We start from the raw sequence: 56,559 nt of genomic DNA, 5'->3' as shown, positions 1-56,559 counted from the left end.
CACGGATTCGCTGCGGTCGATCTGACAATCGCTGTTACGATCGAGCAGCTTGAAGGCGAGGTTCTGCTTGCCCGTCATCTCTTCGAGCGTCACGCGGCCGTCGCCGTTGGCGTCGTAATAGGCGAGGTTCGCGATCTCGAAGAGCCGGTCGTTCCGGACGAGCTTTTTCCATTCCTCGGCGTCGAGTGCGCCATCACCATTGGAATCCGCTTGGCGGAACTCGGTGGTTATGTACTGCGTCCACTCATCACAGGTCACCACGCTATCCTTGTTCAGGTCCCAGGTCTGGGCCGCGGCGATGAACGTGCGGTCGAAGTCCGTGTTGTTGCTGAAGGGGTTGCTCGAGGACGCGCATCCGCCCGCGACGGCGCCCGGCAATACTGCCAGGCACGCCCACGTGCGAAGCGTGCGCCATTCAACCATGAATAATTCTCCCCTCGAGGCCCCCCGGCCTCCGGTCCCTTGGGCTCAGACCGGTGCGGCGGAATTATGGTTCAATGCCTTAGGCGGTTGCAACTTAACCTCTGTCTCTGCCCACACCCTTGAGCCAGGGCGTTGACAGGACCACCCTGATCGGAGATGGTGCGGCCCAAATCCAGACGGCCCTGACCTTCAGAGCCGCCGCCCTGAACATGGCCTGCGGACGATGCGTCCGTTTCAGCCGGGAGGCAGGGGGGTCAACATCCGACAGCGCGTTGCGCCCTCGGGTGCCAACTTCGTTTGCACAAGGGCTTAAATGTTTCAATCGCTCTCAGATCGGCTGGGACAGGTTTTCGAGAAGCTCACCAAGCGTGGTGCGCTGACCGAAGCCGATGTCAACGAGGCCATGCGCGAGGTGCGCCGCTCGCTGATCGAAGCGGACGTGGCGCTCGACGTCGTGCGCGATTTCATCGAGCGGGTAAAGACGCAAGCGGTCGGCCAAGAAGTGCTGCGGTCGGTCACGCCCGGGCAGATGGTCGTCAAGATCGTTAACGATGAGCTCGTCCGCACGCTGGGCTCGGATGCCGAGCCGATCGATCTTCATGCCGCTCCTCCAGTCGCGATCCTGATGGCGGGCTTGCAGGGCTCGGGCAAGACGACGACGACGGCCAAGATCGCCTGGCGTCTCAAAAACCGCGACAAGAAAAAGGTGCTGATGGCGTCGCTCGATACGCGACGCCCCGCAGCGCAGGAGCAGCTTCGCGTGCTCGGCGAGCAGACCGAGGTTTCGACGCTGCCCATCGTTGCCGGGCACACGCCGATCCAGATCGCCAAGCGTGCGATGGAAGCGGCGAAGCTTGGCGGCTACGACGTGGTGCTGCTCGATACTGCGGGTCGCACGACGCTCGACGAAGAGCTGATGGTCGAGGTCGCCGAGGTCAAGGCGGCCACCAATCCGCATGAGATCCTGCTCGTGCTCGACAGCCTCACGGGTCAGGACGCCGTCAACACGGCGAAGGCATTCGACAGCCGGCTCGCGATCACGGGCACGGTGCTGACGCGGGCCGACGGTGACGGACGCGGCGGCGCGGCGCTTTCCATGCGCGCGGTTACGGGCAAGCCGATCAAGCTGCTCGGCACCGGTGAGAAGTGGGACGCGCTCGAGGACTTCGATCCGACTCGCATCGCGGGCCGCATCCTCGGCATGGGCGATATCGTCGGCCTCGTCGAGAAGGCGGCGCAGACGATCGACGTCGGGAAGGCGCGCTCGATCGCCGAGAAGATGAAGAAGGGGTCGTTCGACCTCGAGGATCTCGGCGAGCAGCTGAAGCAGATGGAGAAGATCGGCGGCATGGGTGGCGTGCTCGGCATGCTACCCGGCGTCGGCAAGATCAAAAATCAGATCGCGGCTGCGAACCTCGACGATCGTATCGTCAAGCGGCAGCGGGCGATCATCTCCTCGATGACGCCGAAGGAGCGGCGTCAGCCGAAGATCCTCGACGCCAAGCGCAAGCGGCGCATCGCAGCGGGTTCCGGCACGAAGGTCGAGGACGTCAACAAGCTCATCAAGATGCATCGCCAGATGGCCGACATGATGCGGGCCATGGGCAAGAACCGCGGAATGATGTCGCGCATGTTCGGCATGGGCGGTGGCGCCGGCGGCCCTTCGGAAGCGGAGCTTGCCGAGATGCAGGGCGAGCTCGCGAAGCTCGACCCCAAGGCGCTCGATCAGCTGCCGGCCGATCTCAAGGATGCATTGCCCAAGGGCCTTGGGCCGAAAGGATTACCGGGACTGGGAGGGGGCGGTGTGCCGCGACTTCCCGGGCTCGGTGGAGGTGGCTTGCCGGGGCTCGGCGGGGCGCTTCCTAAGTTCCCGGGTCTCCCCGGAAAGAAGAAATAGAGACGAAGAGAACCGGCGGTGCGCCGCCATCAGCATTGAGAGAAGAAAGGACTTTCACCCATGTCAGCCAGGATCCGTCTTTCGCGCGGCGGCGCCAAGAAGCGTCCCTACTATTACGTCGTGGTTGCGCACAGCGCCTCGCCGCGCGATGGGCGCTACATCGAGCAGATCGGCACCTTCGACCCGATGCTGCCGAAGGATAATCCCGAGCGCGTGAAGCTCATCGAGGAGCGCTGCAAGCATTGGCTGTCGGTCGGCGCGCAGCCGACTGATCGCGTGGCGCGTCTGTTCGATGCGGCCGGCTATCTGAAGCGGACCGCTCGCAACAATCCCGAGAAGTCCAAGCCGAAGAAGAAGGCGCAGGAGCGTGCTGCCGCGAAGGCCAAGGCCGCCGAGGAAGCTGCTCAGGCTGCCGCGGGCGGCGAGGCTTAAGCCACACAACCTCCGCAGGGTTGTTTGCGATTGCGGGGCACCGGTCTGATCGGCCGGTGCCTTTTTTGTTCAGCCCAAGTTCGCTCCGAGGGCAGGTTGTGCTCGATGCTGCAAATCCGCATCAGTATCGAGGAAGTTGTGGCGGTCCGGATTCTCCCGGTGTCGAACAGGCGCGCGAATTGTCTTACGCTCAGGTGTGCTGCCGCTGGATTTTGGGGGTCTGGCAGCGCGTTAGGAATGCGGCGTGGGTTGATGGGGGCGGGCTTGTCCGACTTGCGGTCGGTGCGGCCTGCGAAACTTCGGGGGCTTTCTTCCATGCCATTGAGAACCAATCTCACCCCGGCCGAGGCCGCTTGGTGGGACCGGCGGAGCGAGGTGCTCGTGCAGGGCACAGAGCTCATGAACGAGAAGCCGGATGTCGAGACCTGGACGGACCGCGAGCGGCGCCTTTGGCTTTACGCCATCGCGATCGGCAACAGGATCGAGCGCCTGCAGTAAATTGTGCAGCTTAAGGTTGCTGTGAAGTAGAGTATCCCGAATATTGCAATCTGTAGTAGCTTCGCCAGAAGCCGACGAAGCGCTTTGGATTGCGGGCTGTAATGCTTAACGACGGGGTTTACGGCCTACGTTTCCACTACCGGCCCGATGCCGAGGGCGGGGAGGCGGCGCTCAGCACCGAGGGATTGGCGGTGCTGCGCGATGGACGCGTTCTTGGCTCCGACCGCAACGGGGGTGTCTTCAAAGGCCGGTGCCGGTATGATGCGGCGCGCGGCGAGGCGGTTGTCGAGGTTCGGCTTGCGGTGCCGCCGCACGGTGTGCTTCTCACAGGGCTCGAAGCGGGGCCGGAGGGCGCCATCCTCGACGTCTCTGGATGTTTCTCACCGTCTCAGTCCTCCTCGTCGACGGTGATCGAGATCGGAGACGGGGCGCTGGCTGTCGAGCTCCGCTTTTTTGGTCCTCTCGCTTGAACGGCAACGGCACTCCTCCATGACACAAAACGGCGCGGGCGAAAACGGGAGCGAGCGGCGCGTGCTGCTCGGTCATATCGCAGGCGCGCATGGCATCAAGGGCGCCGTGCTCGTGCGCAGCTATACCGCCGAGCCGGAGGCGATCGCCGACTACGGTCCGCTGGAAGCCGAGGACGGCGCGGCGCATTTCGATCTAACGGTCGAAGGGGCGACGGCAAAGGGGCTCATCTGCCGTGTGGCGGGTGTTGCAGATCGCAACGCGGCCGAGCGGCTCAAGGGCACGGCCCTTTACGTTGCGCGCGCCAAGCTGCCCGAGCCGGACGAGGGCGAGTATTACCACACGGACTTGATCGGGCTTTCGGCGGTCACGGAAGATGGTGCGCGGCTCGGTCTTGTCACAAGCGTGCTCAATTACGGCGCGGGCGACATTCTCGAAGTGCGACCCGAGGGTGCCACGCGTACTGTGCTCTATCCGATGACGGAGGCCGTCGTGCGCCGTGTCGATCTCGCTCGCAGCGTGATCGTGCTCGCGCCACCTGATGAGGTGGATGCGGGCGATCAGGCGGCCGCTGCGGCGGAGGATGGCGAATAACCGGCGTTACTTACTGCTCTAAAGCCGCTCGGAGCGGAACAAGCGCGGCAGATCGCCGGTCATGCCGGCGGCCTCGGTGACGAGACGGCGCTTGAGGCCGGGTAGGCGATCGACAACGCCGAGGCCGAAGTCTCGCGCGGCGCGAATCAGAAGCCAATCGTTCGAGAACAGCTTGTTCAGCCCGTCGAAAGCGGCGGCGGACATAAAGCTGTCGAAGCGGCGCCAGCGCTCGTAACGGTCGAGTGTTTGCAGGCTGCCGGCATCAAGGCCGAGGCGCAGCGCATCGACGATCACCTCGCCGAGCGCGGCCACGTCGCGGAAGGCGAGGTTGACGCCCTGTCCGGCAATCGGATGCACGCCGTGGGCGGCGTCGCCCAGCAATGCATAGCGGGGCGCGACGTAGGCGCGCGCGAGGTGCATCTCGAGTGGCCAGGATTGGCGCGGGCCGACGACTTCGATGGCGCCGAGGCGGCCGGCGACCCGTGTCTCGACTTCCGCAAGAAAGCCCGCGTCGTCGAGCGCCAGAATGCGACGTGCTTCGTCCGCGTCCTCCGTCCAGGTAAGGCAGGCGCGGTTACCGGGCAGCGGCAGGATTGCGAACGGCCCTGCTGGCAGGAAATGCTGGATAGCGCGGCTGTTGTGCGGGCGCTCGTGTGCGATCGTCGTGACGATCGCTGTCTGGCCGTACTTCCAGCCGACGGTCTTGATGTGGGCCGCGTCACGCGATGGGGAGCGGCGGCCTTCGGCGCCGACGAGAAGCGCTGCGGCGATCTCGGTACCGTCGGCAAGCGTGATGGTGACTTTCGATCCGGTGTCGGCAAAGCGCGCGATCTCAGCCGGCGTGATCATGGTGAGCGCGGGATCGGAGGCGACGGACGCGAGCAGGGCGCGCTCGAGCGCGGCCGCTGGCACGATGTGGCTCGCGGGCTCGGCCGCTTCGCCTTCCGTGAGGCGGTTCTCGTATTTGAGCAGCACCGGACGGATGCCTGCCTCGAGGCTCGAATCCGTAATCTCGATCTCGGTGACGGGCTGTGCCTCGTCGGCGATGCCTTGCCAGACGCCGAGAGTCTCCAGCATGTGCCGCGCGCCTGCCGATAGCGCGAAGGCGCGTGCGTCGGGCCTGATCGGTGCCTGGCGCGTGGCGCGGTCGACGAGCGCGATGCGGACGTCGCTACCGAATGCAGAGAGCAGCGCACGCGCAAGTGCGAGGCCGGCGAAGCTTGCTCCCGAGATCACGATGTCGAAGCGTTGCGTCTCGCGCGTATCGGGCATGGATCCTTGGGCTCCTGCGGCAGGAGGCTCAAATGAGGTTTGGTAAGTTCTGTGGTCTCAAGGGGCCTGCTTGACCGAGTCGGCGGCGCAGCCCATCGTGCAGCCCCTTGATCAGGAACAGCCTTTCTCCGGGAGCCTCTCATGTCCGCAGGCGCAGAGCAACCTTGCCCCGCACTCGCCGGGCTTCTGGAGGTGCTCGACCTGGAGCAACTCGAGGTCGATCTGTTCCGGGGGATCAGCCCACAGAACGGTTGGCAGCGCGTCTATGGGGGCCAGGTGCTCGGCCAGGCGCTGACGGCGGCCGGGCGAACGGTCGATCCATCGCGGACTGCGCATTCGCTGCATGGCTATTTCCTGCTCGGGGGAGATCCGGCGCACCCCATCATCTACGAGGTGGAGCGTATCCGGGACGGCAGCAGCTTCACGACGCGGCGGGTCAAGGCCATCCAGCACGGGCGTGCCATATTCTCGATGAGCGCCTCCTTCCATAAGGAGGAAGAGGGGTTCGAGCACGCCGTGGCGATGCCGGACGTGCCGCAGCCCGAGGAACTGCCTTCAGCCGCGGAACGGGTTGCGGAGCTGATCGATGCTCTGCCGCCGGACATGCGCAGCTATTGGCAGCGCGAAAACCCCATTGAGCTCAAGCCAGTCGATGTTTCGCGCTATCTGAGCCGCGAGCCGCATCCGCCGACGCAGCATTTCTGGCTCAAAGCGAATGGGCGTTTGGCGGATGACCCGCTGCTGCACCAGGCGGTGCTGGCCTACGCCTCGGATTTCACGCTCCTCGACACGGCGCTCATTGCGCACGGCAAGCTTTTGTTCGATCGCGATATTCAGCTCGCGAGCCTAGATCATGCGATGTGGCTGCATTGTCCGTTCCGGGCCGATGACTGGCTTCTCTACTCGCAGGACAGCCCGGCGGCAGCGGGGGCGCGAGGCTTCTGCCGCGGCACGTTTTTCACACGGGCTGGGCGTCTGGTGGCCTCGACCGTGCAGGAAGGTTTGATCCGCAAGCGTAAGACCGCCTACGTGATTAAATGACTGGCAAACACTGTTTACTGCACAAATTTTGTGCACCATAGACGGGCAGTAGTGGCCAATTTGTGGCCATTCGTTTTCATATTCTAAACAAATTCAATTCCCTAAGCGCCGTTCACCGACTTGGCACGCCTCTTGACTCTCTCTCCGTCGATTGTTGCCGGCCGTTCGCTGGTGGCAAGTCGGAGGCCTGTCCCGCGCTCACAAAGAGGACGGGACCAAACTCAAGGGGTGCTCTCCAATGAAACTGATCACTGCAATCATTAAGCCTTTCAAGCTCGAGGAGGTTCGGTCCAGCCTGACCGATATCGGCCTTCAGGGCATGACCGTGACCGAGGTGAAGGGGTACGGGCGCCAGAAGGGCCATACCGAGGTCTACCGCGGCGCCGAGTACGCGGTGAGCTTCCTGCCGAAGATCAAGATCGAGGTCGTCGTTGCCAACGGTCTCGTCGACAAGGCGGTCGAAGCAATCGTCAAGGCTGCCAAGACCGGTCAAATCGGCGACGGCAAGATCTTCGTCTCCTCGATCGAGCACACCCTGCGTATCCGCACGGGTGAGTCCGACGACGCGGCGCTCTGAAACATGCGGCATGCACACAGCTTCGAAGACAGGGGAGTTTACGAAATGAAGCCAAGCCTTCTCTCGCGCGTAACGGCGGGCCTCTCCGCCGTTGCCGCGTTTACGCTCACCACGCTTCCTGCGCTCGCGCAGGAAGCGGCCGCCGAGGCCGCTCCGGCGGCCGAAGCGGCGAAGCTCGATACGGGCGACACCGCGTGGATGCTGGTTTCGAGCGTCATCGTGCTCATGATGGCTATCCCGGGCCTTGCCCTCTTCTACGGCGGCATGGTGCGGAAGAAGAACGTTCTCAACACGGTGGCGATGGTCTTTGTCGCCGTCGCTCTTCTGTCGGTCATCTGGATGCTGATCGGCTATTCGCTGGCGTTCTCCGACGGCGGCGCTCTCAACGCCTATGTCGGCGGCCTCGAAAAGGCTATGTTGGCAGGCGTGACCAAGGACGCACTGTCCGGAACGATCCCGGAAACGGTGTTCGTCTTCTTCCAGTTGACGTTCTTTGCCATTACCCCGGCGCTGATCGTCGGTTCTGTCGTTGACCGTATGAAGTTCTCGAGCCTGCTGGTCTTCGTGGCGCTTTGGAGCCTCATCGTCTATGCCCCGGTCTGTCACTGGGTTTGGGGCGGCGGCTTCCTCAGCGAAGACGGCGTTCTCGACTTCGCCGGCGGCACCGTCGTGCACATCAACGCCGGTATCGCTGGCCTCGTTGCGGCGATCATGCTCGGCAAGCGCAAGGGTTACGGCACCGAGAACCTGGCTCCGCACAACCTCGTACTGACGATGATTGGCGCTTCGTTGCTGTGGGTCGGCTGGTTCGGCTTCAATGCTGGCTCGGCCGCTGCCGCCAACGACTCGGCGGGCATGGCGGCTCTTGTCACCCAGATCTGCACTGCTGCCGCGGTTCTTTCCTGGCTCATCGTCGAGTGGATCGTCCATCGCAAACCGACGGTGCTCGGAGCGAGCTCTGGCGCTATCGCCGGTCTCGTCGCGATCACGCCGGCTGCCGGCTTCGTCGATCCGATGGGTGCTCTGATCATCGGCCTTGTTGCCGGTGTCGTGTGCTACATCTTCTCGACGGCAGTGAAGCGCGCGCTCGGTTATGACGACAGCCTCGACGTGTTCGGTGTGCACGGCGTGGGCGGCATCGTCGGCGCGGTTCTTACGGGCGTGTTCGCCCGCGAGGCCATTGGTGGCACAGCCGGTGCCATCGAGGGCAACGTCGCCCAAGTCTGGACGCAGATCTACGGCGTGCTTGCCACCATCATCTGGTGTGCCGTGGCGACTTTCGTCATCCTCCTGCTCATCAAGATCTTCATGGGTCTGCGTGTGCCGGAGTCCGAAGAGGTCGAAGGCCTCGACGTGAGCCTGCACGGCGAGGTCGTGCAGTAATATCTCTGGCCGGCGGCATGAGCTGCCGGCCAAACTCGTCTGACGCGTTAGAGCCCCGCTTCTTCGCATGCGGGGCTCTTTTTTGTCCGAAGCATGACGGTCGAGCCCAATAAATAGGCGTGTTGCGTCTGCTGCCTTTGTTTTCAGCAGAGTGAAGCGTTCTGCCCAGATCTGCGTCCGCATGCACGGCAAATATAGTCGTTTGTTTCAATAAGTTGCTGCCAAACCGTAGGTTGGCACGACTCTTGATATTCACCAATCTCGACAGCTTCCAGCCTCAGATCGTCAGGCCGCAGCGGAGATCGGCCGACGTCCAGCGAGGCCTTTGATTTCATCGGTCACCGGCGGCGCGCTCCAGACCGAGGTGCGCCCGGAGCCTGCCGGTTCTCCGGCCGGCAGGCTCCATTCAGGTTTCTTCTCCCGAGCACGCGTCTCCCCTAGACGTGCTCCAAACTTGACCCGGGCTGCATCAGCGGCTCGGGTCTTTTTTTGCTCACTCGTCATACGATGACGATGCGAGTTCGTCGGCCGATGCGCTTCAGCAGTTTCACGAGGTCGCGGCGTGCGAGAGCGACGCAGCCCTCGGTGGGTTTATGCCCGCGCTCGGCGACGTGCATAAAGATCGCGCTGCCGACCCCCTGGCGGCGCGGACGGCGGTTGTAATCGATGACGACGACGATGTCGTAGAGCCCGTCGCGGCGCCAGAGGCGCTCGGCGCTCGCCGGATAGGGATGTTTCACGCGCCGATTGTAGTTGCGGTCGTTTGTTGCGTCGCACCATCCGTCGTCGGGATGCGATGCCATCAACGGCAGCGCTGAGCCCGGCCGCATGAGTTTATCCCGACGAAAGAACGCGCTTTCGAGGCGAAACGTGCCACGCGGTGTGGCGCCGTCGCCTTCGCGTTTGCGTGAGCGTGTGCCGCTGCGGCCGAGTGCGCACGGCACCACCAGATTTCCGCAGACAAGCCGGCCCTTCGTGCTTCCCGGGCTTAGGCTTCTCACGACGATTTTATGGGCGATAATGGCTGGTTCCCTTTGCGGACGTGGGTCCGGTCCGATAACGGTCCGGTCTCCAGCACCCTACCTCAGCCCCTATCCAGATGCTAAGAGGGGCGCCGAACGCTGAACCTGAATTGGAGCCGTTACGATATGAGCGCCGCCCGCAAGATCCTTCTCGTTGACGACGATGAGGATCTCCGTGGATCCTTGCAGGACCAACTGGCTCTGCATGACGAGTTCGACGTGTCGGTTGCCGGCACGGCGGGCTCGGGTATTGAGGCGGCCAAAAGCGGACACCACGATCTCGTCGTGTTTGACGTCGGGCTTCCCGATATGGACGGGCGAGAAGCTGTGCGCTTGCTGCGCAAGGTCGGCTTCAAGAGCCCGATCATCATGCTGACCGCCAACGACAGCGACGCCGATCAAATCCTCGGGCTCGACGCGGGCGCCAACGACTACGTGACGAAGCCGTTCAAGTTCGCGGTGCTGCTGGCGCGCATTCGCGCACAACTGCGCCAGCACGAGCAGAGCGAAGATGCCGTGTTCGGCATCGGGCCCTATACGTTCAAGCCCGCTTCGAAGCTGCTGCTCGACGACAAGGGGAGTAAAATCCGCCTCACCGAGAAGGAGACGGCGATTCTCAAGTATCTTTATCGGACGGGGGACAAAGTCGTTTCGCGCGAGACGTTGCTGCACGAGGTGTGGGGCTACAATGCCGGCGTCACGACGCACACGCTCGAGACGCACATCTATCGTCTGCGCCAGAAGATCGAGAAAGACCCCTCGAACGCCGAGATTCTGGTCACCGAGACCGGTGGCTACAAACTGATGTCTTGAACAGCTTGTTCTTGTCCCATCAACACGCGCGGCTTTGAGCCTGGACCGAAGGGGCCGAATCGCCCGAGCCTCCTTTTGACGAGACCGATGAGTCACGCTGCCGGCCCAAGGACCCTAAGCGGCCATCGTCTCGCAATGAGTTTCGGTTGCGGGGTCCGATCATGGCTATCGATGCGCTTGTGCTTCCACTTCTCAATGTGCCCCTGTTTCAGGGCCTGAAGCCGCTGCAGCTCACCGAGATCGCGCGACGGGCGGATCGTATCGTCTACAAGCCCGGTGACGTGATCGTGGCTGCACATGCGGATCCGGACGCGGCGGTGCTGCTCGTCTCAGGCGAGGCCGTGCGCACGGAAGGGCCAGGGCTTGAGGCTGGCAGCAACGAGGCGCTGCCGGCAGGCGCGTTGATCTCCGAGATGACGATGCTGATCGAGACGGAGTGCACCTCAACCGTTGTCGCTCGCACCTCGGTTCGGGCGCTGCGCATCACACGCTCGGAATTGCTGGCGCAGATGACGGCCGATCCGACTCTCGCCGAGCATTTCATCGACAAGATCTCGGGGCGCCTCTCATCGTTCGTGGAAGGGTTGCGCCAGATCGATTGCTCTTTAGCGACAATGAGCGGATCAGCCGACAGCGAAGAAAGCAACGATAGGCATCAGGCGCCGCAAACCGGCGTGACGACGCTGCATTGAGCTGGCTAAACTTGTTTGCGATCTGCTGCCCGAGTATCTGCGCGGATCAGCGGACGCGGCGCGGGTTCATGTAAAGGTCGGCTTCCTGGCGGTCGAGCTCGGGTTTCACTTTGCCGGCCAGCATGCCCTTGTAGAGCCGCTTCATGTGATGACGGCAGTCGCGGTTGAAGACCATCATGGCACCGAACAGGTTCATCACCGTCATCAAGCGCTTGTCGGCGCCAGCGCGTATTTGGCCCTTCCACTTGCCGCCGATCGAAAACACCTTGCCGTCGAGATAGCCGACGGTTTCCCCGTGCTGATTGATCAACGAATAGTCGCCGCCAAGATTGATGAAGGCGCGCTTCAGGCGATAGAACTCGGGCTTGCCTGAGTTGTCGATGATGAAGAACGAGAAGTGCTCGGGCATGAACGGCCACTTGTTGGCCGAGCGCTCGAGATAGATGATGAACTGGTCGTCGTTGGTGTTGATCGAGTAGGTCATCACCGGCATGCCGCGGGCGCCGATGGTCTGCTGCAGCGAACGGCCGACCATCAGGTCCATCGTGGCGCGCCAGTTGAGGTTATCGGTGAACAGCTTGAAGACGAGGCGCTTGTCCATGCCCTCGGCCTTTTTCCAGGCGTCCTCGCGGTAGCCGAAGAGGCCTGTGCGCTTTCCGTCCTCGATGATCTCGCCGAAGATATCCATGTCGGTCGTGAACTGACGCGACTTGGCGCGGTTGCGCGTGCGCTTGTAGATGCCGAACTCCGTGAAGTTGAGATCGGTGATCCAGATGTCGACGACGAAGCGATTCCAGCCGTCGGAGGCGCGCTTGCGGGGCGCCTTGCCCTTTGTGCGGCGAGGCTGCGTCTTCGATTCTATGACTGCCTGCTCCATGGCTTCGGCGCGCGCGTCGCGCGCGGCATCGGCGGCTGCGGCGTCGGCTTGGATTTCGGCCACCTTGAGGGCAGTTGCTGTCATGCCGGTCTCCCTGGAGGGCGTGCGAATGCGAATCACGGAATTGGCAAAAGGCTAGCATTCGCTTCTGCAACACGGGCCCGGCAGGGTGCGTGCGGCGTGGAAAAGCTGTGGGTAGATGCTGCTTGTTGCAGGCAAGCCCGCCGTTTGCGCGGATCAGCGGGCGCCGAAAATGGCTGAGCCCACACGCACGTAGGTGGCGCCGAAGGCGACGGCGGTCTCGAAGTCGCCGCTCATGCCCATGCTGAGCTCGGCGAGTTTCAGTTCGTCGGCGAGCTTAGCCAGGAAGGCGAAGTGCACGGCCGGCTCTTCGTCCTGCGGCGGGATGCACATGAGGCCCGCGATCTCGAGGCTGAGGTCATCACGGCAATGGGCGAGGAAGCTCGCTGCCTCCTGCGGTGCAATGCCGGCTTTTTGCGGCTCCTCGCCGGTGTTGACCTGGATGAAGAGCTTGAGGCGTTTGCACTGGTGCTTCTGCTCGTCGGCGATGGCGCGGGCGATCTTGGGCCGGTCGACGGTGTGGATGGCGTCGAACAGCGCGACGGCCTCGCGCGTCTTGTTGGACTGGAGCGGGCCGATCAGGTGCAGGAGGAGGTCGGGGAAGCGGACACGCAGATCCGGCCATTTCGCCTTGGCCTCCTGCACGCGGTTCTCACCGAACAGGCGATGGCCGGCTTCGATAACGGGCAGGATGGCCTCGGGGCCGAAGGTCTTTGATACGGCGATCAGGTGCACGGTAGCTGGTTCGCGGCCAGCTTCGTGCGCGGCGGCGGCGATGCGGGCCTGGACGTCGGCGAGGGCGGTGGTGGGTGTGTGCGTGGTGGGATCGGTCATGGAGTTCGGTTTAGCCGACATGCGCACGGTGTGGCTATGAGGCGTGGAATATGTGTAAAAAATCGCGAAATTTGCGCATATGAGCGGTCATGTGGGTCGTGGTTACCTACGTCGGCGCCTATATGGGTAAAATAATGTGAAATTTACTCATATGTAGCCTCATGTGGGTAACGGCGACCTGTGTCTGGTATTTGCGGGTAGAAAATGCCAAAAATTACCCATGATGATACCCTTCGATCCAAACCGGCCTTTCAATGCGCTGCCCGGCCTCCCGCCCGGCGTGGACCTGGAGACCAAGTCGATCCTGAAAGCCTGCGTCGGCGCCCGCGCAAAGCTCGCGGCGCTCAAGGAGGCGGCGGCCCTCATTCCCAACCAGGACGTCCTAATCAACTCGATCCCGCTTCGGGAGGCGAAAGACAGCTCGGCCATCGAGAATATCGTCACCACCAACGACAAGCTTTTCCGCTTCGCCAACGCGGACACCCATCAGGCCGATATCGCGACCAAGGAGACGCTGCGCTACCGAACGGCGCTGCTGAGGGGCTTCGAGAGCCTGAAAAGCGGTCGGCCATTGACGACCAATACCGCCATCGAGGTTTGCCGCGCGATCAAGGACGTCGACCTCGATCTTCGCCGCACGTCGGGCACCAACCTCAGAAATCAAAACGGGCGCGTCATCTACACCCCGCCCGAAGGTGAGGACGTGCTGCGGGACAAGATGACGGACTGGGAGCGGTTCATCCACGACGAGTCGGATCTCGATCCCCTGATCAAGATGGCGATCGCCCACTATCAGTTCGAAGCGATCCACCCGTTTCCAGACGGCAACGGACGAACGGGGCGCGTGCTCAACATCCTTTTTCTGATCGAGAAAGGGTTGCTGGACCTGCCGATCCTCTATCTCAGCCGGTTCATCAACGATCGGCGCAGCGACTACTACAAGCTTTTGCTCGAAGTGACGACCGAGCAGGCCTGGGAGCCTTGGATCCTCTACATGCTGAATGCCGTGGAAGATATGGCGACTTGGACGCGCGGCAAGATCTGGGCGATCAAAGCGCTGATGCACGATACGGTTCGATACGTTCAAGTGGCCTTGCCGAAAGTCTACAAAAGAGAGCTGGTGGAGCTGCTCTTCGTTCAACCTTATGTGCGGATCGGCGATCTGGTGGAGGCTGGGCTCGGCACCCGCAAGACGGCGGCCGGGCATCTCAACCAGCTGATCGCCGCCGGCGTTCTGCGCGAGGAGAGGGACGGGCGGGACAAGCTCTTCATCAACATCCGGTTCTTCGAGCTTCTCATGAACGACAGCAACGAGTTTGCGCCGTTTCCGGCGGTGCCGGACGGGAAATGACAAGTGGCTCGGGACGTGGCCCTTCGGGGCGGCAGTCCGCGCCTTGACCGCACCCCTCCTTTGCGCTCAATACCCGGCTACTTTCGGACAGAGACAAAAACCCATGGCTACCGAACGGTACAACGCGCCCGCGCGTGAAAAGCATTGGCAGAAGGTGTGGGAGGAGGGCGAGATCTTCCGCGCTTCCGACGACCGCGACCGGCCGAAGAGCTATGTGCTCGAGATGTTCCCGTACCCGTCCGGCCGCATCCACATGGGCCACGTGCGCAACTATGCCATGGGCGACGTGGTGGCCCGCTTCAAGCGGGCGCAGGGCTTCAACGTGCTGCATCCGATGGGCTGGGACGCGTTCGGCATGCCGGCTGAAAACGCTGCCATCGAGCGCAAGACGCATCCCGCGACCTGGACCTACGCCAACATCGAGACGATGAAGGGCCAGTTGCGTTCGATGGGCTTGTCGCTCGACTGGAGCCGCGAGATCGCGACCTGCAGCCCGGACTACTACAGGCATCAGCAGAAGCTATTCCTCGATCTTCTGAAGAAGGGTCTCGCCTATCGCAAAAGCTCGAAGGTCAACTGGGACCCGGTCGATCATACTGTGCTCGCCAACGAGCAGGTGATCGACGGTCGCGGCTGGCGCTCGGGCGCGCTCGTCGAGCAACGCGAGCTCACGCAGTGGTTCTTCAAGATCACTGCATACTCCGATGAGCTGCTCGACGCGCTCGGCACGCTCGACAAGTGGCCGGAGAAGGTGCGCCTGATGCAGGCGAACTGGATCGGACGTTCGGAAGGCATGCTGGTGCGCTGGGCGCTCGATGCCAAGACGGCGCCGAGCGGCCATAGCGAGCTCGAAATCTACACGACGCGACCCGATACGCTGTTCGGCGCCTCCTTCATGGCGATCGCGCCCGACCATCCGTTGGCCAAGGCGGCGGCCGAGAGCAATCCGGAACTGGCGGCTTTCTCTGAAGAATGCCGGCGCATGGGAACGTCTGTGGCCGATCTCGAGTCGGCCGAGAAGCGCGGTTTCGACACCGGCATTCGCGCCGTGCATCCGTTCGACAAGGACTGGCAGGTGCCGGTCTACGTCGCGAACTTCATTCTGATGGACTACGGGACGGGCGCCATCTTCGGCTGTCCGGCCGGCGATCAGCGCGACCTCGATTTCGCGCGCGCTTACGATCTACCGGTCATTCCCGTCATCCTGCCGCCGAGCGCTGATGCCGAAGGTTTCACGCTCGGTGACACGGCCGTCGACGGCGACGGCACGATGATCAACTCACGCTTCCTCGACGGGCTTTCGACCGAGGATGCATTCGAAGAGGCGGCGAAGCAGCTCGAAGCGGCCAAGCTCGGTGGCAAGCCTGTCGGACAGCGCAAGGTCAACTATCGCCTGCGCGACTGGGGCATCTCGCGGCAGCGCTACTGGGGCTGTCCGATCCCCATCATCCATTGCGAGAGCTGCGGGATCGTGCCGGTGCCGGCCAAGGATCTGCCGGTCAAGCCGCCGGAGGACGCGACCTTCGATAAGCCGGGCAATCCGCTCGACCGACATCCGACGTGGAAGCATGTGGATTGTCCGACCTGCGGGAAGCCCGCCAGGCGCGAGACGGACACGATGGACACGTTCGTCGACAGCTCCTGGTACTACGTGCGCTTTACGGCGCCGCACGCCGACAAGCCGGTCGATACGGACGCGGCGAACTACTGGCTGCCTGTTGATCAATACATCGGCGGGATCGAGCACGCGATTCTGCACCTGCTCTATTCGCGCTTCTTCTTCCGCGCGATCTCGGACTCGGGGCACGGGACCAAAAACCTGCGCGAGCCGTTCGCGGCGCTCTTCACTCAGGGCATGGTCACGCACGAGACCTACAAGTCCGAGGGCGGCGCGTGGCTCTTGCCGTCGGAGATCCGGTTTGAGGGCGAGGGCAGCGCGCGGCGCGCGGTCGAGGTGACGACGGGCAAGCCTGCCGTCGTTGGCTCCATCGAGAAGATGTCGAAATCGAAGAAGAACCTCGTCGACCCGGACGACATCATCGAGGGTTGGGGCGCGGACTGCGCGCGCTGGTTCATGCTCTCCGACAGCCCGCCCGAGCGCGACGTGGTGTGGACCGAAGCCGGCATCCAGGGCGCCGGCCGCTTCATCCAGCGCGCCTGGCGCGTTGTCGACGATCTTGCGGAGAAGGCTGCACTGCGCGGGACGGTTCAGCCCGCCACGTTCTCCGACGAGGCGCTGGCACTCCGGCGCGCGGCCCACAAGGCCACCCACGCCGTGGCGCAAAGCATCGAGGCCCTGCGCTTCAACGTGGCCGTGGCCCAGATCTATGAATTTACCAATGTGCTCTCGGCCGCGCTTACCAAGTCGGGTGCTTCCAGCAAGACGAGCGAAGACTTCGCCTGGGTTCTGCGGGAAGCCGGCGAACTATTCGTGCAGATGATCGGTCCAATGATGCCGCACCTTGGCGAGGAATGCTGGGCGCGGCTCGGATACAACACTTTGTTGGCCAATCAGCCTTGGCCGGCAGTGGATGCTGGGTTGCTCGTTGACGATAAGATCACCATTGCCGTACAGGTGAATGGCAAGCGCCGCGACGAGCTTTTGATCGCGCGCGACGCTGCGGAAGACGAGGTCAAGGCGGCCGCCCTCAAGCTCGATCCCGTGGTACGGGCGCTCGATGGACGTCAGCCTAAGAAGATCATCGTCGTGCCGCAAAGGATTGTGAATGTCGTTGCCTAGGGCGTTCTCGCCCAGGTCATTGAAGGGGCCCGGGTTTTACGCTTCGGATTGATAAGGTCCGGCGGGGAAAACGGGGTCGGGGGCAGGCGGGCTCATGCGTTCGAGCGTCGGCACACTAAGCGCTTTGGACCGGAAGGCTGGCCGTCTGTATGGCGGCTTGCGGACCGCGTCGCGCCTCGTGCTGGCCGCAACCCTGGTCGCACCTCTCCTGGCCGGCTGCGGCAACGGCGGTTTCCGCCCGCTTTATGGTGGATCTGCAATCGGTGGTGCTCATGCTGACGAGCGCCTGGCACGGGTCTCGGTGGCGACCATTCCCGGTCGCGTCGGGCAGCAGATTCGTAACGAGCTCATCTTCCACGCCACCGGCGGTGGCGGCGAGGTCGTTCAGCCCGACCTGCGGCTCGAAGTGGCCATCCGCGAGAGCGTGACCTCCACGCTGGTCCGCGTCGACGGTGAATCGGGCAGCCAAGTCTACAGCGTCGAAGCTAAGTTCCGGCTCGTGCGTGTCTCCGACAACAGCGTGGTTCTGACCGGTACGAGCTACGGCCGCGCAGCCTTCGAGCGCAATACGTCGATCTTCTCCAACGTGCGGGCGCGCGAGGATGCCGAGAACCGCGCCTCCAAGGTCGTCGGTGAGGATCTCAAGGCCCGGCTTTCCGCCCATCTCGCGAGCGCGGCTTAGCGCGCCCTCCCTGCATTTCGATGCAATGCGCCTGCGCTTTGCTCTATCGTGCCGTCTCCAGACAGCACGTTTGATTTCTTAGGCATTCCGAGGCGCTCATCTCTCCATGGTTGCCGTCAAGGCGCATCAGGCCCAAGCGTTCGTCTCCTCTCCCGATCCCAAGATCCGCGCCGTGCTGTTCTTCGGGTCCGACGCGGGGCTTGTCGGCGAACGCGCGCAAGCGTTGGCCAAGGCTTCGGCGGCGCGCTTCGATCCGCCAGGCGAGCTGATCCGGCTCGATGATGCCGATCTCGATAGCGACCCTGACCGGCTCGTGGTCGAGCTTGGCACAGTGCCGATGTTCGGCGGGCCGAAGATCGTGCGCACGACGGCGAGCCGAAAGGTGACGGCCGCGGCGCTGAAGCCTCTGCTCGAGGGCGGTGGGCTCGAAGGCATGCTGATCGTCGAAGCGGGGAATCTGCGCCCCGATGAAGCCATGCGCACGCTGTTCGAGAAGTCGCCGCTGGCGGCGGCGGTCGCGTGCTATGCGGATGCGGCGCAGGACCTTGAGGGTCTGATCCGCGAAATGGTGCGAGAGGCCGGCGCGAAGATCAGTGCAGACGCGAGCCAAGCGCTGGTCGAGCGGCTTGGCGCCGACCGGGCGCTGTCGCGCGGTGAGATCGAGAAGCTTCTGCTCTATGTGGGCGGTGGCCGCGAGATCGGCATCGAGGATATCGAGGCCGTGGTTGGCGACGTCTCGGAGCTTGCCATCGAGCGCATCACCTTCGCGGCGGCGGCCGGGCAGATGCAGCGGGCCGTGGCGGAATGCGGCCGCGCCGTCTCCGCCGGGGAGAGCCCGCAGGCGATCATTGCCGCCACGCAGCGGCATTTCCAGCGGCTGCACCGGGCGCGGGCCACGGTGGACCGGGGCAGCTCGCTCGACGACGCGCTGCGCCAGATGCGCCCTCCATTGCACTTCAAGCAGAAGGACGCGTTCGCTGCCCAGTGCCGGATGTGGACCACGCCGCGGCTTACCGAGGCTTTGAAGCGCATTTCGACGGCGGCGCGGTCGGCACGCCTTGCGGGCGGCCTCGACGAGCCGTTGGCGGAGCGGCTTCTGATGGGGCTCGCCATGCTGGCCCGGGAAGGGCAGGCCGGGCGGACGAGGTAAAGTGCCTCGCCTCCGGCGGTGCGCGGCGCGGGCGCGTTGCGCAGGCGGGCTCTATGCCTATAGTGCGCGCCTTACCTCAGCGCGGTCACGGAGATACAACACAATGCCCGGCACGCAATTCGATGTGGTCGCGATCGGCAACGCGATCGTCGATATCCTTGGCCGCTGCGATGATGCCTTCCTCGATCGCCACAGTGCTCCCAAAGGGCATATGCGCCTCGTCGATTCCGCGACCGTCGACACCCTCTATCGGGAAATGGGGCCTGCCGTCGAAATCTCGGGTGGTTCCGCGGCCAACACGGTCGCCGGCGTCGCTTCGCTCGGCGGACGCTCGGCGTTCATCGGCAAGGTCAGCGAGGACGAGTTCGGCCGCATCTTCCGCCACGACATCAGTGCGGCGGGGGTGACGTTCAAAACGCCGGCGGTGGCAGGCTCCGATCGCGCGACGTCGCGCTCGCTGATCCTCGTCACGCCCGACGGGCAGCGGACGATGAACACCTTCCTCGGCATCAGCACCGATCTCGACCAGGGCGAGGTCGATCCGGAGATCATCAAGGCCTCGAACATCGTCTATCTCGAGGGCTATCTGTTCGATCGGGATGAGGCCAAGGCGGCGTTCCGGCAGGCAGTCGCGATCGCCAACGATGCCGGCCGGCGCGTGGCGCTCACCCTTTCGGACTCTTTCTGCGTCAACCGGCACCGGGCGGAGTTCCTGGCGCTCATTCGTTCCGGCATTGGTATCCTGTTCGCCAACGAAAGCGAGATCCTGGCCCTCTATGAGACTGCGAGCTTCGACGAGGCCATGAAACACGTGGCCCGCGACACCAGGCTCGCCGTGCTGACGCGCAGCGAGAAGGGCTCTGTGATCGTGTCCGACGGCACGCCGGTGCTCGTTTCGGCCGAGCCGGTTGCCAAAGTCGTCGATACCACTGGCGCCGGCGATCTTTACGCGGCGGGCTTCCTCTATGGGCTGGCGCGCGGTTTCGATTTCAAGGCGGCCGGGCAGCTCGGCAGCTTCGCCGCGGCCGAGATCATCGGGCAGATGGGTGCCAGACCGGAAGTGAAGCTCTCGCATCTCGCCCGCATGCGCGGTTTTATCGATTAATGGCGGGCACTTCGGCGGGTGCGTCTTTGCTCTGCGAAAAGACCCGCTTTGTTCTCGAGACATACAAGGCAAAGAATCTTTTTCGCAACATTTCTCAATACAACCCCGCTTCTCTTTGTCTGGCTTTGGTTTTTCTCCTTGGCATCCGGGAGCGAAATTCATCAAGATTCATTGCATTCGAATCGTGATGGATGGACCCGGATATGCCTTCTGACTATGCGCGCCGCGGCCGACCCAGGGGCAGCGGACTCGACGATCGCGTGCAACTGCGCAGGATCGCCGAGCTTATCGAGGCTGATCCGGGCCTGAGGCCGACGACGGCGATCAAGGCCCTCGGCGTGTCCGATCCCTCAACAATTCGCAGGCTAAGAGACAAGCTCAAGACCGAGATGAGAGGTGCTCCTCAGGGCGCACACAGCGGCGGATGCCGCATAGGTTCGGCAGAGATGCTCGAAGCCCGCCGTCAGGCGGTGCCTGCACAACGCGGTACCAACCTGGGCTCGGCTGCCTCCGGCGGCCTTGCCCAGGTGGTTCCCGCGACCATGTCCGAAGCGCAGCTCTCCTGGTTCACACGGTGGTGTGCGTTCGGTCTCTACGCGGTCTCGTCCACCGCAGAGGCTCAGAGGGCCATGATGGACGAGTTTTTCCGCGTACCGGAGGTAGCGTCGGCGTTGCGTGAGCAGATCCGGTTGAATGAAGTGGCGAAAGCGTTCTGTCCCAAGCGTTCGGAGATCCGAACCACTCTCCACTAAAACAAGACCTTCAGGCCGCCCCCCAAAGCGGCCTTTTTTCATGGGCGACGAAGAGGGCGATGCGGCGCTTACGTCTCGGCCCAGTCGGCGAGGCGTTCGAGGAACGCGAGGCAGCGGTCGATCTCCGAGATCGCGATCCATTCGTCCGCCGTGTGGGCCTGTGCGATGTCGCCCGGTCCGCAAACAACCGACGGCATGCCGCCCACCTGAAACAGCCCGGCTTCGGTGGCGTAGGACACTGCGCTCGTCGCGTTCTCTCCTGCGAGCTTCAGTGCCAGTGCCACGATGTCCGAACTCTGCTCGGCGGCGAATGGCGGCACGCGATTGGCCTGCCGAATTTCGATGGCCGCCTCCGGCGCGATGCGGCGCATGGCAGGAAGGCATTCGGTCTCGGCGAACTCGACGAGGCGGCGCTCGATGGCGTCGATGTCGAGGCCGGGCATGGCGCGGATATCGAACACGAAGCTGCAGGACGCCGGCACGATGTTGGCTGCGATGCCGCCTTCGATCTCGGTCACCTGTAGTGTCGGGTAGGGTGGCGTGAAGCGCGGATCCGGCGGCAGGTCTGCCAATTCGGCTTCGATCTCGCTCAGCTTGCCGATCAGGCGCGCGGCAGCGGCGATGGCGTTGACGCCGAGATGGGCCATGCTCGAGTGGGCAGCGTGGCCGGTAATGCTCACATTCCAGCGCACCGGGCCTTTGTGGGCATCGACGACAGCCATCGATGTCGGCTCGCCTACGATCACCGCGCGCGGCTTCGGCAGCCGGTTGCCGAGCTCTGCGATCATCGGGCGGACGCCGATGCAGCCGACCTCCTCGTCATAGGAGAAGAGGATGTGCATCGGCACTTTCAGGGAGCGGCGCTTCAGCTCCGGCACCAAGGCCAGCACGCAAGCGAGATAGCCCTTCATGTCGGCGGTGCCGCGCCCGTACAGGCGGCCGTTCGCCTCGCGCAAGGTGAAGGGATCGCTGGTCCAAGCGGCAGGATCGGCGGGGACGACGTCGGTGTGGCCGGACAGGCCGATGCCGGGAACGTCCTCGGGCCCGATGGTTGCGACCAGGGATGCCTTCTCGCCATCCTCGGTTGGAACCAGATGGGATTCGACGCCGTGTTCGGAGAGGTAGTCCGCGACGAACGCGATGAGCGCACGGTTCGATTTGTGGCTCGTGGTGTCAAAGGCGACGAGACGAGCCAGGATCTCGATGGCGGAGGAGGATGTCGTGGCGGGCATTGGCCTTAGTTCACGCTGCGCGTGGCGTAGGGGCTGTCGAGGGAGAACGCGGGAATGGCGACATCGAACAGGCGCCCGCTCTCGTCGACCATCTGGTAGCTACCAACCATGATACCCGAGGGCGTCGAAAGCGGACAGCCGGAGGAGTACGTGAAGGATTGGCCGGGCGGAATGACCGGCGTCTGGCCCACGACGCCCGGGCCGCGCACCTCCTCCGTTTTTCCGTTGGCGTCCGTGATGCGCCAGACGCGGCTTTTGAGTTGGACGGTGCGGTCGCTCTCGTTGGCGATCTCGATGGTGTAGACCCAAAAGAAATAAGCTTCGTCCGGCGTCGATTGCTCGTCCGAGTATTCCGGGGTGACGCGGATGCGAATGCCGTGCGTCACCTGCTCGTATGGGGTCTCGTCGTTCACGGGATGGTCCGTATCTGCCTTCGCGAGCATTACCACGGGCCGGCGCCGCGGCGTCAATGGTCTTGCTCGCGGAAGGTCAGGCCGAGCGGGCGGCGGCGACGGCTGCCTCCAGATCGGCTGCGAGGTCGTGCTCGTTCTCGAGGCCGACCGACAGGCGCAGCATGCCGTCGGTAATGCCAAGCTCGGCGCGGGCCTCGGGGCCGATGCGGAAGTGCGTCGTGGTTGCCGGATGGGTGATGATGCTCTTCGCATCGCCGAGGTTATTGGAGATCAAGATGATCTTGAGCGCGTTCTGGAGGCGGAAGGCCGCCTCCTTGCCGCCTTCGACCTCGAACGCGATCATCTGTCCGCCACCGGTCATCTGCTTCCTGGCCAGTGCGGCCTGCGGATGGTCGGAGCGGCCGCAATAGATCACGCGCGAGACGCCCTTCAGCTCGGCGAGGCGGTCGGCGAGGAAGGCAGCCGCGGCGCTCTGAGCCTTGACGCGGATCGGCAGCGTCTCGAGGCCCTTCAGCATGACCCAGGCGTTGAATGGAGAGAGCGACGGGCCGGTCTGGCGGATGAAATCCTGCAGGTGATCGGTCAGGAATTTCTCGCTGCAGAGCACGGCGCCGCCGAGGCAGCGGCCCTGGCCATCGATGTGCTTCGTCGCCGAGTAGACGACGACATCGGCGCCATGGGCGAGCGGACGCTGCAGCATCGGCGTTGCGAAGACATTGTCGACGACGGTTTTGATGCCATGCTCGCGTGCAAGCGCGCTGACCGCTGCGATATCGACGAGGTCGAGCGTCGGGTTGGCCGGCGTCTCGAAGAAGAAGCCCTTCGTGTTGGGCCGGATCGCAGCCTTCCAGGCGTTGATATCGCGGCCATCAATCAGCGTCATGGCGATGCCAAAGCGCGGACACAGCGTCTCGACGATGTAGCGACAGGAGCCGAACATGGCACGGGCGGCGACGATGTGATCGCCGGCGGAGAGGAACGACAGCAGGCCCGCGGTGACGGCGGCCATGCCGGTTGCGGCGGCGCGCGCGACCTCGGCTCCCTCGAGAAGGCGGAGCCGCTCCTCGAACATCGAGACGGTCGGATTTGCGAAGCGTGAGTATTGGAAGCCCGGGTCCTCGTTCTTGAAACGGGCCTCGGCCTGCTCGGCGGACGTGTAGACAAAGCCCTGTGTCAGGAACAGCGCTTCCGAGGTTTCGCCAAAGCCGGAGCGCAGCGTGCCGCCGTGGACGAGTTGTGTCTCGGGGCTCCAGCTTGCGGGATCGGCGGAAATCGGGGCTCTGTTGTCTTGTGCCATGGCGGCATACCTCGCGCGTCGGGGCTTTCGCCCGCATGTTCCGGCCGTGGAGTCAGTCGCGAGCACAGGCGCCCGCGCCGACAGCGGCCAATAAAAAACCCGGCTGTCCTCCCCGCCTCCAATGAGCCAGGGCGGACCGGTCGCCGGGTCACGCGCATGGGCCATTTTTAGCGAGTTATTTTACGTGGCTGCAAGCCGGCCGGCCAAATCACCACGATCCCGTTGTCATGGTCCAGAGGGTCCAGACGGGATAACAGCCGGATTAGACCCTTCCGCCTCTTGGCGTCAAGGGGCCGTTCGTCTAGAGCGGGCATGCTGCCCGCATTAGATCGTGAGTTGGGACAATGATTCATGCGCAGGATGGGTAGGATCCGGTGCGATCATGGTCTAGGGCGGTCGAGAGCAGGAGTTAACGCAATGCCCCAAGCGTCGAAAATCGCTGAGTCGGAGGCGATCTCGCCCGGTGGCGCCGCAGCCGCTGGCGGCATTCTCCCCGTGCAAGCGATCCGCGAGCTGATCGCGGCCGGGGCGCTCAAGAGCGAAGCCGTGTGGGATGCGGGACAGCTTCAGCCGGCGAGCGTGGATCTGCGTCTTGGGCCGCGCGCCTATCGCGTGCGTGCGAGCTTCCTTCCTGCTCCGGGTGGGCGCGTCAGCGAGCGCCTCGAGGACCTTAAGCTGCACGCCGTCGATATCGAGAACGGGGCGGTGCTCGAGACCGGGTGCGTTTACGTCGTGCCGTTGCTCGAGAGTCTTGCGTTGCCGCAGGCGATTGCTGCGTCGGCCAATCCCAAGAGTTCGACGGGGCGGCTCGACGTGTTCACGCGTGTCATCGCCGACGGTGTTCCGGCTTTCGATCTCGTGCCGGCCGGTTATGCCGGTCCGCTCTATGCCGAGATCTGCCCGCAGACCTTCCCCATCGTCGTGCGTAAGGGCTCGAAGCTGTCGCAGCTTCGCTTTCGCGAGGGCAATCCGCGCGAGACCGATGACGGGTTGAGGCAGCTGCAGGCGCGGGAGACGCTGGTCTCGGGCGGCAAAGCGGATATCCACGACGGCATCGCGCTGTCGGTCGATCTCGCCGGCGATGGTGCGGGCCTCGTCGGCTATCGTGCGAAGAAGCACACGGGCGTGGTCGACGTCGATGCGCCGGGGGCCTGCGCGATCGCGGATTACTGGGAGCCGGTGCGCGCGGACACGCACCGCAGGCTGATCCTCGATCCGGACCAGTTCTACATTCTCGCCTCGAAAGAGGCCGTGCACATCCCGCCGACGCATGCGGCGGAGATGATGCCGTTCAACCCGCTGGTCGGCGAGTTCCGCGTGCACTACGCGGGGTTCATGGATCCCGGCTTCGGGCATTCAGCGGCGGGTGGCGCCGGCTCGCGTGTGGTGCTCGAAGTGCGCTCGCATACGGTGCCGTTCATTCTCGAGGATGGGCAGATCATCGGCCGGCTCGTCTACGAGCGCATGGCCGAGGTACCCGAGATCCTTTATGGGCGAGATGTCGGTAGCAACTACCAGGCGCAAGGCCTCAAGCTCTCGAAGCATTTCCGGTAGCTCGCAGGCCGCGATCAGCCGTTGCGCGGTTCCTCGTCCGGGCACTTGAGCGGCTTGGCGGCGGCCAGGATGGCGCCGACGACGCCCGGAAATTTCTGCTCGATCTCGTTCAAGCGCAACGAGTTCACGACCTCAGTGCCACGCCGCTCCGAGCAGATGAGGCCCGCCTCGCGCAAGATCTGAAAGTGATGAGACTGCGTAGACTTCGCGAGGTGCGCGGGTGCGGCCGATGAGCAGTTGAGCGGGCAATCGCCGTTGACTAGGCGGCGCACAATCTCAAGCCGCACGGGATCGGCGAGCGCGTAGAGCACGCTCTCGAGCTTCAAATCCTCGGTCACCGGATGCACGAACGGTCGTTTCATAGCATCCGATATGGCAGCCACGCTGTTCTAATTCAATAGTTCGATAGTCTTGAACTTCGGAATCGGAGCCCTATTTGAGGTCTCGACCGGGGCGCGACGCTTTACGCCCCGCGACACAGCGTTGGGTCAACAGGCTGAGGGATATGGAGAATTCACAATGGTGCGTCCCCTTGAAGGTAAGATTGCAGTGGTTACGGGTGCGAGCCGCGGCATCGGCCGGGCAATTGCGGAGCGTCTGGCCGGTGACGGTGCGCTCGTCGCTATCCATTACGGACGAAGCAAAGGCGCGGCCGACGACGTCGTCGCCGGCATCACGGAGAAAGGGGGTTCGGCGTTCGCCGTCGGAGCCGACCTTGCCGCCAAGGATGGCGTGAAGCAGCTTTTTGCGGCGCTCGACACTGGGCTTCGGGCGCGCACGGGCTCGACGCAGTTCGATATCCTCGTCAACAATGCGGCGATTGCGCCGTTCGCGGATTTTGCGAGTACCACCGAGCAGGTTCTCGATGAGATTTACACGGTCAATGTGCGCTCGGTGTTTCTTGCTACGCAGGAGGCGACAAAGCGGCTGCGAGACGGCGGGCGCATCGTCAACATATCGAGCGGCGTTGTGCGCACGCCTGTAACAGACGCGGCAGCCTATTCGGCGCTCAAGGCGCCAATCGACAATCTCACGAAGTTGCTCGCGCATGATCTCGGACCACGCTCGATAACTGTGAACGCGGTCGCGCCCGGCGTGATCGACACGGACATGGCAGCGGCATTTGCACGTGATCCGGCAGCCGCCGAATTCGTAAAGAGCAAGCAGGCACTGAAACGGATCGGCAAGCCCGAAGATATCGCGGACGTTGTTGGCTTCTTGTCTGGCCCCAGCGGGCGCTGGGTCACGGGGCAGATCGTCGAGGCATCTGGCGGGTCGGTGCTGACGTTCTAGTTTCGAGAAGACGAACAGCCCGGCCCTTGTCCGGGTGACGGAGCGTTGCGGCCGCCGGCTTCCCTGTCCCCCAACGGCGGCTGCCTTTCCCCCACCCCGACGTTCCGTCACCTCGGCAAGGGCCGGGTGTCTACTTGGTTGCGAAGTACACGGCGAGGAAGCGCTGGTAGATCGCGGTCAGGCGCGCGAGATCGTCGAGCGGAACGTGCTCGTCGACGGCGTGGATCGTCTTGTTGACGAGGCCGAATTCCACGACCGGGCAGACGTCCTTGATGAAGCGCGCGTCCGACGTGCCGCCGCCTGTCGTGAGCGCCGGTGTGCGCCCGGTCTCGGCAACGACGGCAGCGCTCAGCGTTTCGACGAGCACACCGGGGCTGGTCAGGAACACATCGCCGGTGCCGGCAAACGTGATGTCGTAGCTGGCGCCGATCGTGGCGGCTGCGGCCGCGCACTGCTCGCGCACCCAGGCTTCGATTGTCGGGCGGCGCCAGGTGTCGTTGTAGCGAATGTTGAGCGTAGCGCGCGCGTCCGCCGGAATGACGTTACTGGCACGGTTCGGCACCGAGAGCACCGTTACCTGCAAGTTCGACGGCTCGAAATGCTCGGTGCCTAGGTCGATCTCGGTGGACGACAGCCGATCGAGAATGCGCACGAGCTTCGGGATCGGGTTGTCGGCCTTCTGCGGGTAAGCCGCGTGGCCCTGGCGGCCGTGCACGACGATCTCTGCCGTTACCGATCCGCGGCGGCCGATCTTGATCTCGTCGCCCAGAGCCTCGGGATTCGAGGGCTCGCCGACGATGCAGGCGTCGAGCGTTTCGCCGCCCGCCTTCAGCCAGTCGAGCAGCTTGGCCGTGCCGTTGATCGAGGGGCCTTCCTCGTCGCCGGTGATCAGGAGCGAGATCGAGCCCTTCGGCTTGCCGCCGTTTTCCGCGAGATGGCGCAGGGCAGCCGAGACGAAGCAGGCCACGCCACCCTTCATGTCGACAGCGCCGCGGCCGAACAGGTTTCCGTCGCGTATCTCTCCCGAGAACGGCGGCACGGTCCAGGCATCGATGTCGCCTGCGGGAACGACGTCCGTGTGGCCCGCGAACGAAAGGTGGGGGGCGGTGTTCCCGATGCGTGCGTATAGGTTCTCCACGTCTGGCGTTCCGGCCTCGCGGAAGGTCAGGCGATGGCACGTGAACCCCGCGGGCTTCAGCACGCTCTCGAGCAGCGAGAGCGCGCCGCCCTCGTCGGGCGTTACGCTTTCACAGCGGATCAGCGCTTGCGTCAGTGCAACGGGGTCTCGCGGATCGAGGGCCATGGGATCGCCTTCATGCGCTCGGCTCAGTCGCGCAGCAGCTCATTGATCGAGGTCTTCGAGCGGGTCTTCTCGTCGACGCGCTTCACGATGACGGCGCAGTAGAGGTTCGGCCCCGGCTCGCCATTGGGAAGCGGCCTGCCTGCCATCGAGCCCGACACCACCACCGAGTAGGGCGGCACGCGGCCGAAGTGCTTCTCGCCAGTCGTACGGTCGATGATGGTCGTCGAGGCGCCGAGGTAGACGCCCATGGAGAGCACCGAGCCTTCGCCGACCAGCACGCCTTCCGCCACCTCGGCGCGGGCGCCGATGAAGCAGTTGTCCTCGATGATGACCGGGCCGGCCTGCAGCGGCTCCAGCACGCCGCCGATGCCGGCGCCGCCCGAGATATGGCAGTTCTTGCCGATCTGTGCACACGAGCCGACGGTGGCCCAGGTGTCGACCATGGTGCCGCTATCGACATAGGCGCCGAGGTTCACGAACGCGGGCAGCAGCACGGCGCCCGGGGCGATGTAGGCCGAGTGGCGCACGAACGCGCCTGGCAGAACGCGAAAGCCGCCCTTCTTGAAGTCGTCCTCGGTCCAGCCGGCGAACTTGGGCGCCACCTTGTCCCAGTAGGACGAGCCTCCGGGGCCGCCGGAGATCAACCCCATGTCGTTCAGCCGGAACGACAGCAGCACCGCCTTCTTCAGCCATTGATTGACGACCCACTCGCCGTTCTTCTTCTCGGCGACGCGCGCCTCGCCCTTGTCCAGGAGGTTCAAGGTGGTTTCGACGGCATCGCGAACCTCGCCCTTGGTGGCGGAGGTGACGCTGTCGCGGGTCTCCCAGGCCTGCTCGATGGTGGTTTGAAGGTTGCTCATATGGTGTCCCCTGGGCGTTCTTGTTCGGCAGGCGTTCATGGCCGCCCGGCGGGGTACTGTCAATGATTCGGCCGGTTTTGTGCGTCCTCGGGTGTCAAAGCAAACCGGGCGTTAACGCGATCGGTCTAATCTTACGTAGGTGGCCGCGCTCGGGTCTGGTCTCGGGTCGCGCCAAGCCGGCGAACAGTAATGCGTATGGAGGTCTCCCGTGGGCAGAACGCAGGGCCAAGGGGCCGGAGCGGGAAGCTCGGGCAGCGGCATCGTCACGACGGGTCCTTGGAACGCGCGGGATGGCTTCGTCGCCGAGACTGCGGTCGCGATCGACCGGCTTACGGCGAAGCTCGAGCGGCTTGAGCGGCGCGAAGAAGCGCTGAAAGGCCAGGTCAGCGATCTCCTGGATCACGCGCAGCAGGCGCAGCGCTTTCAGGCGCTTGCAGAAAGCCTCAGAAATTCAAGAGATTACAAGGTCGATGAGATGCTCCGCCTAGTCAAGGATTTGCGGGCGCGCCTCGACGCTGTCGAAGGCCCGCGCGCCGAATTCGGACGCATCACGTACAAAAGTCTCGTCGATGTGGATCGGAAGCTCGCCGCGCTCGCGGCGACCGACGCGCGCGAGGCACGGCTTACGGCCTGGCTGCAGACCAGCAACGTGATCGCCGGCGTGTTGGCGGCGGCGCTGCTCGCGATGCTCAGCGCTCAATTTCTCTGAGAGGTTTTCTGGCCGATCCTTCGGCCGTCAGTTGGAGGCGGCCGCGGTTTCGATCGTTTCGCGGATCAGCCGTTTGGCATCCTCCGAGTCCCATTCGGCGGGGCCGGGCAGGCGGCCGATCTCACGGCCTTCGGCGTCGATCAGGATCGTCGTCGGCATGCCGATGGCCTTGAGCTGGGACCCGGTTCGCGTTGTCGTATCCGAGTAGAGCGCCAGCTGTTTGACGCCGATGCTGTCGAGGAACTTCCTCGCCGCATCAGGGCCGGTGCGGTCCACCGCCAGCGCCACGACCTCGAAGGTGTCCGAGCCCAGCTCTTGCTGCAGGCGGTCCAGCGAGGGCATCTCCTCGCGGCAGGGGGCGCACCAGGTCGCCCAAAGGTTAAGAAGGACGATCTTGCCGCGGAAGTCGCTCAGCTTGCGCTCAGCGCCGGTGCCGTCGACGAAAGCGACGTCGGCAAGGGTCTCGGGTGCGGTTTTGAAGACGAAGGCCGGCAGGCCCGGCACGCGGCGGCGGGTTTCGGGCGCCCCCTTTTCCGGCGCGGCGGCCGAGGTCTCGGGCACGCTGGTGTTGTCAGGCCGGCCAAGCGTGCCGTATACCGCCGCAAAGCCGACAAGAGCCGCAATCGCGGCCATGGTGATGACGGCCGCTGTGCTTCTTCGGGGCGCGCCGGGCGCGTTGCCGTTTTCGTTCATCAACCTGATCCGATATTTGGTTTAGATCGCTCTTCGGAAAATCGGTTCCGACTTTTCTGAAGCACACCAGGGGTCTCGCGGAGGGCCCATTCCGTGACAGAGAAAAAAGCCAACAAGATGTGGGGCGGCCGTTTTGCTGCCTCGCCCGCCGAGATCATGCAGGAGATAAATGCCTCTGTCTCCTTCGACAAGGTGTTGGCGCCGCAGGATATCCGCGGTTCGAAGGCGCATGCGGCGATGCTCGGGGAGACCGGCATCATCACCAAGAGCGATACGCGCGAGATCCTGCGCGGGCTGGATCAGGTGGCGGCCGAGATCGCCGACGGGAGCTTCACGTTCTCGCGCGAGCTCGAGGACGTGCACATGAACGTCGAGAGCCGGCTCAAGGATTTGATCGGCGCTTCGGCGGGGCGGCTCCATACGGCGCGCTCGCGCAACGACCAGGTGGCGACGGATTTCCGGCTTTTCGTGCGCGATGCGGCCGATGCGCTGATCGTGGCCATCGGCGGACTGCAGGAGGTCCTCGTCGCCAAGGCCGAGGAGCACGCGGCGACCGTCATGCCGGGCTTCACGCACTTGCAGCCGGCGCAACCAGTGACGTTCGGGCATCATCTGCTTGCTTACGTGGAAATGCTGGGGCGCGATCGCGGACGGTTCGTCGACGCGCGGCGGCGGCTCAACGAGTGCCCGCTCGGGTCTGCGGCGCTGGCGGGCACGTCGTTTCCGATCGACCGCGACAAGACCGCCGAGGAGCTGGGCTTCGACCGTCCGATGGCCAACTCGCTCGACGGCGTCTCGGACCGGGATTTCGCGCTCGAGGTATTGGCGGCGGCTGCCATCACGGCCGTGCACCTGTCGCGCTTCGCCGAGGAGATCGTGATCTGGATGACGCCGCAGTTCGGCTTCATCCGGCTTTCGGACCGGTTCACGACCGGCTCGTCGATCATGCCGCAAAAGCGCAACCCGGATGCGGCGGAGTTGGTGCGCGCCAAGGTCGGGCGCATCGCGGCCGCTTTTCAGAGCCTGCTCACGGTCATGAAGGGCCTGCCGCTCGCCTATTCCAAGGACATGCAGGAGGATAAGGAAGCGGCGTTCGACGCGCTGGCCTCGCTCCGCCTTGCGCTTGCGGCCATGACCGGGATGGTGGGGGATCTCGAGCCGGAGAAGGAGGTCATGCGGGCGGCTGCCGGACGCGGCTACTCGACCGCGACCGACCTCGCCGACTGGCTGGTGCGGGAGCTCAAGATGCCGTTCCGGGACGCCCACCACGTGACCGGCTCCATCGTCAAGGCAGCCGAGGTCCGGGGGCTGGACCTCGAAAACCTGCCGCTGGAGGTCATGCAGGAGGTGGAGCCGCGGATCACGAACGGGGTTTATTCCGTGCTTTCGGTGGAAAATTCCGTCAAGTCGCGCCGTAGCTATGGGGGAACTGCGCCACAGAACGTCGCGAAAATGGCCCGGGCCTGGGCTCGGCGCTTGGAAAAGGAGCGGGCTGGGCGCTAAAATCGCCTGGATTTCCAGTTAACGGTCGCGCAGGGCGTGGCTTCAAGGACTTGATCGATATGACGCGTTTTGTTCGCGCTGCTCTGGCGGCCTCCGCGCTGGCATTCGTGCTGGCGGGGTGCGGCGTGAAGGGCGGCCTCGAAGCGCCGTCCGCGGCCAAGCAGCAGACGACCGCCGATGCTCAGTCCGGTGAGGGCCGCCCCGAGGGCGCCGCCCCCAAGCCGCACAAGAGCTCGATCCTCGACGGCCTTATTCGCTAGCTTTCTCTTGCGTTTTTCCGCAGCGCGCGGGCGCGACTGCGGCTATAGGTGCGTTCGCACCTTTTGATGAGACCAATGTTCATGCTTCGGGCCGGTTCGGTCCGCGGTGATCGTGGTCTGGTTCGGACGCCCCACCCCTATGCATCACTTCACCTACAAGGACGGCGTGCTTCACGCCGAGGACGTCAGTCTCCCGCGGCTCGCTGCCGAGGTCGGCACGCCGTTCTATTGCTATTCGACGGCGACGCTCGAGCGGCATTACACCGTGCTCGCCGACGCGTTCTCCGGGCAGGACGCCGTCATCTGTTTTGCGGTCAAGGCCAACTCGAACCAGGGCGTGCTGGCGACCATGGCGCGGCTCGGCGCGGGCATGGACGTGGTCTCGGAAGGCGAGCTTCGGCGCGCACGGGCTGCGGGCGTGGCCGCCGACAAGATCATCTTCGCGGGCGTCGGCAAATCGCGCGACGAGATGGCGTATGCGCTGCGCGAGGGCATTTTCAGCTTCAACGTCGAAAGTGAGCCGGAGCTGATCGCGCTCTCCGACGTCGCGGCCGGGCTCGGCGTCACGGCGCGGGTGGCGTTGCGCGTCAATCCGGACGTCGATGCCAAGACGCACGCCAAGATCTCCACCGGCAAAAGCGAGAACAAGTTCGGCGTTCCGTATCTCGATGCGCCGCGGCTCTACACGGCAGCGCGGGCGCTGCCGGGTCTCGATGTGTCGGGCATCCATATGCACATCGGCAGCCAGATCACGGATCTGGCGCCGTTTCGGGATGCGTTCCGGCTGATGCGCGACCTCGCGCTCGATCTTCGGCGCGACGGGCACGAGATCCACCATCTCGATATCGGGGGCGGGCTCGGCGTGCCCTACCATGGCGACGCCGATCTGCCGCCACATCCCGATGCCTATGCGAGGCTGGTCAAGGACCTGCTCGGAGATCTCGAGGCGCGCATCTACCTCGAGCCGGGGCGCATGATCGTCGGCAACGCGGGCATCCTGGTGACGCGCGTGCTGTATGCCAAGGCGGGCGCCGGTAAGCGCTTCACGATCGTCGACGCGGCGATGAACGATCTCCTGAGGCCGACGCTGTACGAGGCCTATCATGAGGTGTGGCCGGTCGCGGCGGCGCGCGCCTCGTCCCCAAAATCGCTGCAGGACATCGTGGGCCCTGTCTGCGAGACGGGCGACTATCTCGCGACCGACCGCGAACTACCGGCGTTCGAGCCGGACGACCTGATCGCGGTGATGACGGCCGGCGCTTACGGTGCGGTGATGTCCTCGACCTACAACACGCGGCTTCTGGTGCCCGAGATTCTGGTGTGCGGGGCTGAGTATGGCGTGGTGCGGCCGCGGCCATCCTACGACGAGCTGATCGGGCTCGACCGGCTGCCGCGGTGGCTCTCGAAAGCCTAACGCCAGCGCGGAGTTAGGGTCCCGGGAGGGCAATCCCGGCATCGAGCGGAACTTGGCGGTAAATTGGCGATTGCCGCCAACGTTTGATCATTCAGGTCTGATGGGCTGATGCTGCCGGTACCCCCGATGGTACTGTGCGGCAACGAGATTTGGCATCCCCCCCAATCCGTTGTCCAGATCACAGGATGATCCCAGATGCGCGCCCTCAGACCTTTGCTTATCGGTCTTTTCCTCCTTGCAGGATTCAGTATCGCCGGCGCCCAGGAGCGCCCGTTCGTGCACAAGGGCGTCGCCAAGGACGCCGAACGCTACGAGACCTATATCCGCGACACCTGGCGGCCGGATGGGCGCAAGGCGGCGGATGTACGCCAGGCTGCCGAGAAGCAGCTCGGGCCCGATCCGCGTGCGGCTTCGCGCAGCTTCGCCATTGCTGTCGCGACCGACGCCAAGAGCCCGGAGAACTGGATCGGCCTCGCCAAGGCGCTACTCGCCATCACGCCTAATCCGAACAAGTCAGAGTCGTACGATCTTGCGGTCAATGCGTCGGGCGCGGCCTACCGCGGCTATCTGCTGGCGCGGGATACGATGGTCAAGGCGCGTGCGCTCGCGGTGCTCGGCGAGGCGATGGGGCGGCGCTCCTACTGGCGGCCTGCGATCGACGCGCTCAAGGCAAGCCTGGCGCTCGTGGACGACGCCAATGTGCGCGATGCGTACGAGAAGCTGCGCGCCGAGCGCGGGTTCCGCATGACGGATTATTCGACGGACGGCGACGCGGCGTCGCCGCGCGTGTGCGTGCAGTTCTCGGAGAACCTCTCGCGCGGGCAGGTCGATTTCGCGAAGTTCGTCTCTGTCAACGGCCGCGATCCGCAGTCGGTCTCAGCTGAAGGCAGCCAACTCTGCGTCGATGGTGTTGAGCACGGTCAGCGCTACGAGATCCATGTGCGCGCCGGCTTGCCGTCCGACGTGAACGAGCCGCTTGCGAAGGCGGTGACGCTCGCCGTCTACGTTCCTGACCGCAAGCCGATGGTGCATTTCACCGGCAAGAGCTACGTGCTGCCGACGCGCGGGCAGAACGGCATTCCGCTCGTTGCCGTCAACACGAACAGCGTCGAGATCGAGGTCTACCGCATCGGTGACCGTAGCCTCGCGAATGCACTCGGCAACGGTGATCTCGACCGCCAGCTTTACGGCCATCAGCTCGAGGAGCTGAAGAGCCGCTCGGGCAGCCTCGTTTACACGGGTACGCTCGACGTTGCGAGCAAGCTCAATGCCGAGGTGACGGTTGCGTTTCCGGTCAGCGAATCGATCGGCGAATTGAAGCCCGGCGCCTATGCGATGATCGCGCGTCCGGCCGATCAAGCGAACGCCGATACGTGGCGCGAGCAGGCCACCCAGTGGTTCATCGTCTCCGATCTCGGGCTGACGGCCTTTTCCGGTGAGGACGGCGTGCACGCGTTCGTACGCTCGCTTGCCGGCGCGGAGCCGATCGCGGATGCCAATGTGCGTCTCGTCGCGCGCAACAACGAGATTCTTGCGACCGGCAAGTCGGACAAGAACGGCTATGTGCGCTTCGAGCCGGGTCAGTCGAAGGGTGAAGGCGGCAATGCGCCTGCAATCCTTGTCGCCGAGAACGGCGCAGGTGAATACGCCTTCCTCGATCTCACGACCAACGCGTTCGATCTCTCGGACCGAGGCGTCAAAGGCCGCGATGCGCCGGGGCCGCTCGACGGCTTCGTCTTCACCGAGCGTGGCGTCTACCGCCCCGGCGAAGAAGTCAATGTCACGGCGCTCGTGCGCGATGCGACGGGCGCGGCCGCGACGCTTCCGGTCACGCTGATCGTCACGCGTCCCGACGGCGTCGAGCATGGACGCTATACGCTGACCGACAGTGAGATCGGCGGACGCACGCTGCGCCTGCCACTCGGCGGCGGTGTGATGACCGGAACGTGGCGCGCGCGGCTGCATGCCGATCCGAAGGCAGACGCTATCACGCAGGTGTCGTTCCTCGTTGAAGATTTCGTGCCTGAGCGGCTCGATCTCACGCTGACCGATGGCGCCGGTCGCCTGGCGCCTGACGAGACGAAGACGATCGATGTCGCGGGGCGCTTCCTGTACGGGCCGCCGGCAGCCGACATGGCGCTTGAAGGCGACATCGTCGTGCGGCCTTCGACCAAGGATCTCGAAGGTTATGAGGGCTATCGCTTCGGTGAAGCGGACGAGACGGTCAGCCCCGTGCGCCAGCCACTCGAAAACCTGCCGCAGACCGACGACGCGGGCAAAGCCGCGCTTGCTGTGACGCTGCCAGCGGTGACGAAGACGGCGAAGCCGCTGGAAGCGAACGTTATCGTGCGTCTGCGTGAAGCAGGCGGGCGCAGCATCGAGCGGTCGCTCGTACTGCCGGTCAGCCTCGATGCGCCGCGCATCGGTATCAAGCCGCTCTTCAACACGTCGGCGCTCGGCGAGGGCGAGCAGGCGCGGTTCGATGTCGTGCTGCTAGACGCAGACGGCAAGCCGTCTGCTGCGCGTCTCGACTGGAATCTCGTGCGGCTCGACACGTCGTGGCAGTGGTATCGCCGCGACGGCGCCTGGACCTATGAGAGCCAGACGATCACACGCAAGGTTGCCAACGGCGCGGTGGACGCCACGGTCGGTGGTCCGGCTTCGGTCTCGGCCAATGTCGATTACGGCCGCTATCGGCTCGAGGTCAGTTCGGCGGAAACGGGGGGCACGCTGTCGAGCGTCGTCTTCAACGCCGGCTGGTATACGGCGGATGAGACGGCCGACAGCCCCGAGATGCTCGACGTTGCGCTTGACAAGGCGACCTACCAGCCCGGCGAGACGGCGAAGCTGCGTATCGCCGCGAAGCAGGGCGGCAAGGCGCTCGTGACCGTGCTCGGCCGCGGACTCCTCACTTCGCAGGAGATCGAGCTGCCGAAGGGCGGCGGCGACGTCGAGATCAAGGTCGGTGACGACTGGGGCGCCGGCGCCTATGCCACGGCGCTGCTCTATCGTCCGATGGACGAGGCGGCGAAGCGCATGCCGAGCCGCGCCATCGGTGTGCGGTGGATCGGCGTCGATCAGGCGAAGCGCACGCTCAAGGTTGCGCTCGCGACGGAAGAGAAGGTCAAGGGTGCGTCCGAGCTTGCAATCCCGGTGAAGGTCGAAGGTCTCGAGCCCGGCGAGGAGGCGCGCGTCACCATCGCGGCTGTCGATGTCGGCATCCTGAACCTCACACGTTATCAGGTTCCGGCACCGGAAGCGCACTTCTACGCGCAGCAGAAGCTCGCGCTCGATCTGCGTGATTTCTACGGCCGCTTGATCGACGGCATGAGGGCTGAGCGCGGCAAGTTGCGCTCTGGCGGTGACGGCATGGACGGGGCCGGAATGCAAGGCAATCCGCCCGTCGAGGAAACCGTCTCGTACTACTCCGGCATCGTGACGGTCGGTGCGGATGGCACGGCCAATGTCAGCTTCACGCTGCCGAGCTTCAACGGCACGGTGCGCGTGATGGCAGTTGCTTGGAGCAAGACCAAGGTCGGGCACGGGACGCGTGACGTCATCGTGCGCGATGCGGTCGCGCTCACGGCTTCGGCGCCGCGCTTCCTGACGCTCGGCGACGAAGCTCGCGTCGATCTTTCGCTGCACAATGTCGACGGTCCGGCCGGCTCGTACACAGCCAAGCTCATCGACGTTATTGGCGGCAGCGCGCCACTCCCAGAGAAGGCCGTCGACCTCAAGGCTGGCGAGCGCAAGTCGGAGCGGGTCAATCTCAAACCCAGCGACGTCGGCACGTTCACTTATGACGTGTCTGTCACCGGGCCGGATGGTCTCTTCTTCTCGCGCCGGCTGACGTTCGACGTGAAGCCGCCGGCCGGCGACATCAAGCGAACGACGGTTGCCAAGCTGGCACCGCACGGCGGCAAGCTCACGCTGTCGAAGGATCTGCTCGCCGGGCTGATCGGTAACCGCACGCGCGTCAACCTCTCGGTTGGTCCGGCGGCGCGGCTCGATATGCCGGGTTTGCTCACTGCCCTCGATCGCTATCCGTACGGTTGCGCGGAGCAGACGGTGTCGCGGGCGCTGCCGCTGCTCTACGCTAACGCCGTGGCTGCGCGCATCGGCATCGGCGCGGACAAGGAGCTTAAGGAGCGGGTGCAGGGCGCCGTTGCCCGCGTGCTCGAGATGCAGGATGCGTCCGGTGCGTTCGGGAGCTGGGGTCCCGGCAGCGGCGATCTCTGGCTCACGAGCTATGTCACGGACTTCCTGTCGCGTGCTCGCGAGTCCGGCTACGACGTGCGCCAGATCCCGTTCACGCAGGCGCTCGACCGGTTGCAGAACTTCGCCCTCAACGGCGAGGACTTCAAGGAAGGCGGCGAGGATCGGGCTTACGCGCTCTACGTGCTCGCCCGCAACGGCCGCGCGCCGATCGGAGAGCTGCGCTATTACGCCGACACGCGCCTCGACCGCTTCTCGACGCCGCTCGCCAAGGCGCAGCTCGGTGCGGCGCTGGCGATGGTCGGCGATAAGGAGCGGGCCGAGTCGGCGTTCCGGGCCGCGCTCGATGCGTTCGGCGATCAAGACAAGCTCAAGCTTGCGCGTTCGGACTATGGCTCGGACATCCGCGACGGAGCTGCGCTGGTCACGCTGGCCTCGGAAACCGGCATCGTACGCAACGAGACGCCGCGCCTCGTCGAGGTGGTGGCGAAGGCCTACCTTGCGCGCTCCTACACCTCTACGCAGGAGCAGGCGTGGATGTTGCTGGCCGCGCACGCGCTCGGTGAGCAGACGAAGGCGACGCGTCTTATCGTCGACGGCGCGCCGGTTGACGGGTCGCTAACCCGCGCGCTGTCGGCCGAGCAGCTCGAAACGGGTGTTACGATTGCCAACGACGGCGAGACGGAGACGGACGCTGTCGTGACGGTGATCGGCGCTTCGCTGACGCCGGAGCCGTCGGTGTCGAAAGGCTTCACCGTCAAGCGCGCCTACTATACGCTCGACGGCAAGGAGATCGATCTCGCAAGTGCCGAAGGCGGCAAGAGCGAGCTCGCGCAGAACGAACGTCTGGTTGCCGTGCTTACGATCGAGAGCGACGAAGCGGCCGGCCGCGTGCTGCTCGTCGACCGGCTGCCGGCAGGGCTTGAGATCGAGAACCCGCGTCTCGTGGACTCGGGCGACATCAAGAGCCTCGACTGGCTGCGGACGACGCTGCGCCCCGAGCATACGGAGTTCCGTGATGACCGCTTCGTTGCCGCGTTCAATCTCTGGGGCCGGGCTCGCTCGCACACGCTCGGCGGCGACGAGGGTGGCAATGACGAGGCTGCGACGGAAGACGGAAACGCCGCTGATGTCGGGAACGCCACCGCGGCGGCTTCTGCGACCGTTGCGTATGTCGTGCGCGCGGTGACTCCGGGCACCTTCGTCCATCCGGCCGCAACGGTCGAGGACATGTACCGGCCTGAGCGTCACGCACGCTCCGGCGCGGGCACGCTTGTCGTAACGCCCACGAATTAGGAACGGATATGTCACATCCCTTTTCGTTCCTCAGCAAACGGCGTGCCGCAGAGGAGGCGGTCTCCCCCCCACCGGATCGCGCATCGCGATGGAGACATTCACTCCCGCGCCCCCTGCGGCTCGCCGCTTACACGCTTGCGGCGGTGACCTTCGTGGTCGCCGCCTCCGGCGTCACTCTCGAGGTCATCAAACGCAGCATCGGACCGGTGCCGTTCGAGGCGGCGGAGGCGATGTCGGTCACAGTGCTCGACCGCAACAATCGCCTGCTGCGTGCCTTCACGACCAAGGATGGTCGCTGGCGGATGCCAGTCGAGGTGGGCGAGGTCGATCCGCGCTATCTCGCCATGCTCATGGCGTACGAGGACAGGCGTTTCTACGAGCACGGCGGCGTCGATCTCTATGCGGTTGCGCGCGCGGGCTTTCTGCTCGCGCGCCACGGTCGGATTCTCTCGGGTGGGTCGACGCTGACCATGCAGGTGGCGCGGCTGCTCGACGGCAAGCATGAGCGCACAGGCGGCGGAAAGCTGCGTCAGATGGCGCGTGCGCTGCAACTCGAGGAGCAGCTCGAGAAGGACGAGATCCTGCGCATTTACCTCCGCATGGCGCCGTTTGGCGGTAACATCGAGGGGGTGCGTGCGGCGTCGCTCGCCTATTTCGGCAAGGAGCCGCGTCATCTGTCGGCGGGCGAGGCGGCGCTTCTGGTGGCATTGCCGCAGTCGCCTGAGCGGCGCAGGCCGGATCGGTATAGCGAGGCGGCGCGCAAGGCGCGTGATCGCGTACTCGATCGCGCCGTCGAAGCGGGCGTGCTTCCTAAGGCGGAGGCGGAGCGCGCGAAAGGCGAGCGGGTGCCGAACCAGCGGCTGCAGGTCTTAAGGCTCTCTCCGCATCTATCCGAATCCGAAGTCGCAACGCATCCCGCGCGCAGCGTGCACAGGCTGACGCTCGATCGCGACATCCAGGCCGCGCTCGAAAAGCTTGCCGCCGAGCAGACGAAGCTCATGGGGCCGAAGCTTTCGGCGGCCGTGCTGGTGGTCGAGCATGCGACGGGTGAGGTGCTGGCGCACGTCGGCTCCGCAGGCTACCTCGACGGTGACCGGCAAGGTGCCATCGACATGACGGATGCCATCCGATCGCCCGGCTCGACGCTCAAGCCGTTCATCTATGGCCTCGCATTCGAGCAGGGCGTGGCGCATCCCGAGACGCTGATCGAGGATCGGCGCACGCGCTTCGGCACCTACACACCGGAGAACTTCGACGAAGCGTTCTATGGCACCGTTTCGATCCGCGAGGCGCTCGGTAATTCGCTGAACGTGCCGGCGGTCAAAGTGCTAGCGGCGGTGGGGCCTGGTCGTTTGATGGGCCGCCTGCGGCGCGCCGGCATTGCGCCGCAGTTGCCGGCCAACGCCAAGCCGTCGCTCGCGATCGCGCTTGGCGGTGTCGGCATGACGCTCAAGGATCTTGCGACGCTCTATACGGGGCTCGCGCGCGGGGGCGTGCCGATCCCGCTCACGTGGCACAAGGAGAATGCGGGTGTGAAGGCGGATACGACGGCGCGCCGCCGCCTGCTGTCGCCGGTGTCCGCCTGGTACGTGACTGACATTCTCAAAGACGCGCCGCCCCCGCCGAACGCGCGCGGCGGCCGGATCGCCTACAAGACGGGAACCTCGTACGGATACCGCGACGCGTGGGCGGTCGGCTATGACGGGCGCTATGTGGTCGCCGTCTGGGTTGGCCGGCCTGATGCGGCCTCGACGCCGGGCCTGATGGGCCGTCTCAACGCGGCGCCGATCCTTTTCGATGCCATGAAGCGTGTCGCGGAGCGGCCGACGCCGTTTCCGTCCGCGCCCTCGGGTGTGATCAAGGCCAGCGTTGCCTCACTGCCGCCGCCGCTGAAGCGGTTTCGCGAAACCGGCGACGAGGGGATTGCACAAGGGCCGTTCCTCGAGCCTCCGGTGCTGATCGCATTCCCGCCGGATCGCGCGGAGCTCGACGTGGCAGAGCGGGAAGACGAGCCGTTGATCATCAAGGCCGAGGGCGGATTGCTGCCGCTGACCTGGTTGATCGATGGCAGCCCGATGACGTCCGATCCGCTCCGTCGCGAGGTGGAATGGCAGCCGGACGGGCGCGGTTTCGCCAAGCTCACCGTCATCGATGCAAAGGGGCGTGTCGATCGCGTCACCGTTCGCCTGCGGTAAGCCAGTAGACACGTTGCCGCCATTGGCAAGGCGGGATCAAAGACGCTAAACTCGCGACGTCGGCGGCTGCTTGGCGATGAATGGTGACACTTGATGCGTGCGGCGCTGGCGGCTCTTTCCCTTTCGATCATCATCGCCCTTCCGGCTTTCTCTCCTGCAACGGCAGAGGAGGCTGCTGCCGAGCTTCCGCAGCTTGCCGCCGACATGTCGCAGACCTCGGTCTCCGGCATTTCATCAGGCGCCTATATGGCCGGGCAGTTCCAGATCGCGCATTCCAAGATCGTCGCCGGTGCCGCGATCATTGCTGGCGGGCCGTATGGGTGCGCCGAAAGCGCGTTCGCCGACATGATGTCGGGGCCTGGCGTGGCGTTCCTCAATCTCTCGAAGGCGATCAACGGCTGCATGCTGAATGCGCTCGCCCTCTGGGGCGTGCCGGACGTGGATCTCCTTGCCGAGAAAACGCGCAAGCTCGCGGAAGCAGGACGAATCGATCCTTTGGACAGCCTGCGCAGCGATCGGGTTTATCTTTTCTCCGGCTCCAATGATCGCACGGTGGTGCCCGCTATCGTCGAGGCTGCCTACGAATACTACAAGCGGGTCGGAGTGCCGGATCAGAACTTGACCTATGTCACGGATCTGCCGGCCGGGCACGCGTTCGTGACCGACAGCCAAGGTCTGGCGTGCGACGCTACCGCCAAGCCGTTCGTCGTCGATTGTGATTACGATCAAGCGGGCGAGGTGTTGAGGCGTATCTATGGGCAGCTCGCGCCGCGCACGGCTGCGCCGGCTGGTTCTTTTATCGAGTTCGATCAGCAGCCGTTTCTTTTCGGCCACGACAACCACGGCATGGAAAAGCGTGGCGTCGTCTACGTGCCGCCGGCCTGCGCAAAAGATACAAGGTGTCGAATCCACATCGCCTATCACGGCTGCACGCAGAACCGTACCGCTGCCGGAAACGCCTTCATTCGCGAGTCCGGCTATGCCAACTGGGCCGATTCCAACGCCCTGATCATTCTCTATCCCGAGGCGGCATCGTCGCCCGTCAATCCGCAAGGATGCTGGGATTGGTGGGGGTATACAGGGCAGGACTACCTCACGCGCGACGCGCCGCAGATCCAGATCGTCTACGCTATGCTGGAGCGGCTTGCGAAGCCGCGTCTGTGATGCGTCAGACGGACGTGGTTGAGGTGTAGGTCGCGATCCGCTACGTCAAGCCGACAACGCGGGAAAAGGCGGGCGGGAAACCGAGCCGGGGGAGACGGGGAACCAAACATGCGAGCATTCGCGGGCAGCGTCTGGACGTCCGAGCTTTCACGCGGGACGCCGTCACGGGTGCGGGGCACAGCGTTGGAGACGTTCTCCGCGCTGCTCGCCATGGCGGCCATGGTTGCTTTCGCGATACCGATTGTCACCGAGCAGACAACCGAAGGCTCGCCAACGGATGGCGCCGCTGCACAGGCACAGGGTTCGGCACGGCCGGCGCTTGCGTCGCCGGGACGCGAGCTGATGTTCGCGGGCTATAGCGGCGTGCCCTACACGTATCCGAGCGACGTCACTGTCATTAAGCCGGGCGTACACGATTTCACGGCGCACGACGTGGCATGGGACGGCAAGCCTTTCGTGAACCCGATCTACTACGGCGCGCGCATCGTCGGCTTCGGCAACGGCCCTCTCGGCACCATGCTCGACTTCACGCATTCGAAGGCGCTCGCGCGCCTCAACGAGGACGTCACGTTCAACGGCACGCTGGATGGCGCGCCGGCGCCTGAGCGCGCGGTGTTGCGCGACATCTTCAGCAAGCTCGAGGCCAGCCACGGTCACAACATGCTGACGCTGAACGGGCTGTTCCGCCTGCCGCGTTTCAGCGTGCGGTTGCAGCCCTACGTCGGGCTCGGGGCCGGCGTTTCGCTGCCGCACTCGGAGGTGCGGCTCACGAAGGCGGACAGCCGCACGTACGAGTATCAGGTTGCCGGGTTCGTCGGGCAGGCCCTGTTCGGCATCGAACTGCGCACGGCGCGCATGTCATACTTCCTCGAGTATAAATTCACGTACGCACCCTACGAGATGCCGCTCTCCGAGCGGGAAGGCACCTTGCTGCCGATCGATCTTTGGAATCAGTTCCGCGACTGGTTGTCCGGAACAGAGCCGCCGGGCGGGAGATTGACGACGTCATACGTCAGCCATCAAGGGATCTTCGGTCTCGGTGTGCGGACGGCGCCGGCCGCGGCTGCGCCGTAAGTCCGCAAAGCACGTCCGCTAGCTAGGGCACGCGTCAGAAGCGGCGCAGGAGGCGCTCGAGATAATCGAGCTCGACGGGTGCGCGCTGTGCGTCACCAAGGCGGCGGCGCAGCTCTTCCAGAATCTCGCGGGCACGCTGTACGTCGATCTGATCGGGAACTTTGACGGAGGTGCCGAGGTCGGGACCCTGCGAACGCTGCGGACGACCGAGGGGATCGCGCGGCGTATCGCCGGACTGACCATAGCGTTGCGGCATGTTGCGCATCATCTCCTGCGCCATGCTCTGGGCGCCCTGGCGCATCTGGTCGAGGGCGCGGCCCTGCTGCTCCGTCGCTTCGGCGAGGTCACCGCGCTCAAGAGCATCCCCAGCGCTCTGCATGGCGCTTTCGGCGTCGCCGAGCTGTTGGCTGGGGCTGCCGCCTTTTTCGCGCATTTCCTGTTGCAGGCGACCGAGCCGGTCGCGCAGTTCCTTCTGGCGCCGCGTCAGCTCCTCGAGGCCGCCTTGCCGGTCACCCTGGCCGAACTGGCTGCCTTGACCTTGCTGACCTTCGCCACCCTGCTGTCCGCGCTGGCCACGGCCGCGTTGCGCCTGATCGGATTGGCCCGGAGGAGCGCCGACATCACCTTGCTGGCCGTCGCCGCCCATGCCCTTCATGCCGGGTGGCGGACGCTGTTGGCCTTGATTGCCCTGCTGCTGGCCATCCTGGCGGCGCTCGCCGAAGGTGTCGTCCATGAGCTGCTGCTGGTCTCCGACCATGTTGCCCAGCTCTTCCATCATTTTCATCATCTCTTGGTTGCGCTGAGCCTGGGCCTGGTCCTGCTGGCCAGACTGGAGGCGCTCCATGAGATCCTGCATTTCGGAAAGCAACTGCTGGGCCTGCTCGCGCGCACCGCTGCGGGCCATGTCCTCGAGGTTGCGCATCATGCGCTCGAGGTCTTCCTGCGCCAGCATCTGCTGATCGGGGTTCTGGCCCTCCTGTGGCTCGCCGCCCTGGTTCTCCTGCGCGAGCTGCTTCAGGAACTCGTTCATCGCTTGCCGCAGCTCTTGCATGAGCTGCTTGATCTCTTCCTCGGAGGCGCCGTCCTCCAGTGCCTTGGCAAGCTTGTCCTGCGCGTCCTTCAGCGCGCGTTCGGCATCCGACAGGCTGCCGTCCTCGATGCGCAGCGCGATCTGCCACAACTGATCGATGACGCTCTTCATGCCGGCGCGCGTGCGGTCGTTCATCAACCGGTGACGCGCCGTGCGCAGGCCGAGGTAGATCCGCGGGTCGTCGATGAAGCCATCCGGCTCCAGCGTCAGCGCGTCGAGGGCGAACACGACCCTCGGTCCATAGCGTGTATCCTCGAGCAGCTTCTTGCGCTGCTCCACCACCGCGCGGGCAAGCGGCTTCGTGAACTGGCGCTCGGGCAGGATCATCTCGAGGCCCGGGCTTCGACCGACCTGGCCGGCCACGTCCGTCGCCTCGAGTGTCATGATGACCTTGCGGCCCGCCCAGGGATGAGAGGCCACGTCGAAGTAGGTGTGCGCCTCGGCGCCGGTTGCGTTCGGGCGCGGCAGGCGCAGCTCGAGCTTGGGCGGGCGCATCAGCGGCGGGCGCGGGCCGCTCGGCTTCTCGGGTGCGGCCCAGGCCTTCTTGGGGTCGGCGGGCGGATCCGGTAGTCGCTTCAGCTTCGTTTCCGCGGAGGCGACGCCATAGTCGTCCTCGACCTTGTAGGTCACCTTGAGCGAGCCGCGCGGTGTCAGCTCCGGCGGGCGCGTCAGCGAGATGCGCGGCAACTGGTCCGGAATGATGTCGATCTGCCAGCGTGCGAGTTCCGTGCTGCCCGCGAGTGCGCGCACGGTCGCCGAGCGCGTCATCACGTAGCGGACCTCCTGCAGGTCGCCGACGTCCTTTTCCGGCTTGGCGTCGATGCGTTCGACCTTGGCGGTTTCGCCCGCCGGAACAGTCGGCTCGACCTCGATCGCGAGCGGTGTCGAACCCATGCCGCCGACGCGCACGATCAGCTGGCTCTTGGTTGGCGCCTGCGGGGGACGTGTTTGGGCTGCGACTTCGCCGTCGGCAGGTGGGCGCTTCGCGCTGCCCGCTCCGTCGGCCAGCATGACCGGCGGCCGGCCCGTATAGGTGGGCGGGGTCAGCCAAGCGTCGAGGCGGGCCTCGGAGGCGGCGATGGACGGGCCGAAGACGAAGGCGCTGCGGATTCGATCGGCGATGCTGTCACCGACAAGCGCGGTAAGGCCAATGACGCCCAGGAGTGCCGCGGCGCGAACGGCATACGGATCGAAACGGTCGGTGCGGGGCCGCGGCTTGCCGGCCTGCAGCTTTGCGAGCAGGGCGGCCATGCGCTCGCGGTGCGCGTGCCAGATGGCGCGGGTGGCCGGGTCGGACGAGGACGCGCTCAGCGTGTCCTCGTAGGAGGTGGCCGGGCGATGCGGAATGCCGGACGCGCGCTCGATACGCCGGATCGCCTCGTCGCGGGTCGGCCATTTGACGCGCGCCAGCGACACCAATGCGGCCAGCAGGGCGAGCGCGAACAGGGTCAGCAGCGCGAGGTGAACCGCGACCGGGAGATGCGGCCATACCCCGGTGTAGGACACGAGCAGGAAGGCTGCGACGACCGCCAGCACGAGCCAGATCTTCAGCCAGATCTGCTCGAAGACGGCGGCCAAGCGCGCACGCCAGATCTTGAGATCGAAGGCGCGGTTTGCCGACGTCGGTCCCTGATGGTTCTCCATGCGAGAAACCTAACACGGGCCCATTGGGCGGTTCATTACAAACCGCTAACGTTCACAGGGCGCGCGAGGCCCCTCGGACGGCCCAGATGGGGTCGGGAGGCCCGGTTTTCGCGGTCCGAGGGCCCGGTGACGCACGGAGCGGAGATTGGTCGGATCAGTGGCGGATCGGGAGCGTGCGCTGCGCCACCATCGCCTCGGCGCCGGCGATCAGCATCGGGTCGAACAGGCTCGCCTGACGCAGGCTCGTCCAGCGGCGCTCGGAGGCGAGGCTACCCATGGGGCCAGCCGCATCCCAGATCTGGGTGAACGAGCGGCTGGCGTAACCCGCGGTGACGGGGCTGTCGGAATAGAGTTCGTAGGCGTCGCGCTTCAGAGGATCGCGGCGCATGCAGTCGCCAAGCCAAGCCGTGGCCCGGTCGAGCACGAGCTGCTCGTGGGCGTCGAGCACGCGAACGTCGGTCACGAAGCGGCAGTCGATTCCCTCGGGCATCGCCTGGCTATCCCGGCGCGTGAGCACGGCCTGCATGCTTATACCCGCGGCAGTGATTTCCGGGGCGAGCTCAGCGAAGGCGCGGGCGACGGGGCTCTCGGACGACAGCGCCAGCAGGCGATAGGTAGTCACGCCGGGCGCGACGCCCGAAGCGCGGTGGCTGTCCAGATGGTTGGTGATGAAGGCCCGCAGCCGCGCTTCCTTTTCCTCCCTGGGCATGACGTTCGGTCGAGCGTTTTGGGGGAAGCGCATGCGTCTCTTGTCCTTCTTTCGGAGCGGGCTTTGGAGCCCGCTCCCCGTCGTGTTGTTGCGGGCCATTTAGGCGCTAAGACGGTTAAGCAAGTGTTTGCGTTGACCCCCGGCATGGGCGGGCTTGCGGGTGGCAGGCGCATATTGGGCGCTAAAAGTTTGGGGCTGCGCTTTTGAAGATCGATGTGAAGGTTCGGGCGTATCTGTCTCGCATTGCCTTCAGTTTTTTCGATTTCGTTCTGGGTTCTGGCGCGTGCGCGATGGTGCGGCATCGCAACGCGGCGAGGTACGCATCGCGCGACCGGGAATAATTTTTTTGTGGCTTATGGTTGGGGCGCCGGCGCGCGGGGCAGGCACGGCAAGCGTGAGGCCTGGGGCGCGCATCAGGTTCAGGCGCGCCCGCCGAGGACTTAGCCGTTGCTGCGTTCGCCGAAGACGTAGCCGGAGCCGCGCACGGTGCGGATCGGGTCGCGCTCCTTACCGCGGATCAGTGCCTTGCGCAGGCGGCCGACGTGGACGTCGACTGTCCGCTCGTCGACATAGGCGTCGCGGCCCCAAACGCCGTCGAGAAGCTGGGCGCGCGACAGTACGCGGCCAGGGCTCTCCATCAGGAACTCGAGCAGGCGGAACTCGGTGGGGCCGAGGTGCACCTCGCGCAGGCCGCGCGTGACCTTGTGCGCGGGGCGGTCGAGCTCGATGTCGGCGAAGCGCAGAATGTCCGCCATGCGGTCGGGGGCCGAGCGACGGAGGATTGCTTTCACGCGGGCCATCAGCTCGGGGAGCGAGAAGGGCTTCACGACATAATCGTCTGCGCCGGTGGAGAGACCGCGGATGCGGTCTCCCTCTTCGCCGCGGGCGGTCAGCATGACGATCGGGATGGACTTGGTCTCCATCCGCGCCCGCATGCGCCGGCAGATCTCGATGCCTGAAACGCCAGGCAGCATCCAGTCCAACACGAGCAGGTCCGGCTTCTCCTCCGCGACCAAGAGCTCCGCCTCCTCGCCGTTCTCCGCGTGCGAGACGCGAAAGCCCTCGGCTTCCAGATTGTAGCGCAGCATCTCCGCCAGAGGCGCTTCGTCCTCGATCAGAAGTATTTTTGCCGTCATCGTTCGTTCGCTTGCCTCGAATTACCGGCTCAATCCTTCGAGAAGAGAGTTGAGCTTGTGTCGTCGCCCTTCGGGCGGTCGTCGGCGATGTTCACGCCCTTGACGAGGAAGTGGATGGTCTCGGCGATGTTGGTCGTGTGGTCGCCGACGCGCTCGATGTTCTTGGCGCCGAACAGGAGGTGCGTCGACAGGCCGATGTTGCGCGGATCCTCCATCATGTAGGTCAGGAGCTCGCGGAACAGCGAATTGTACATCGAGTCGATCTTCTCGTCTCCGCGCCAGACCGCCAAAGCCCGGTCGGCATTGCGCGCCGAATAGGCGTCGAGCACGTCCTTGAGCTGCGCGAGAGCCAGCTCGCCCATGTGGCGCAGTCCGGTCATCAGCGGTTTGGGGTGCGATTCATCGGCGATCGCTAGGGCGCGCTTGGCGATGTTCTTTGCGAGGTCGCCGACGCGCTCGAGGTCGCCCGTGATGCGCAGAGCCGCCATGACGTGGCGCAGGTCGTCGGCCAGTGGCTGACGGCGGGCGATCATGGAGATCACCTGCTCCTCGATGTCGCGCTCGAGCTGGTCGATCTGTTTGTCAGTCGTGACGACCTGCTCGGCGAGGCGTGGATCGCGGCGCTCCAGTGCGTCGAGCGACTCGCCGAGGATGTGCTCGGCGAGGCCGCCCATCTGGGCGATCTTCCTGTCGAGGAGGGCCAGCTCTTCCTCGTAGGACTTCACGATATGCTCGTTCATGGACTCTTGTTCTCCTTTGGGCCCGGCGGCCACGGCAATGTCACTTAAGGATCCCTTGGAGGCGGATCGGGATCCACGCCACGGCGTGAAGCCGGACAATAGGGTTCTGCGTTCGGTCGTCATTGGACGGTCTCCCGGGCGCTCTCTGGCTAGCCGAAGCGGCCGGTGATGTAGTCCTGCGTGCGCTGGTCCTTCGGGTTGGTGAAAATGTCGGTGGTCTCACCTTCCTCGACAAGGACTCCGAGATGGAAGAATGCCGTCCGCTGCGATACGCGGGCCGCTTGCTGCATCGAGTGGGTGACGATGACGATGCAGAAATTACTCTTCAGCTCGTCGATCAGCTCTTCGACCTTGGCGGTGGCGATGGGATCGAGCGCCGAGCACGGCTCGTCCATCAGGATGACCTCGGGGCTTACGGCGACGGCGCGCGCGATGCAGAGGCGCTGCTGCTGACCACCCGAAAGGCCGGTGCCGGGATCGTTCAGGCGATCCTTGACCTCGGTCCAAAGCGCCGCCCGCTCAAGGCTCTTTTGCACGATCTGGTCGAGTTCGGCTTTGGACGACGCGAGGCCGTGAATGCGCGGGCCGTAGGCGACGTTCTCGTAAATGGACTTGGGGAACGGGTTCGGCTTCTGGAACACCATGCCGACGCGCGCGCGCAGCTGCACGACGTCGAGCGACGGATCGTAGATGTCTTGGTCGTCGATGGTGATCTTACCCGTAACGCGGCAGATCGGGATGGTGTCGTTCATGCGGTTGATGCAGCGCAGGAACGTCGACTTGCCACAGCCGGACGGGCCGATGAAGGCCATCACTCCGCGATCGGGGATATCGACAGTGACGCTCTTCAGGGCGTGTTTCTCGCCATAGAAGACGTTGACATCGCGCGCGGCGATCTTGGGCCCGTATTCGGCCTCCTGTGCAGGCGCACGCGAATAGGCCTCAGTGGAAATTGTCATGTCCATAGGAACCTCTCTCGAATACGGATGTTGCTACCACTTGCGCTCAACCTTGTTGCGCAGATAAATCGCGATGGCGTTCATGGTTATCAGGAACGCGAGCAGGATCAGGATCGCCGCCGAGGTGCGGCTCACGAAGCCTCTTTCAGGGCTATCCGCCCATGAGAAGATTTGCGTCGGCAGGGCCGTGGCCGGCTGAAGAAGACCCATATTCTCGATGCTGGGAATGAATGCGTTCATTCCGATCAGCAGCAGTGGCGCCGTTTCCCCGAGGGCTTGAGCGAGTCCAATGATCGTGCCGGTCAGAATTCCCGGCATGGCTAGCGGTAACACGTGATGCAGCATGACCTGATGCTTGGAGGCGCCAATGCCGTACCCCGCCTCGCGGATGGAGGGCGGGACGGCCTTCAACGCCGCGCGTGTCGCGACGATGATGGTCGGAAGCGTCATCAGAGACAGCACCATGCCGCCTACGATCGGCGCCGAGCGCGGCATCCCGAATGCGCCGAGGAACACTGCGAGGCCGAGCAAGCCGAACACTACCGATGGGACAGCAGCAAGATTGTTGATGTTGACCTCAATCAGATCGCTCCAGCGGTTCTTCGGGGCAAACTCCTCCAGATAGAAAGCGGTTGCGATGCCTACCGGGAAGCTCAGCAGGAAGCACACCAGCAACGCCAGGAATGAGCCCGTGAGGGCGCCGGCAAGACCTGCAAGCTCGGGGAAGCGGCTGTCCGGATTGAAGAAGATCTCCCAGCTAAACGGCGAGGCAAGAAGTCCGCGCTCCTTGAGGCTCTCGAACCATTCGATCTCCTTTGGAGACGAGAAACGCGGGTTGAGCATCATTGCCTTGCCGGTGCGCGCCAGCGAGTCGTAATGCTCCGAGAGCGGCAGATCGACAGCGATCGTCTTGCCGATCAATTGAGGATCTGCCGCAACGCGCTCCTTCACAACCGTCGCCGCGTCAGAGGACATGATATTGCGGATAGCTTCGAACGGCGTGCCCGGGAAATAGCTCTGCAGCGCCTCGTTGATCATGCGCTGATAGTCGCCGGCGCCGACGTCTCCATCGGGTATGTCCGCCGGATTGATGAACATCTCAAGCCGCACGCGGCCGACACCGTTGTCCACGTTCACGACGCCGCGTGCCTTCAGACGGTCGAAGCGCTCGATCGCGCCGGAACTCAGTGCCTCAATATGCGAGGGGATCACGCCTTTGTAGAGTTGGTCGTAGGGATCAGAAAGCGGGACGGTAATCGTTGCGACGTTGCCGATGTCACCTTTGTTCGCGACTATATAGTCGCGAACAATATAGGGCGCGCCGGAGCTGAGAATTTTTTGGAGATCTCTCTGCTCCTTCTGACCGCTCACCCCGGGGAAATAGGCGAGGAACGCATCGCGTGTGAGCTTGCGGTAGTTTGCACTCTCGGGCTTTGCCGGATCAATATCGCCCGCATCGAGGTGCACGGCGAGTTTCACCTTGGTTGTGGTGAATGCTACGTAGCCGGTGAAGATCAGAGAGGAAAACAGTGTACCGAGCAGCAGGATTGCAAACCCGATAGCTCCGAGACCGTATATCTGGAGACGCCGGTTCGCTGCATAACGACGGCGCACGCGCCGCCTAGTGTCAGCTGAGTTCCAATCGTGCCGCCCTTGCATCCCAATGGGTGCTGCCGTCGTGTCAGTCATATTGTTCCCGATACTTTTGTACGATCCTGAGCGCGATGATGTTGAGCAGCAACGTTACGAGGAATAGAACCAAGCCAAGCGCAAACGCTGCCAACGTCTTCGGATTGTCGAACTCGGTATCGCCGATCAGCAACGTGACAATCTGCACGGTCACGGTGGTGACTGGTTCAAGCGGGTTCAGCGTCAGCGACGCAATGATACCGGCCGCCATGACCACGATCATGGTCTCGCCGATCGCGCGGCTCGCTGCGAGCAGGATGCCACCCATGATTCCCGGCAGAGCGGCGGGCAGCAGCACCTTCGTTATCGTCTCGCCCTTGGTTGCGCCAAGACCGTAGGAGCCATCCCGCAGGGACTGCGGCACGGCGGAGATGGCATCGTCGGAGAATGACGAAATGAAAGGAATGAGCATGATGCCCATGACGGCGCCGGCGGCAAATGCGCTGTTGGGGGCGATATCGACGCCGACAAACTGCCCGAAATTGCGCATTGCCGGAGCCACAGTCAGCACTGCGAAGAACCCGTAGACGACCGTCGGAATGCCGGCGAGAATCTCGAGAACGGGCTTGATGATCGCGCGAAACTTGCTGGTGGCGTATTCGGTCAGATAGACGGCGGCGAGCAGCCCGATGGGCGTTGCGACGGCCATGGCGATGACGGCGATCAGAAGCGTACCGACGAAAACCGGGATGGCTCCGAAAGCGCCGCCCGCAGTCACCTGGCCCTCACGGATCGGAATCTGAGGCTCCCAATTCAGGCCGGTCAGAAACTCGATGGGCGACACGCGATCGAAAAAGCGGAGGGATTCGTAAAGCAGCGAGATGACGATACCGAGCGTCGTCAGGATCGCGATGAGAGAGCAAGCGATCATAAGGCCGCTCATGATCGTCTCGACGTTGTTGCGAGCGCGGAACTGCGTCGAGATGCGCGATCGCGCGAGCACCAACGCGGCGAGGGCCAGCGAGATGGCAAACGCGACCATGGCCGCGCGGGCAATCGCCAGCCAGGCGTTGTAGCGCTCGGCGGCGGCCAGCACGAGTTCGTCCGGCTTGCCAAACACGTTTCCGGCCGCAACCGACTTGATCTCACTGACCAGAAGCGCGAGGCGGCCTTTGTCGAGACCTTCGACGCGCTCCGGCGGTAGACTGCCGACAAGGAGCCAGTCGATCACTGTTCCCTGAAACAGAAGCCAGAGAAGGACAAGGAGGAACGATGGGATCCCTATCCATGCGGCGACGAACCAGCCGTGGTAGCCGGCGAGCGAATGTAGTCTGGTGTCTTCCGACGCGGCGACCCCAGTGGCCTTGCGGCGGCCCAGGAAGAAACCGGTCAAAACCAGAAGCAACAAGGCCAGAAAAACGTAGCTGAGCATTCCGGGCGCATCCCGCTCTTGGCCCGACTCTCAAGAAAACCCAATGCGGGGGTCCAAGCAGTCGGAACTCGTAATTTCACGCACACAAGAGCTTCGTCTTATTGCTCTCGCGGCTTCAATAAAGACCCGAAGAGCGCCGGATCCGACGATGCGGATCCGGACGCCCTGTCGGGGAACCCGTCTTAGTTCGTCGGGACGTTCATGCCCTTGGCGTTGAGGGCGGCTTCCTGAACTTCCTTGAGCTTCGCCTCGTCAAGAGCGACGAGTCCGCGCTCGGAGAGGTAGCCGTCCTTGCTCATAGCCTCGTCGCTGACGTACTCCTTGACGAAGTCGTCCATGCCCTTGATCACCTTGCGGTGCGGGTTCTTGATGTAGATGAACAGCGGACGCGAGATGCCGTAGTCGCCCGAGGCGATGGTCTCCATGGACGGCTCGACGCCGCCGATCGTCAGAGCCTGCAGCTTATCCTGGTTCTCGAACAGGAACGAGTAGCCGAAGATGCCGACGGCATTCGCATCCGCCTCAAGACGCTGAACGATCAGGTTGTCGTTCTCACCCGCTTCGATGAAGGGGCCGTCGGTGCGCATCGCGGTGCAGTCTTCCTTGAGCATCTTGCCGAAGTCCTCTTTGCTGGCGGACTTCTTCGTATCGGCCCAATAGCCCTCCTTGGACTTTTCGCAGACCTCGTGGAAGACGAGTTCGACGAAGGCGTCGCGCGTGCCGGAGGTCGGGGGCGGGCCATAAGCAATGATGGCGATTTCCGGGAGCGACGAGTCGATCTCCGACCACTTCTTGTAAGTGTTGGCAACGAGCTTGCCGTCAACCGGCACCTTGGCAGCCAGGGCCTTGTAGAGCTGCTCCTTGGTGACGTCGATCTTTTTGCCCTTACGCGAGTTGGCAACGGAGAGGCCGTCATAGCCGAGGAGGAGCTCGGTCACGTCCGTGACGCCGTTCTTCTCGCAGAGTTCCCACTCCGACTTCTTCATTGCGCGGGAGGCGCCGGTCAGGTCGGGATGACCCTCCCCGATGCCCTGGCAGAAGATCTTCATGCCGCCGCCCGTACCGGTCGATTCGACGGTCGGAGCCGTACCACCCTTCTTGGCGAACTCCTCGGCAACAGCCTGCGTGTAGGGGAACACTGTCGAGGAGCCGACGATCTTGATCTCGCGCGCCGATGCCGCACCAGCGAACGCAGCCATAGCGACGGCAGAAGCCGCCGTGAAGGCGATGAACTTTGTGTTCACGCTAAATCTCCATTGTCTCGTGGACATTTGCATAGAGCGTGGCCCTCCGCCTGCGCTCTGCTTCCCGGGACTGAACCCCCCGGCGGGTTCCTTCTAGACCTTTGAGGCTGTGGATTTATGACAATTCAACTATTTGTTTTTGCTTATATAATTTGAGTTATCTCAATTCGGTAGAAACCCCTCAGTGGAGGGAGCTTAAAACCATTCCGCGGGCCTTGGCACGATGCGTAACTCAAGCCGGCGGCGCGGTTTCCGTCTCCGCGCAACTCTCTGAGGGATTAGGCTAAAGCACCGCATGATGTGCGCACAACGAGGCGTTGACAGGCCTCCGTCGCAGTCTCATGAAAAGCAATACCCTTAATTTCCTTCCGTCTATCGCGAGGCGCCGCACGCCATGGTTCAGCTCACGCTTCCCAAGAACTCCAAGATCCGCGTGGGCAAAACCTGGAACGCACCGGACCTCGCCGGCAAATGGCGCGAGTTCCGGATCTACCGCTGGAACCCGGACGAGGAAGAGACGCCGCGTATCGACACGTATTGGGTCAACGAAGAGCAGTGCGGGCCGATGGTGCTCGATGCGCTCATCAAGATCAAAAACGAGATCGATCCAACGCTGACCTTCCGCCGCTCCTGCCGGGAAGGCATCTGCGGTTCCTGCGCCATGAACATCGACGGCACCAACGATCTCGCCTGCCTCAAGGGGCTCGACGAGGTCAAAGGGGCGGTCAAGGTCTACCCGCTGCCGCATATGAAAGTGGTCAAGGATCTGGTTCCGGATCTCACGAACTTCTACGCGCAGCACCAGTCCATCGAGCCGTGGCTCAAGACGGAAACCGCGACGCCGCCCAAGGAGTGGAAGCAGTCGCGCGAGGATCGCGAGAAGCTCGACGGTCTCTACGAGTGCATCCTCTGTGCCTGCTGCTCGACGTCGTGTCCTAGCTACTGGTGGAATTCCGACCGCTATCTCGGGCCGGCGGCGCTGCTGCAGGCCTATCGCTGGGTAATCGACAGCCGCGATGAGGCGACCGGCGAACGGCTAGACAATCTCGAGGATCCGTTCCGCCTCTACCGCTGCCATACGATCATGAATTGCGTGAAGGCCTGTCCGAAGGGTCTCAAGCCCGCGCTTGCCATCGCCGAGCTCAAGAAGCTCATGGTGCAGCGGCGGGTGTAGACTCGCAGTTTTGGATCGGAAGCTCTCGTATAGAAGAAGGTTCGGCTCGCAGGCGCGATGCTCGCGGTCCGATGTCAGGCTCGGCCAGGAGAATGGCTCTCAATGATCGACCACATCGGGCTTCCTGTCTCCGACTTCGAGCGATCGAAAATCTTCTATGCCGCCGTGCTGGCGCCGCTTGGGATTAGACTCCTGCTCGAGATGGACCTGTCGGACGAGGGCGGGCCGGCGGGTTACGCCGGGTTCGGCGCCACGCGTCCGCAATTCTGGATCGGGACAGGAATCCCTTTCACCGGGCGGCTGCACGTGGCTTTCGCGGCGGTGGACAGGGCGCAAGTGCGGGCCTTCTACGAGGCGGCGCTTGCGGCAGGCGCCAAGGATAACGGCGCGCCGGGGCTGAGGCCCCACTATCACGCCAACTACTACGGGGCTTTTGCGCTCGACCCAGATGGCCACAATATCGAAGCCGTGAGCCACTTGCCGGAGTAGGCTCGCCCTCCAGAAACGACAAGACCGATGGCGCGTCTCGCTGCCACCGGTCTTCAAGTCGGAAACCGTCTCGATTGAGACCCTGCCAACACCCGCCCTGTTGCCCAGACAGGGGCGGGTAGGGCAGTGCGCGCTGTTACGCGGCCTTGCGCTTCTTCGCGGCGGGCTTCGCCTTGCGAGCGGCCGGCTTGCGAGCGGCCGGCTTGCGCACGGTCGTCTTGCGAGCGGTCGTCTTGCGGGCGGTCTTGCGCGCGGCGGGCTTCGCAGCCTTGCGAGCAGCGGGCTTCTTCGCGGCCTTGCGAGCCGGAGCTTTCTTCACAGTCTTAGCCATTGGTATCTCTCCCTCTATGTCCGAATCATTTCGGAACAAAAAAATCATGCGCAAGTTCGATCATTTTGTTGACATGCAAAATGGATTCAGCTTGCCGATTTTTCGGCATTCGACAAAAAGTGTGGCGTGATTTCAACAATTTCGTCGAGATTCTAAGACTCTAGGATGTCTTGCTCGACTCCATCTCAGCAATGTGCAGCGCAAATCGACTCCGAAATTGGAGCCGTCGCACCGCAAAACGGACTCAGGTGAGGGAGAAAACGCGTCGATTGAATCGCGTCAGGCCGCTTTCACGACGCGGCGCTGCAGGTCGAGAACGGCCATCATGAAGCCGACGCGATCCTCGACGGCCTCGGCAAGCAGTGAGAAGTAGTTCGGTTCCTGCGGGACGATCTCGCCGATCACCTCGCCGAGCTCGAACCGCAAATCGGCTTCATACTTGCGGGCGATGGCCTGCATCTTCGCGTTGGTTGCGAGGCAGCTCATATAAAGGAGATGGACGCCGCGGTTGCGGGCGGCGCGGATGACGCGGCCCATCAGCTCGGTGCCAATCCCGTGCTCCTGATAGGCCGCCTCGACCGAGAACGCCGCTTCTGCCTCGCGGCCCCAAGTGTCGCCAAGCTTCTTCAGCTCGGCAGCCGCGCGCACCTCCCCGTCCTCGATATAGGCGAAGACGGTCGAGCCCGCGTCGGTCATGTGGCTCGCGTATTCTTCGATGAAGGCGTCCGAGACGCCGTGCGCAAAGCGCGCCATGCGGCTCGCCTTGTCCAAGCGCATCAGATGCTCACGAAACAGGCCTTGCTCATGTGGCCAGAGCTTGCGG

The 56,559-nt window shown here is 64.2% G+C and carries 50 protein-coding genes and 1 riboswitch (2 of these 51 only partly in view); of the genes, 28 read left to right on the top strand and 22 right to left on the bottom strand.

Annotation, left to right across the window (positions count from 1 at the left end; all coding sequences use genetic code 11):
* On the bottom strand, positions 1-423 hold the 5' portion of the coding sequence (locus CS1GBM3_RS13685; protein WP_072395978.1) for an EF-hand domain-containing protein. It extends 90 nt beyond the left edge of the window; 423 of the gene's 513 nt are visible here — the first part of the coding sequence; its start codon is at positions 421-423; its stop codon lies beyond the left edge, outside the window.
* A gap of 313 nt (positions 424-736) precedes the next feature.
* Between CS1GBM3_RS13685 and ffh the strand changes: the two genes are divergently transcribed.
* The 5 genes from ffh to rimM all read left to right on the top strand — a co-directional run bounded on the left by ffh (position 737) and on the right by rimM (position 4,312).
* On the top strand, positions 737-2,320 hold the full coding sequence (gene ffh, locus CS1GBM3_RS13680) for a signal recognition particle protein (RefSeq protein WP_072395977.1): 1,584 nt from the start codon (positions 737-739) through the stop codon (positions 2,318-2,320).
* Between the two features lie 60 nt (positions 2,321-2,380).
* Positions 2,381-2,752 (top strand): 30S ribosomal protein S16, encoded by a 372-nt coding sequence (gene rpsP / locus CS1GBM3_RS13675; RefSeq protein ID WP_072395976.1) that lies wholly within the window; start codon positions 2,381-2,383, stop codon positions 2,750-2,752.
* A gap of 315 nt (positions 2,753-3,067) precedes the next feature.
* Entirely contained in the window at positions 3,068-3,250 is a 183-nt protein-coding gene (locus tag CS1GBM3_RS13670) for a hypothetical protein (RefSeq protein ID WP_072395975.1), read from the top strand.
* 101 nt (positions 3,251-3,351) lie between these two features.
* Positions 3,352-3,720 (top strand): hypothetical protein, encoded by a 369-nt coding sequence (locus CS1GBM3_RS13665; protein ID WP_072395973.1) that lies wholly within the window; start codon positions 3,352-3,354, stop codon positions 3,718-3,720.
* A 19-nt stretch (positions 3,721-3,739) separates the two neighbouring features.
* Positions 3,740-4,312 carry a ribosome maturation factor RimM gene (gene rimM, locus CS1GBM3_RS13660; RefSeq protein ID WP_072395972.1) on the top strand — a complete coding sequence of 191 codons (573 nt, stop codon included), beginning with the start codon at positions 3,740-3,742 and terminating at the stop codon, positions 4,310-4,312.
* Between the two features lie 18 nt (positions 4,313-4,330).
* Here rimM and CS1GBM3_RS13655 read toward each other — a convergent pair whose 3' ends face one another.
* Positions 4,331-5,584: an FAD-dependent monooxygenase gene (locus CS1GBM3_RS13655; protein WP_072395971.1), complete on the bottom strand. Its 1,254-nt coding sequence runs from the start codon at positions 5,582-5,584 to the stop codon at positions 4,331-4,333.
* Between the two features lie 141 nt (positions 5,585-5,725).
* On the opposite strand from CS1GBM3_RS13655, the gene tesB reads away from it, so the two are divergent.
* The 3 genes from tesB to CS1GBM3_RS13640 all read left to right on the top strand — a co-directional run bounded on the left by tesB (position 5,726) and on the right by CS1GBM3_RS13640 (position 8,585).
* Positions 5,726-6,625: an acyl-CoA thioesterase II gene (gene tesB / locus CS1GBM3_RS13650; RefSeq protein ID WP_072395970.1), complete on the top strand. Its 900-nt coding sequence runs from the start codon at positions 5,726-5,728 to the stop codon at positions 6,623-6,625.
* 238 nt (positions 6,626-6,863) lie between these two features.
* A complete protein-coding gene (locus CS1GBM3_RS13645; RefSeq protein WP_072395969.1) occupies positions 6,864-7,202 on the top strand; it encodes a P-II family nitrogen regulator in 339 nt (112 codons plus the stop codon).
* A 45-nt stretch (positions 7,203-7,247) separates the two neighbouring features.
* Complete coding sequence (locus CS1GBM3_RS13640) at positions 7,248-8,585, top strand: ammonium transporter (RefSeq protein WP_072395968.1); 1,338 nt, start codon at positions 7,248-7,250, stop codon at positions 8,583-8,585.
* A gap of 500 nt (positions 8,586-9,085) precedes the next feature.
* Here the strand turns inward: CS1GBM3_RS13640 and CS1GBM3_RS13635 are convergent, their stop codons facing one another.
* Positions 9,086-9,586 (bottom strand): L,D-transpeptidase family protein, encoded by a 501-nt coding sequence (locus tag CS1GBM3_RS13635; RefSeq protein WP_083567560.1) that lies wholly within the window; start codon positions 9,584-9,586, stop codon positions 9,086-9,088.
* 147 nt (positions 9,587-9,733) lie between these two features.
* Between CS1GBM3_RS13635 and CS1GBM3_RS13630 the strand changes: the two genes are divergently transcribed.
* Positions 9,734-10,420 (top strand): response regulator transcription factor, encoded by a 687-nt coding sequence (locus CS1GBM3_RS13630; protein WP_072395966.1) that lies wholly within the window; start codon positions 9,734-9,736, stop codon positions 10,418-10,420.
* A 161-nt stretch (positions 10,421-10,581) separates the two neighbouring features.
* Complete coding sequence (locus CS1GBM3_RS13625; protein ID WP_072395965.1) at positions 10,582-11,112, top strand: cyclic nucleotide-binding domain-containing protein; 531 nt, start codon at positions 10,582-10,584, stop codon at positions 11,110-11,112.
* Between the two features lie 46 nt (positions 11,113-11,158).
* Here the strand turns inward: CS1GBM3_RS13625 and CS1GBM3_RS13620 are convergent, their stop codons facing one another.
* Positions 11,159-12,073, bottom strand: a complete 915-nt coding sequence (locus tag CS1GBM3_RS13620) for an LURP-one-related/scramblase family protein (RefSeq protein WP_072395963.1) — start codon at positions 12,071-12,073, stop codon at positions 11,159-11,161.
* A gap of 153 nt (positions 12,074-12,226) precedes the next feature.
* Entirely contained in the window at positions 12,227-12,904 is a 678-nt protein-coding gene (locus tag CS1GBM3_RS13615; RefSeq protein WP_072395962.1) for a YggS family pyridoxal phosphate-dependent enzyme, read from the bottom strand.
* 220 nt (positions 12,905-13,124) lie between these two features.
* Here CS1GBM3_RS13615 and CS1GBM3_RS13610 point away from each other — a divergent pair, with 220 nt between their 5' ends.
* The 6 genes from CS1GBM3_RS13610 (at position 13,125) to CS1GBM3_RS13585 (ending at position 20,684) form a co-directional block, all read left to right on the top strand.
* On the top strand, positions 13,125-14,255 hold the full coding sequence (locus tag CS1GBM3_RS13610; protein ID WP_072395961.1) for a protein adenylyltransferase Fic: 1,131 nt from the start codon (positions 13,125-13,127) through the stop codon (positions 14,253-14,255).
* Positions 14,256-14,358: 103 nt separating this feature from the next.
* Entirely contained in the window at positions 14,359-16,995 is a 2,637-nt protein-coding gene (gene leuS / locus CS1GBM3_RS13605) for a leucine--tRNA ligase (RefSeq protein ID WP_072395960.1), read from the top strand.
* 94 nt (positions 16,996-17,089) lie between these two features.
* Positions 17,090-17,677 carry an LPS assembly lipoprotein LptE gene (lptE, locus tag CS1GBM3_RS13600; RefSeq protein WP_072395959.1) on the top strand — a complete coding sequence of 196 codons (588 nt, stop codon included), beginning with the start codon at positions 17,090-17,092 and terminating at the stop codon, positions 17,675-17,677.
* Between the two features lie 106 nt (positions 17,678-17,783).
* The gene (gene holA / locus CS1GBM3_RS13595) at positions 17,784-18,827 is read left to right on the top strand and encodes a DNA polymerase III subunit delta (protein ID WP_072395958.1); all 1,044 of its coding nucleotides are present in this window, start codon (positions 17,784-17,786) and stop codon (positions 18,825-18,827) included.
* Positions 18,828-18,930: 103 nt separating this feature from the next.
* On the top strand, positions 18,931-19,932 hold the full coding sequence (locus tag CS1GBM3_RS13590) for an adenosine kinase (protein WP_072395957.1): 1,002 nt from the start codon (positions 18,931-18,933) through the stop codon (positions 19,930-19,932).
* A 203-nt stretch (positions 19,933-20,135) separates the two neighbouring features.
* Complete coding sequence (locus CS1GBM3_RS13585) at positions 20,136-20,684, top strand: hypothetical protein (protein WP_139247920.1); 549 nt, start codon at positions 20,136-20,138, stop codon at positions 20,682-20,684.
* Between the two features lie 68 nt (positions 20,685-20,752).
* Here the strand turns inward: CS1GBM3_RS13585 and argE are convergent, their stop codons facing one another.
* The 3 genes from argE to metZ are packed head-to-tail and all read right to left on the bottom strand — an operon-like array spanning position 20,753 to position 23,626.
* A complete protein-coding gene (gene argE, locus CS1GBM3_RS13580) occupies positions 20,753-21,916 on the bottom strand; it encodes an acetylornithine deacetylase (RefSeq protein WP_072395955.1) in 1,164 nt (387 codons plus the stop codon).
* A gap of 5 nt (positions 21,917-21,921) precedes the next feature.
* The gene (apaG, locus tag CS1GBM3_RS13575; protein WP_072395954.1) at positions 21,922-22,359 is read right to left on the bottom strand and encodes a Co2+/Mg2+ efflux protein ApaG; all 438 of its coding nucleotides are present in this window, start codon (positions 22,357-22,359) and stop codon (positions 21,922-21,924) included.
* A 46-nt stretch (positions 22,360-22,405) separates the two neighbouring features.
* The gene (gene metZ / locus CS1GBM3_RS13570; protein WP_072395953.1) at positions 22,406-23,626 is read right to left on the bottom strand and encodes an O-succinylhomoserine sulfhydrylase; all 1,221 of its coding nucleotides are present in this window, start codon (positions 23,624-23,626) and stop codon (positions 22,406-22,408) included.
* A gap of 145 nt (positions 23,627-23,771) precedes the next feature.
* A riboswitch (SAM riboswitch) is annotated at positions 23,772-23,851 on the bottom strand.
* Positions 23,852-24,043: 192 nt separating this feature from the next.
* Between metZ and CS1GBM3_RS13565 the strand changes: the two genes are divergently transcribed.
* Entirely contained in the window at positions 24,044-25,180 is a 1,137-nt protein-coding gene (locus CS1GBM3_RS13565; protein ID WP_139247919.1) for a 2'-deoxycytidine 5'-triphosphate deaminase, read from the top strand.
* A gap of 14 nt (positions 25,181-25,194) precedes the next feature.
* Here the strand turns inward: CS1GBM3_RS13565 and CS1GBM3_RS13560 are convergent, their stop codons facing one another.
* Complete coding sequence (locus tag CS1GBM3_RS13560; protein WP_072395951.1) at positions 25,195-25,542, bottom strand: ArsR/SmtB family transcription factor; 348 nt, start codon at positions 25,540-25,542, stop codon at positions 25,195-25,197.
* Positions 25,543-25,699: 157 nt separating this feature from the next.
* On the opposite strand from CS1GBM3_RS13560, the gene CS1GBM3_RS13555 reads away from it, so the two are divergent.
* Positions 25,700-26,473, top strand: coding sequence for an SDR family oxidoreductase (locus CS1GBM3_RS13555; protein WP_072395949.1), 774 nt, complete (start codon positions 25,700-25,702; stop codon positions 26,471-26,473).
* Between the two features lie 130 nt (positions 26,474-26,603).
* Here CS1GBM3_RS13555 and dapE read toward each other — a convergent pair whose 3' ends face one another.
* Positions 26,604-27,776: a succinyl-diaminopimelate desuccinylase gene (gene dapE / locus CS1GBM3_RS13550; RefSeq protein WP_072395947.1), complete on the bottom strand. Its 1,173-nt coding sequence runs from the start codon at positions 27,774-27,776 to the stop codon at positions 26,604-26,606.
* A gap of 23 nt (positions 27,777-27,799) precedes the next feature.
* Positions 27,800-28,636, bottom strand: coding sequence for a 2,3,4,5-tetrahydropyridine-2,6-dicarboxylate N-succinyltransferase (gene dapD, locus CS1GBM3_RS13545; protein ID WP_072395945.1), 837 nt, complete (start codon positions 28,634-28,636; stop codon positions 27,800-27,802).
* Between the two features lie 208 nt (positions 28,637-28,844).
* On the opposite strand from dapD, the gene CS1GBM3_RS13540 reads away from it, so the two are divergent.
* Entirely contained in the window at positions 28,845-29,345 is a 501-nt protein-coding gene (locus CS1GBM3_RS13540) for a hypothetical protein (RefSeq protein WP_072395943.1), read from the top strand.
* Between the two features lie 27 nt (positions 29,346-29,372).
* On the opposite strand, the gene CS1GBM3_RS13535 is transcribed toward CS1GBM3_RS13540, so the two are convergent.
* Positions 29,373-30,038, bottom strand: coding sequence for a TlpA family protein disulfide reductase (locus tag CS1GBM3_RS13535; protein WP_072395941.1), 666 nt, complete (start codon positions 30,036-30,038; stop codon positions 29,373-29,375).
* Between the two features lie 117 nt (positions 30,039-30,155).
* Between CS1GBM3_RS13535 and argH the strand changes: the two genes are divergently transcribed.
* From argH to CS1GBM3_RS13500, 7 genes are all read left to right on the top strand, one after another.
* Entirely contained in the window at positions 30,156-31,541 is a 1,386-nt protein-coding gene (gene argH, locus CS1GBM3_RS13530; RefSeq protein ID WP_072397501.1) for an argininosuccinate lyase, read from the top strand.
* A gap of 59 nt (positions 31,542-31,600) precedes the next feature.
* The gene (locus CS1GBM3_RS13525) at positions 31,601-31,801 is read left to right on the top strand and encodes an LPS translocon maturation chaperone LptM (protein ID WP_139247917.1); all 201 of its coding nucleotides are present in this window, start codon (positions 31,601-31,603) and stop codon (positions 31,799-31,801) included.
* Between the two features lie 139 nt (positions 31,802-31,940).
* A complete protein-coding gene (gene lysA, locus CS1GBM3_RS13520) occupies positions 31,941-33,215 on the top strand; it encodes a diaminopimelate decarboxylase (RefSeq protein ID WP_072397500.1) in 1,275 nt (424 codons plus the stop codon).
* A 195-nt stretch (positions 33,216-33,410) separates the two neighbouring features.
* Positions 33,411-38,726 carry an alpha-2-macroglobulin family protein gene (locus tag CS1GBM3_RS13515; protein ID WP_072395937.1) on the top strand — a complete coding sequence of 1,772 codons (5,316 nt, stop codon included), beginning with the start codon at positions 33,411-33,413 and terminating at the stop codon, positions 38,724-38,726.
* An 8-nt stretch (positions 38,727-38,734) separates the two neighbouring features.
* Entirely contained in the window at positions 38,735-40,921 is a 2,187-nt protein-coding gene (pbpC, locus tag CS1GBM3_RS13510) for a penicillin-binding protein 1C (protein WP_072395935.1), read from the top strand.
* A gap of 93 nt (positions 40,922-41,014) precedes the next feature.
* A complete protein-coding gene (locus CS1GBM3_RS13505; RefSeq protein WP_072395933.1) occupies positions 41,015-42,085 on the top strand; it encodes an extracellular catalytic domain type 2 short-chain-length polyhydroxyalkanoate depolymerase in 1,071 nt (356 codons plus the stop codon).
* A gap of 108 nt (positions 42,086-42,193) precedes the next feature.
* Positions 42,194-43,159, top strand: a complete 966-nt coding sequence (locus tag CS1GBM3_RS13500) for a hypothetical protein (protein WP_072395932.1) — start codon at positions 42,194-42,196, stop codon at positions 43,157-43,159.
* Positions 43,160-43,193: 34 nt separating this feature from the next.
* Here the strand turns inward: CS1GBM3_RS13500 and CS1GBM3_RS13495 are convergent, their stop codons facing one another.
* The 8 genes from CS1GBM3_RS13495 to CS1GBM3_RS13460 form a co-directional block, all read right to left on the bottom strand.
* Positions 43,194-45,893, bottom strand: a complete 2,700-nt coding sequence (locus CS1GBM3_RS13495; protein WP_072395931.1) for a TIGR02302 family protein — start codon at positions 45,891-45,893, stop codon at positions 43,194-43,196.
* A 154-nt stretch (positions 45,894-46,047) separates the two neighbouring features.
* Positions 46,048-46,602 (bottom strand): hypothetical protein, encoded by a 555-nt coding sequence (locus tag CS1GBM3_RS13490; RefSeq protein ID WP_139247916.1) that lies wholly within the window; start codon positions 46,600-46,602, stop codon positions 46,048-46,050.
* A gap of 440 nt (positions 46,603-47,042) precedes the next feature.
* Positions 47,043-47,738, bottom strand: coding sequence for a phosphate regulon transcriptional regulator PhoB (gene phoB / locus CS1GBM3_RS13485; protein ID WP_072395929.1), 696 nt, complete (start codon positions 47,736-47,738; stop codon positions 47,043-47,045).
* 29 nt (positions 47,739-47,767) lie between these two features.
* Positions 47,768-48,478 carry a phosphate signaling complex protein PhoU gene (phoU, locus tag CS1GBM3_RS13480; protein WP_072395928.1) on the bottom strand — a complete coding sequence of 237 codons (711 nt, stop codon included), beginning with the start codon at positions 48,476-48,478 and terminating at the stop codon, positions 47,768-47,770.
* A 149-nt stretch (positions 48,479-48,627) separates the two neighbouring features.
* A complete protein-coding gene (gene pstB, locus CS1GBM3_RS13475) occupies positions 48,628-49,437 on the bottom strand; it encodes a phosphate ABC transporter ATP-binding protein PstB (protein ID WP_072397499.1) in 810 nt (269 codons plus the stop codon).
* Between the two features lie 33 nt (positions 49,438-49,470).
* The gene (gene pstA / locus CS1GBM3_RS13470) at positions 49,471-51,126 is read right to left on the bottom strand and encodes a phosphate ABC transporter permease PstA (protein WP_083567556.1); all 1,656 of its coding nucleotides are present in this window, start codon (positions 51,124-51,126) and stop codon (positions 49,471-49,473) included.
* Entirely contained in the window at positions 51,119-52,498 is a 1,380-nt protein-coding gene (pstC, locus tag CS1GBM3_RS13465; RefSeq protein ID WP_072395926.1) for a phosphate ABC transporter permease subunit PstC, read from the bottom strand. The genes pstA and pstC overlap by 8 nt, the downstream gene beginning before the upstream one ends.
* Before the next feature lie 182 nt (positions 52,499-52,680).
* Positions 52,681-53,742, bottom strand: a complete 1,062-nt coding sequence (locus CS1GBM3_RS13460) for a substrate-binding domain-containing protein (RefSeq protein ID WP_244534654.1) — start codon at positions 53,740-53,742, stop codon at positions 52,681-52,683.
* 394 nt (positions 53,743-54,136) lie between these two features.
* Between CS1GBM3_RS13460 and CS1GBM3_RS13455 the strand changes: the two genes are divergently transcribed.
* Positions 54,137-54,916, top strand: coding sequence for a succinate dehydrogenase iron-sulfur subunit (locus CS1GBM3_RS13455; protein WP_072395922.1), 780 nt, complete (start codon positions 54,137-54,139; stop codon positions 54,914-54,916).
* Between the two features lie 102 nt (positions 54,917-55,018).
* Complete coding sequence (locus CS1GBM3_RS13450) at positions 55,019-55,405, top strand: VOC family protein (protein WP_072395921.1); 387 nt, start codon at positions 55,019-55,021, stop codon at positions 55,403-55,405.
* 136 nt (positions 55,406-55,541) lie between these two features.
* On the opposite strand, the gene CS1GBM3_RS13445 is transcribed toward CS1GBM3_RS13450, so the two are convergent.
* Together CS1GBM3_RS13445 and CS1GBM3_RS13440 are read right to left on the bottom strand one after the other, a co-directional pair.
* Positions 55,542-55,736 (bottom strand): hypothetical protein, encoded by a 195-nt coding sequence (locus CS1GBM3_RS13445; RefSeq protein WP_072395919.1) that lies wholly within the window; start codon positions 55,734-55,736, stop codon positions 55,542-55,544.
* A 279-nt stretch (positions 55,737-56,015) separates the two neighbouring features.
* Positions 56,016-56,559, bottom strand: partial view of a GNAT family N-acetyltransferase gene (locus tag CS1GBM3_RS13440; RefSeq protein ID WP_072395917.1) — the 3' portion only. 32 nt of this gene lie beyond the right edge of the window; the window shows 544 of its 576 coding nt (coding positions 33-576); the start codon falls outside the window, past its right edge; its stop codon occupies positions 56,016-56,018.

The organism is Hyphomicrobium sp. CS1GBMeth3, assembly GCF_900117455.1.
Taxonomy (GTDB): Bacteria; Pseudomonadota; Alphaproteobacteria; order Rhizobiales; family Hyphomicrobiaceae; genus Hyphomicrobium_C.
Note: the sequence above shows the minus strand (reverse complement) of the source record. Positions and strands in the feature narration are given on the sequence as shown.

What these genes read in the sequence shown, in the direction of transcription:
- CS1GBM3_RS13490 (WP_139247916.1), bottom strand. Translation starts at nt 46,602, where the DNA reads ATGCCCAGGGAGGAAAAGGAAGCGCGGCTGCGGGCCTTCATCACCAAC.
- CS1GBM3_RS13515 (WP_072395937.1), top strand. Translation starts at nt 33,411, where the DNA reads ATGCGCGCCCTCAGACCTTTGCTTATCGGTCTTTTCCTCCTTGCAGGA.
- lptE (WP_072395959.1), top strand. Translation starts at nt 17,090, where the DNA reads ATGCGTTCGAGCGTCGGCACACTAAGCGCTTTGGACCGGAAGGCTGGC.
- pbpC (WP_072395935.1), top strand. Translation starts at nt 38,735, where the DNA reads ATGTCACATCCCTTTTCGTTCCTCAGCAAACGGCGTGCCGCAGAGGAG.
- ffh (WP_072395977.1), top strand. Translation starts at nt 737, where the DNA reads ATGTTTCAATCGCTCTCAGATCGGCTGGGACAGGTTTTCGAGAAGCTC.
- pstB (WP_072397499.1), bottom strand. Translation starts at nt 49,437, where the DNA reads ATGACAATTTCCACTGAGGCCTATTCGCGTGCGCCTGCACAGGAGGCC.
- CS1GBM3_RS13525 (WP_139247917.1), top strand. Translation starts at nt 31,601, where the DNA reads ATGACGCGTTTTGTTCGCGCTGCTCTGGCGGCCTCCGCGCTGGCATTC.
- phoU (WP_072395928.1), bottom strand. Translation starts at nt 48,478, where the DNA reads ATGAACGAGCATATCGTGAAGTCCTACGAGGAAGAGCTGGCCCTCCTC.
- CS1GBM3_RS13505 (WP_072395933.1), top strand. Translation starts at nt 41,015, where the DNA reads ATGCGTGCGGCGCTGGCGGCTCTTTCCCTTTCGATCATCATCGCCCTT.
- CS1GBM3_RS13535 (WP_072395941.1), bottom strand. Translation starts at nt 30,038, where the DNA reads ATGAACGAAAACGGCAACGCGCCCGGCGCGCCCCGAAGAAGCACAGCG.
- CS1GBM3_RS13445 (WP_072395919.1), bottom strand. Translation starts at nt 55,736, where the DNA reads ATGGCTAAGACTGTGAAGAAAGCTCCGGCTCGCAAGGCCGCGAAGAAG.
- lysA (WP_072397500.1), top strand. Translation starts at nt 31,941, where the DNA reads ATGCATCACTTCACCTACAAGGACGGCGTGCTTCACGCCGAGGACGTC.
- CS1GBM3_RS13455 (WP_072395922.1), top strand. Translation starts at nt 54,137, where the DNA reads ATGGTTCAGCTCACGCTTCCCAAGAACTCCAAGATCCGCGTGGGCAAA.
- pstA (WP_083567556.1), bottom strand. Translation starts at nt 51,126, where the DNA reads ATGACTGACACGACGGCAGCACCCATTGGGATGCAAGGGCGGCACGAT.
- CS1GBM3_RS13495 (WP_072395931.1), bottom strand. Translation starts at nt 45,893, where the DNA reads ATGGAGAACCATCAGGGACCGACGTCGGCAAACCGCGCCTTCGATCTC.
- CS1GBM3_RS13555 (WP_072395949.1), top strand. Translation starts at nt 25,700, where the DNA reads ATGGTGCGTCCCCTTGAAGGTAAGATTGCAGTGGTTACGGGTGCGAGC.
- dapD (WP_072395945.1), bottom strand. Translation starts at nt 28,636, where the DNA reads ATGAGCAACCTTCAAACCACCATCGAGCAGGCCTGGGAGACCCGCGAC.
- rpsP (WP_072395976.1), top strand. Translation starts at nt 2,381, where the DNA reads ATGTCAGCCAGGATCCGTCTTTCGCGCGGCGGCGCCAAGAAGCGTCCC.
- argE (WP_072395955.1), bottom strand. Translation starts at nt 21,916, where the DNA reads ATGCCCGCCACGACATCCTCCTCCGCCATCGAGATCCTGGCTCGTCTC.
- holA (WP_072395958.1), top strand. Translation starts at nt 17,784, where the DNA reads ATGGTTGCCGTCAAGGCGCATCAGGCCCAAGCGTTCGTCTCCTCTCCC.
- leuS (WP_072395960.1), top strand. Translation starts at nt 14,359, where the DNA reads ATGGCTACCGAACGGTACAACGCGCCCGCGCGTGAAAAGCATTGGCAG.
- rimM (WP_072395972.1), top strand. Translation starts at nt 3,740, where the DNA reads ATGACACAAAACGGCGCGGGCGAAAACGGGAGCGAGCGGCGCGTGCTG.
- CS1GBM3_RS13665 (WP_072395973.1), top strand. Translation starts at nt 3,352, where the DNA reads ATGCTTAACGACGGGGTTTACGGCCTACGTTTCCACTACCGGCCCGAT.
- CS1GBM3_RS13610 (WP_072395961.1), top strand. Translation starts at nt 13,125, where the DNA reads ATGATGATACCCTTCGATCCAAACCGGCCTTTCAATGCGCTGCCCGGC.
- tesB (WP_072395970.1), top strand. Translation starts at nt 5,726, where the DNA reads ATGTCCGCAGGCGCAGAGCAACCTTGCCCCGCACTCGCCGGGCTTCTG.
- CS1GBM3_RS13615 (WP_072395962.1), bottom strand. Translation starts at nt 12,904, where the DNA reads ATGACCGATCCCACCACGCACACACCCACCACCGCCCTCGCCGACGTC.
- CS1GBM3_RS13450 (WP_072395921.1), top strand. Translation starts at nt 55,019, where the DNA reads ATGATCGACCACATCGGGCTTCCTGTCTCCGACTTCGAGCGATCGAAA.
- CS1GBM3_RS13630 (WP_072395966.1), top strand. Translation starts at nt 9,734, where the DNA reads ATGAGCGCCGCCCGCAAGATCCTTCTCGTTGACGACGATGAGGATCTC.
- argH (WP_072397501.1), top strand. Translation starts at nt 30,156, where the DNA reads ATGTGGGGCGGCCGTTTTGCTGCCTCGCCCGCCGAGATCATGCAGGAG.
- CS1GBM3_RS13655 (WP_072395971.1), bottom strand. Translation starts at nt 5,584, where the DNA reads ATGCCCGATACGCGCGAGACGCAACGCTTCGACATCGTGATCTCGGGA.
- pstC (WP_072395926.1), bottom strand. Translation starts at nt 52,498, where the DNA reads ATGCTCAGCTACGTTTTTCTGGCCTTGTTGCTTCTGGTTTTGACCGGT.
- CS1GBM3_RS13625 (WP_072395965.1), top strand. Translation starts at nt 10,582, where the DNA reads ATGGCTATCGATGCGCTTGTGCTTCCACTTCTCAATGTGCCCCTGTTT.
- CS1GBM3_RS13500 (WP_072395932.1), top strand. Translation starts at nt 42,194, where the DNA reads ATGCGAGCATTCGCGGGCAGCGTCTGGACGTCCGAGCTTTCACGCGGG.
- CS1GBM3_RS13585 (WP_139247920.1), top strand. Translation starts at nt 20,136, where the DNA reads ATGCCTTCTGACTATGCGCGCCGCGGCCGACCCAGGGGCAGCGGACTC.
- apaG (WP_072395954.1), bottom strand. Translation starts at nt 22,359, where the DNA reads ATGCTCGCGAAGGCAGATACGGACCATCCCGTGAACGACGAGACCCCA.
- metZ (WP_072395953.1), bottom strand. Translation starts at nt 23,626, where the DNA reads ATGGCACAAGACAACAGAGCCCCGATTTCCGCCGATCCCGCAAGCTGG.
- CS1GBM3_RS13590 (WP_072395957.1), top strand. Translation starts at nt 18,931, where the DNA reads ATGCCCGGCACGCAATTCGATGTGGTCGCGATCGGCAACGCGATCGTC.
- phoB (WP_072395929.1), bottom strand. Translation starts at nt 47,738, where the DNA reads ATGACGGCAAAAATACTTCTGATCGAGGACGAAGCGCCTCTGGCGGAG.
- CS1GBM3_RS13565 (WP_139247919.1), top strand. Translation starts at nt 24,044, where the DNA reads ATGCCCCAAGCGTCGAAAATCGCTGAGTCGGAGGCGATCTCGCCCGGT.
- dapE (WP_072395947.1), bottom strand. Translation starts at nt 27,776, where the DNA reads ATGGCCCTCGATCCGCGAGACCCCGTTGCACTGACGCAAGCGCTGATC.
- CS1GBM3_RS13620 (WP_072395963.1), bottom strand. Translation starts at nt 12,073, where the DNA reads ATGACAGCAACTGCCCTCAAGGTGGCCGAAATCCAAGCCGACGCCGCA.
- CS1GBM3_RS13645 (WP_072395969.1), top strand. Translation starts at nt 6,864, where the DNA reads ATGAAACTGATCACTGCAATCATTAAGCCTTTCAAGCTCGAGGAGGTT.
- CS1GBM3_RS13670 (WP_072395975.1), top strand. Translation starts at nt 3,068, where the DNA reads ATGCCATTGAGAACCAATCTCACCCCGGCCGAGGCCGCTTGGTGGGAC.
- CS1GBM3_RS13560 (WP_072395951.1), bottom strand. Translation starts at nt 25,542, where the DNA reads ATGAAACGACCGTTCGTGCATCCGGTGACCGAGGATTTGAAGCTCGAG.
- CS1GBM3_RS13640 (WP_072395968.1), top strand. Translation starts at nt 7,248, where the DNA reads ATGAAGCCAAGCCTTCTCTCGCGCGTAACGGCGGGCCTCTCCGCCGTT.